The organism is Kribbella deserti (assembly GCF_042434725.1).
Taxonomy (GTDB): Bacteria; Actinomycetota; Actinomycetes; order Propionibacteriales; family Kribbellaceae; genus Kribbella; species Kribbella deserti.
In genome coordinates, this window is record NZ_JBHLTC010000035.1 from 1 (window position 1) to 57,198 (window position 57,198).

The window sequence follows — 57,198 nt, forward strand, 5'->3', positions numbered from 1 at the left end:
CGAAACGACCGATCAGTCGTTCACACATAACCGAGGGTGCACCAAACCCGGGGCGGTTCAGTCGCATTTTGGGTCCGACCGTCGGGTGGTGGCGGGCCCGGGGCTGAGGGGTAGGGGGCGTGGGGGGCGTGGGGGAGCTAGCGGAGGGGGTGGAAGAAGGTGCGGATGTCGGTGGTTAGGAGGGTGGGGGCTTCCAGGGCGGCGAAGTGGCCGCCGATGGGGTATTCGGACCAGTGCACGATGGTGTGGACGCGGTCCAGGATGTGGCGGATGGCTGGATCCGTGGGAAAGACGGCGATGCCGGTTGGGACTGGGGAACGTTTGGGCCTCTCGGCGGCCGTGAGGTGGTTCTCGTAGTAGAGGTTGGCCGAGGTGGCTCCGGTTTGCGTGAGCCAGTACAAGGTGACGTTCGCGAGTAGGTGGTCCAGGCCGACTGCTTCGTGGGGAAGGGCCTTGGCCGGGTCGGTCCACTCCCAGAACTTCTCGACGATCCAGGCGAGTTGACCAACAGGAGAGTCGTTAAGCCCGAAGCCGACCGTACGCGGCCGGGTGGACTGGACGTCGGCATAACCCGTACCAACCTCGCGAAGGCGTTCCGCGGCCTCTAGACGGGCTTGCTCGGCCGGCGTCAAGTGGTCGCGATCGCCCGGTTGTAGGTCGGGGAACGCCAGACCGCCGTTGATGTGTACGCCGACCACGCGGTCCGAGGCGATCCGCCCGAGCGCGGGTGAAACCACCGAGCCGGTGTCACCACCTTGCGCGCCGTACCGCTGATAACCGAGGCGGTCCATCAACGTCGCCCAGGCCCGGGCGATCCGCTCATGGCTCCAGCCCGGTTCGAGCGGAGTGGAGAAGCCGAAACCCGGTACGGACGGAATAACCAGGTGGAACGCGTCGGCCGGGTCGGCGCCGTACGAGCGTGGGTCGGACAGCGGCCCGATCACTTCCAGGAACTCCATGAACGACCCGGGCCAACCGTGCGTGAGGATCAACGGCAACGCGGTCGGCTCGGGCGAACGGACGTGCAGGTAGTGCACGGTCTGGCCGTCGATCCGGGTGACGAACTGCGGCAACCGATTGAGCCGGGCTTCCCAGGCACGCCAGTCGAACTCGAGCCACGCGGCAACCATCTCCCGCAAGTACTCGACGGGAACGCCCCGCCGCCAACCATCCGAGGCCAAGCCCGAACCCGAAGCCGGATCGACTGGAAGGCCTGTGGGCCAGCGGGTACGGCGTAGACGCTCGCGCAGATCGTCCAACGCGGCCTGCGGGATATTGATGCGGAACTCGGAGTTCGAGGGATCCACCTCAGCCTCCTGACGTAGGTCCAGTCGATTGGGATCGGCGGGCCGCGGCGACGACTGGATCCGTCTCGTCGTCGAACTCGCCGATCACCTCTTCCAGCAGGTCTTCCAGCGCCACGATGCCGGTCGTCGTACCGTCCGGCCCGGTGACCACGGCGAGCTGGCAGCGTTGCTCGCGCAGCAACCGGATCGCGCCCGCCACCGGCGTCGCACCCGGCAGGCGATACGCCGGCACCATCAACTCCCCAGCCTGTACGACGCCTGCCCCGGCTGCCGCGTCAACGGTGCCGTCCACGGCAACTCCGGAGGCGGCGCCCGGGAAGGTGGTCGCGCGAACGGCATCGCGTACATGTACGAACCCGCAGATCTCGCCGTCCGGCCGACTCACCGCCAGCCGCGAACGACCGGCACGACGGCTGGTCAGCTCGATCTCCCGCGCGGGCGCGTCCGCGGCGACCGCGGTGATCTGCCCGGCCGGGATCATCACCTGATCCACCGTCGTGTTCTGCAGCGCAAGCATCGCCGTCAGCAGCGCGTGCTCCGGTTCAGCCAGCGTGCCGTGCTCGCGGGAGGACTCGATCAGCATGCGCAGTTCCTCGGGGCCGTGCGCGTTGGCCAGTTCGTCCTGCGGCGTCACCTTGACCAGGCGCAGGCAGACGTTCGCGAGGGCGTTCAGCGCCAGCAGCACCGGCCGGAACACCCGCGTAAACGCCCGGAACGGAATCGCCAGCCGCAGTGCCGAGACCTCCGGATGACTGATCGCCCAGGACTTCGGCGCCATCTCGCCGACCACCACGTGGATCAGGCCGATGCCACCGACGGCCAGCAGGAACGCGATCACGTGCGCGGCGCCGGACGGAATACCGATCGCCTCGAAGGCCGGATCGAGCAGATGGGCGACGGCCGGTTCCGCCAGCGCGCCGAGGCCGAGCGTGCACAAGGTGATACCGAGCTGGGCGCCCGCCAGCATCAGCGACAGTTCGCTCGCCCCGGCGATCGCGGCCCGGGCCGACCGGCTACCTTCCGCGGCGGCCTGTTCCAGCCGGTGCCGCTTGGACGCGACCAGGGCGAACTCGGCCGCGACAAAAAACGCGTTCAGCGCCAGCAGGCCGATCGAGATCAGCAACGCGATCGGCGTACTCATCGCTGCTCCAACCGGACCAGGTACGGCACGTGCCGGCGGACCTCGTCCACGCGCAGCAACGCCCGGCCCTGGGGAATTTGATTGCCCGAGTCATCGAATGCCGGCGCGAGCTGAACCGCCAGCTGGTCACCCGCCGCGGGCACCCGGCCGAGGTAGAACATCACCAGCCCGGACACCGTCTCGTAGTCGTCGTGATCGGGCAAGGTCACTCCGGTCGCCTCGGCCACCTCGTCCAGACGCCAACGGCCCGGCAACGTCCACGAACCATCGGGCCCTTGCACGGCACCCTGCGCGGGCAGATCGTCCTCGTCCGCGATCTCACCGACTAGTTCCTCCGCGATGTCCTCGAGTGAGACCACCCCGGCGAACCCGCCGAACTCGTCGATCACCGTGGCCAGCTGACGGTGTTCGGTCCGCAGCCGTTCCAGTACGGCGGGTACCGGCAAGGTGGTCGGTACCAGCAGCGGTGGCGTCAGCAGGGTGCGGATCTTGGTGTTGCCTCGGGCAACGGGTTCGACGTCGACCACATCGCTGATGGCGATCGTGCCGAGGACCTCGTCGACGGATTCGCCCAGTACCGGGAAGCGGCTGTGCCCGGTGTCGAGCAGTTCCACCACCCGGGTGATCGGGTCGTCGGCCAGTACGGTGACAAGGTCCACCCGCGGCACCATCACCTCACCGGCCGTGCGGTTCCGGAAGTCCAGGCCATGATCGAGCAGCCGGGTGGTATCCGCGTCCAGCAGGCCCTCGGCGTACGACGAGGCGAAGATCCGGTCGAGGTCCTGGGCGGTCGCGCCCTGCGGCAACTCCTCGACCGGCTCGATCCCGACCCGGCGTAGCAACCGGTTGGAGAGCGCGTCGAAGATCCGGATCACCGGGCCTGCCAGCAGCAGATAGATGAGCGTGGTTCGGGACAGCGCGCGAGCCAGTGCCTCCGGCCGGGCGATGGCCAGGTTCTTCGGGGCGAGTTCGCCGAGCACCATCTGGATGACCGTCGCGATCAGTAGTGCCGCGGCAACCGAGATGGACAGGCTGACCGCCTCGGGCAAACCCGCCAGCCCGAGCAGTTCCGCCAGACCCCGGCCGAGAAAGGGCTCGGCGACGTACCCGGCGAGCAGGGCGGTGACGGTGATGCCGAGTTGCGCGCCGGACAGTACGAACGAAAGCCGCCCGGTCACCCGCAGGGCCCGCTCGGCGGCGGTGTCACCTTCTTCGGCGAGGGCGCGCAGGCGGTCGCGGTCCACGGCGACGTAGGCGAATTCCTGCGCCACGAAATACCCCGTGGTGATGGTGAGCGCGATGATCAGGGCGAGGCCGACACCGATCAGCACCAGACCACGACTCCGCGGGCTTTGCCGCCCTCCGGCGAACCACCAGACATGCCCGCGACAGTAACACCGGCACGGCGTCTCGCCCGGGCATTACCCGCAGGGTCGGCACACCCGGCCCGGCATCCGCCTGCGTCAGCGTCAGGATCGGAGGCGGATCAGCTGACGCGGTCGCGGCGTACCAGCGCCGCGTCGATCCACTCCAGGTGGCCGTGGTGCTCGAGCAGGACCTGGCGAACGGCGCCGCTGGTGGACGTCCTTCGCACCGCCACTGCCTCGGCCGCCACCCAGCGGCCGCACAGTAACGCCTGCACCGGCACCGGCCGGTACTTCTCGGTCATCGTCATCGCGATCCGATTCGATCCGTGCGACGTGGCGCAACGGCGCCCGGCTGGCCTCTCAACCGGTTCCAATCTAGCCCTCCGGCGCCGGTTCGGCCAGCGGCCGCCAGACCGCATATCGGTCACCCGTAGGGGGTACCAGGGCTGCACCCGAAATGGTCGGGTTCCCAGAGGAGTGAGCAAGATGGCGAATACGAGGGCACAAGGCCGGATCACGGCCCCGGTACAGAAGGCCGCCCTGGTGGTGGCCGCGACGTTCCTGCTGGTCGGTGTGCTGGGCTTCGTGCCGGGCATCACCACCGATTTCGACACGATGTCCTTCGCGGGGCATCATTCCGACGCGATGCTGCTGGGCATCTTCCAGGTCTCGGTGCTGCACAACCTGGTGCATCTGCTGTTCGGCGCGGTCGGCCTCGCGATGGCGAGATCGGCTCTCGGCGCTCGCAACTACCTGATCGGCGGCGGGCTGATCTACCTGCTGCTGTGGGTTTACGGGCTCGTGATCGACGAGACGAGTTCGGCGAACTTCGTGCCGCTGAACAACGCCGACGACTGGCTGCACCTGGCGCTCGGCGTCGCCATGATCGGCCTCGGCGTCGCGCTCGGCCGGAGTCTCACCACGACCGGTACGGCGACGCCCCGCTGACCGGACACCGTCTGATTGGTATCGGCACCTTCGGGTACGTGAGGCGAACCCGGCCAGTGGCCCAACCCCGCTGCCATCCGGCCGGACCGGCTTTGAGGATGCGTCATGTCCACGCCACTCGCTTCCCGACCCGCCACGTCACGCCCGCCGACCCAGGCCGCCCGTGACCGGATCGCCACCCAGACGGAAAAACTGCTGCGAGCCGCCGACGGCTGCCCAGAACCCCGCCGAGGAGAACTGCTCGACGAGGTGATCGTGCTGAACACCCCGATGGCCAGAACGCTGGCCTCGAGGTACGACGGCCGCGGGGTCGAGGGAGACGACCTGACCCAGGTCGCCTTCCTCGGCCTGATCAAGGCCGCCCATCGCTACCGCCCCGCTCCCGGCACGGACTTCCGGTCCTATGCCATTCCGACGATTCGTGGTGAGTTGAAGCGGCACTTCCGCGACAACGCCTGGACGGTCCGGCCGCCGCGCCGGGTTCAGGACGCGCAGGCCACGATCAACACAGCGGAAGGCCGGTTCGTCGCCCGCCGGCACCGCTGGCCGACACCCGCCGAACTCGCGGCAGAAAGCGGACTACCGCTCGACGACGTGATGGACGCTCAGTCAGCGCAGAGCTGTTTCCAGCCGCTGTCGCTGGATGCGCCGGTGACCGGGGGCGCCACCACTCAGCTCGGCAGCTTCGTGGCCGATCCGAGTGAGCCTTACGAGTTGATCGATCAAGTCGAGTCGCTGCGGCCCGCCCTGCAGGGGCTGTCGGCCCGGGACCGGTTGATTCTGCGGCGCCGGTTCATCGAATACCGGACCCAGGCCGAGATCGCGACCGAGATCGGTGTCAGTCAGATGCAGGTTTCCCGCTTGCTGAGCAGGATTCTTTCGCAATTACGTACCACTCTCGACGCTGCATAAGTTCTGCCGCGACGCCTCGACAGGTGGCGTGGTGCGAACTACCGTTGGTGGAGCCGGTTCAGAGATGTAGCCGTTCCACTGACGGCTTGGAGTCAGAACCTTGAACCCGAGGGACCCGGCACGAAACGCCCAGACGCCCGCGAGGTTCGACCGCGTGGTGACCCGCGGTCCTGGGCTCGATGTCATCTTCGACTTCTCGCCCGCCCTGATGATCGGGCGGCTCTCGGGCCATCTGCGTGGCCGTACCCGTTCCTATCTGCGCGATTGCTTTCGCAGTGCCGTCGGCCAACGGCCCGAGCGATTTGTTGTCGACGCGACCGGCTTGGTGACCTGTGACGCCGGCGGCCTGGCAGCTCTCAGCGGCGCACTCCAGTTCACCAGTACGCATCGCCCGGCCATGGCCGTCGCAGGCCTGAATCCGGTCTACCGGCGCATGCTCGGCCTGGTTCGCGCGGACCAGAAGGAACAGCTCCTCACTTGCGCGACGTTGTCCGAGGCGATCCGCCAGGTTCTCGCCGATCCGCCACCGGATGTCGCCGAGCCCGACGTACTGCTGGCCGAGGTGCGCAATCTGCACCGGGGCATGCTCACCCGGAGCTCGATCGAACAGGCCAAAGGCGCTCTGATGGTTGTCTACGGCATCGATCCGGACGCCGCCTTCGCGATGTTGTCCTGGTACTCCCGTAACGGCAATCTGCCGCTGCACGATCTTGCCGCCAAGCTGCTGGTGACACTGCGCGAACAGCCCGCCGGCAATCTCAGCATGGTCCGGATGGACGCATTGCTGGCGGACCTGGCGCACCGCCCGCCAGTAGCAACGGACGGTACGCCGGAGCCCTCGGCCGGCTGACCCTCTCGGGCCGGCCGGCCTGCGAGCGTTAGCGTTGACTAGCTGCCGGGACCGGCCTGACGGACGTTGCCCGCCGCGTCGCGGCTTTCCTCGGCCATCGACTGCGCGGCCTGCTTGCCTTCGTCACTGACGGTTCCCGCCGCGTCCCGGGCGGTTTCCTTGACGTGCTGAGCGGCCTCCTGGACCGGCTCGGCCATCTCGGACTTCATCTCCTGGGCAAGGCCGGCGGCCTCTTCCTTGATCGGCTCCTTCACCTTGGCGGCGAGCTGTTCCTCGCGCTCAGAGGCCGGCACCAGCGATGACAGCAGCCAACCAGCGGCGAACGCTATCGCTCCGGCCGCCAACGGTGAACCCTGAGTCTGGCGACGTGCCACCTCGGGCGCGCTCTGGATCGCCGAACCGACGCTTTGTCCCGCGCCGGCGACAGTCGAACCGACGGAATGTCCGGCATCAGAGACGGATGACATGGCCGAGCCGGTGCCGTCGCCGACCGACGACGCCGCGCCCATCACCCGCTCGCGGGCCCGGCTGACCACACCACGGGCCGCTTGGGTCCGTCGATGCATGATCTGGCTCGGGCTCATCTTGTCGCTCAGCGCGTCGACGTCCCGCCCGACCTCATGACGGGTCCGCTCGATATCGCGCCTCAGTTGTTCCGTGCTGTCAGCCACTTCGCATCCTCCTTGATCGAGTCGACCGCCTGTTCGGGCATCGGATCCACCTGCTTGAGCCGCTGCCGGCCGGCCTGGAACAGCACCGCCGCGGCGATACCCCAGATGGCCGTGACGATCAGCGCCGCCCAGGCCAGGTGCATGACCTCACCAAGTGCCCACATCACGGTGAGCGAGGCGAACAGCCCGAGCATCCAGCCCGCGAAGCCGGCGCCGCCGAGCATTCCCGCGGCCTTACCGGCCTTCTTGGCCTCTTCCTGGACCTCCGCCTTGGCCAGCGCGAGTTCCTTGCGAGTCAGCTCGCTGAGGTCCGTGGTCAGCTTCGAGACCAGTTCGCCCATGGACTGATCCACCGACGGCGGCGTCGATTCGGGTACTCCGGTCATCTCCACTCACCGCCCCGGCTGCGAACCCGGGCCGGGCAACGTGTCCCCGTCGGTGCCGTAGCCCGGATCAAGCGTGGGATCCGGTACGGGCGACGGGCTGACCGGCGGCGCCATCGCTCCAGGCGCGGGCGGGGGTCCACCCATCGGCTCACTCAGCCCGGCGCCACCTTGCTGGTACTGACCACCTTGCTGGTACTGGCCGCCGCCTTGCTGGTACTGGCCTTGCTGGTATTGACCGCCGCCTTGGTCGTACTGGCCGCCGGTCTGCTGATACGAGCCGGCGCTTTGCTGGTCCTGCCCAGTGGCCTGCTGGTACGGGCCGCCGCTTTGCTGGGACTGTCCGTTCTGCTGATGCCGGCGATCGGCCATCAGGCCCTTGGTCAGGCGTCCGGCGGCCATACCGGCCACGGCCGCTCCGAGCAGGAAGACACCGGGCTTGCGGCGAGCGAAGTCGCGGCATTCGTCCAGTACCTGCCCTGGTTCACGATCGGCCAGGAACTGCGCGGCCTGATCGGTGAACTGCGAACCCTGCCGGGCCAACTGGGTGACCCAGCCGGACTCGCCTTCGTGCTGCGCCATGCTGCGCAGTTCCGAACTGATCGACCGCAGTCCGTCGGCAAGGCGATCGCGTTGCTCGACGGCCTGGGTCTGTAGCTGCTCGCGGGTCTGCGAGGCGAGCCGGGCGGTCTGCTCCCGGACATCGCTCGCGACCTCTCCAACCTGTTCCTTGGCGGTACCGGCCACCTGGCCGGTCTTCTCCGCCGCGGACTCTTTCAGGTGTCCGGCCTCGTCGCGTGCAGCACCGGTGAGCCCGTTCCCGTCCGAGGTCTGCTGCCCGGCGGCCGAAGCGGGCCATTCGTTCGTGGTGGGCGTCATCAGACGTCTCCTTCCAGCGAGTTGAGATGTTGAGGTAACCCCCGCAAGGCCTCTCGAAACTCACTGAACCGCCGAACTTCAAAGCAGTTGCTTACTGGGCCTGCCCGGGCGGCTGCTTGCCCGGCTTGCCAGGACGGCGACGGAAAGCCAGGAAGGAACCGATGACGATCGCCACCAGGCCGGCCAGAATGATGAAGAGCAGCGGCGTACGGCTGTTGTCCTGGGCATCGGCGTCCCGGTCGCCCGGTCCGTCGATCGGGGTCGCGGTCGCGGTCGGCGTCGGATCGGCCTGCGCCGCATTGGGCACCACAGAGCCGGCTCGGGCCGCTCCAGCCGCGCTATCACCACTGTCGGCCTGCACGCTGTGAGACCGTACGTCGCCCCGGGCGTCGTCGGCTCGCGCGGCGCCGTCGGTGCGTGCGTTGTCGGCATTGGCGGCGCGGACGGCGTTGACCGTGCGCGCGGCTTTGCTGCCGTCGGCCGCGACGGCTGTCACCGCGGTCGCCAGCGGTACCGCGGCCAGCAGCAGCGCGAGAAGCACGACCGCCACCGGGCGGCCCGGACGAGTTCGGTGCGCAGAGTTCTTCACCGTGCTCCGGTGCCCGCGGCGGGTACGGTCAAAACCAGCGGCGGAACGAACCGGCCACTTAACAAAAGCCGGCCGCCGGAAACCCGGCGGCCGGAGTATTTTCAGTTGGAGCGACGATCGGCCTTGTCCTGCACCGGGGCCGTCCCCGCACCTGCATTCGCCGTCGCGGTCTGACGAGGCCGGATAGTCGGGCAGACCGGGCCCCGGCGGACCGGTCCACCGCCAAGCCTTCGGCTCTTCCACTGGCGTTCGTCGTAGTCGTAGTAGGTGTCAACCTCGTTGTGCGCCATGACCCCATGTCCCTTTCGTCCGGCCCCACACTGGCTTCCGAAAGTGGCCACTCCGCCCCTCAGGAAGAGTCGGCCGGTACCCACTTCACCTTGTGGACATGCGGGAAAACCAGCGTTCTTCACAATCCGTCCGATGGAATTCACTGCGCCGTAATGCGGGTAATCGCTTGCCCAGAAGGGCGGCCGACGTTGTCAACCGCTGGATCGGTGGTGCTCAGACCCGGACCACGGCAACACAATGGCCAGGCAGGTGGACCGATTCGGCCTCCAGCACGGCCGGCCCGAAGGCAACCTCGATCGCCCGCGGATGCGTATCCACCGGCACCGACCGGGTTTCGGTGCCGAGGTTGACCACCACTCGGAGGTTGCCCCGGGCAACGACGGACCAGGCGCCGTCGGCATCGTGCTGCACCTGTACGGCGCTCAGCCGGTCGTCGGTCAGGTCGGGCTCGCTCCGGCGCAGCGCGATCAGATCGCGGTACCAGGACAGCAGGTGGTTGTGCGGCGCGGTCGCGAGCTCGGTCCAGTCGAGCACCGAGGCCTCGCGCGTGGCCGGGTCCTGCGGGTCCGGAATGTCCTCGGCGTTCCAGCCGTGCGACGCGAACTCCCGGCGCCGCCCGTCCCGCACCGCCTCGGCCAGAGCCGGTTCGTCGTGATCGGTGAAGTAGCGCCACGGCGTGGAGGCGGCCCATTCCTCGCCCATGAAGATCATCGGCGTGAACGGGCCGGTCAAGACAAAGGTGGCCGCGATCGCCAACTGGCCTTCGGTCAAGGGCAGCCGGTCGCCCAGCGCGCGGTTGCCAACCTGATCGTGGTTCGAGGCGTAGGCGAGGAACGAGTGGCCGCGATGCCGTTCCGGGTCCACCGGCCGCCCCCAGTCCTTGCCGCGGAACGACGAGTAGCCGCCGTCGTGCAGGAAGACCCGGGTCAGCGTCTTCGCCAGCACCTCCGGCGAGCCGAAATCGCCGTAGTAGCCGGATCGATCGCCGGTCAGCAGCGTGCGCAACGAATGGTGGAAGTCGTCGCTCCACTGGGCGGTCATCCCGAGGCCACCCTGGTCGACGGGCTCGATCATGCGCGGATCGTTGAGGTCCGACTCCGCGATCAGCCCGAGCGGACGCCCCAATTGCCCGGCCAGTTCCGCCGTACGGTCGGAGAGCTCGGCCAGCAAATGCCGTGGGCTCTCGTCCACCAGCGCATGTACGGCGTCGAGCCGGAGCGCGTCCAGGTGGAAGTCGCGGAACCACCTCAGAGCGTTGCCGATGATCCACTCGCGGACCTCGTCGCTGCCCTCGTCGTCGAGGTTCACCGCCGGGCCCCAGGGAGTGCTGTGGCGCTCGGTGAAGTACGGCCCGAAGCGGTCGAGGTAGTTCCCGCTGGGACCCAAGTGGTTGTAGACGACGTCCAGGCCCACCCCGAGGCCCAAGGCGTGACAGCGGTCCACGAACCGTTGGAGGGCGTCAGGACCGCCGTACGGCTCGTGAACGGCGTAGAGGTGCACACCGTCGTAACCCCAGCCGTGACGGCCTGAGAAGGCTGCGACGGGTAGAAGTGACACCACGTCGATACCGAGATCTACCAAGTACGGCAGGTGCTCTATGGCCGCGTCAAACGTTCCCTCGGCCGTGAACGTCCCCGGGTGCAATTCGTACAGCACCGAGCCTCGGACGTCCTTGCCCCGCCAATCCTGGTCGGACCAGCTGAAGCGGGCCGAGTTGTGTACACGGCTCCACCCGTGCACGCCGGCCGGCTGCCAGGCACTACGAGGATCAGGCGTTGGTTCACCGCCATCCACCTTGAACGCGTAGTCCGTGCCATGGCCGGCCTCAGCCACCTCAAGGGACCACCAGCCATTCTCGGCGGCTTGCATGGGCCGATCGCCTTCACGCAGGACAAGTTCCACCTGCTTAGCCGTAGGCGCCCAAACGGTGAACGTGTGCATGTCAGCTCCTAGCGAGAAGCGCCACGGGCAAGTCGTCCAGCAGGTCGTGCAGCCGGGTAGACCCGCCGTTGAAGGTTCGTCCGGTCAGAACGTCCGTCCAGTGCCCATCCGGCAGTACGACGGTGTGGTCGCCCCAACCGCCTAGGTGGTACAGCCGGGCGCGTAGCCGGGTAGCGACCGTGACAACCTCTGGAGCTCCACCACGGCTTCCACGGCCGAAGGCGATGGCATGCCCGCTGGAAGTCGGTAAAGCCGCGTAGGCCCCGGCGAAGGCCTCCGGCAGCTGCCTCCGCAGTCGGAGGGCTCGAGACGTCACGAGCAGCTTCTCGTCGGCAAGCCCAGAAGGCTTCACCCCGGCGTCCAGCCGGGCCAACCGGTCCGACCGCAGCTTGTAGTCCACGGGACGGCGGTTGTCCGGATCCACCAGCGACAGGTCGAGCAGCTCCGAGCCTTGGTAGACGTCTGGCACACCCGGCATCGTGAGCTGGATCAGCTTCTGTCCGAGTACGTTGCACCGGACCACCTCCGCCTGCGCATGGCTGAACCGCCGGACCGCGTCGAGCACGTCGGCGTCCGCCACCACGGCCCGGGCGAACGACTCGACCGCCTCTTCGTACTCGGCATTCGGCGACGTCCAGCTGGTGTGCCGTTTGGCCTCGCGAATCGCCTTCTCTAGATACCCACACAGACGATCCGCCTCGATCGGTCCGTCGTGCCAGGTACCGAAAAGCGTCTGCCAGATCAGGTACTCAGTGGTGCCGTCGATCAGCGGATCCCGATGCGCAACGGCAAGCTCGCGCCATGAACGCACCGCGTCGGCCCACGCCACCGGCACCTCGGCCAGTACGGCGAGACGTGCCCGCACGTCCTCCGAGCGCTTGGTGTCGTGCGTGGACAAGGTGGTCATCGTGTTCGGCCAGTGCGCGACCAGCCGAGCGGCGTACACGTGGAACTCCTCGGGCGAGACGCCGAAGTGGTCCGGATCGCCGCCAACCTCGTTCAGCCCCGCCAACCGGAACCAGCGGTAGAACGAGGTGTCCTCGACGCCCTTCGCCATCACCGGTCCACACGTCTGCTGGAACCGGATGATCAACTCGTGCCGGGCGTCCTCGTCGATCCTCGCCGCGGTTCCAGCCTCCCGGCCGAGCAGAAGATCCCGAACCAGGTCCAGCGTCTCGTGCCGGTCTTCGTCCAGTCGGCCACGTGCAACCTCTACGGCATGTTCCATCGCCTGCACGGACTCGTACGACGGCTGCTCCCCGGGAACGACGTACGCCCGGTAGCGGTCGAAGGCTACGAGTAGTTCCGTCACGACCTCGTGGAAGGCCCGACGGGTGTGGTCCCGCAGCCGTACGTCGTCCTGGCAGATCCGGGCCAGGAGCTCAACCAGCCGGTGGACCTCCGCGTACTGCCCGTCGTCGACAACCTCGCGTTTAGCCTGCTCGATCACTGTCGCGAAGTCGGCCGGGCCTTCCGTCAGTTCGTTGTTCAGGTTCGACAGCGGCGCCGCCCCGGCCGGATCGACGAACAGCCCGCAGATCCGCAGGAGCGCGTCGTACCCGGTGGTACCGGCGCAGGGCCAGTCGTTCGGTAGTTCCTCGTCACCTTCGAGGATCTTCTCCACCACGACCCAGGCGCCACCGGTCTCTTCGGCCAGCCTGCGCAGGTATCCCCGGGGATCGGCCAGACCGTCCGGGTGGTCGATCCGCAAGCCGGTAAGACGGCCTTCGGCAAGTAAACGCAGGAACAACCCGTGGGTGGCGTCGAAGACCGTCGGGTTCTCCACCCGGATGGCGGCGAGCGTGTCCACGTCGAAGAAGCGCCGGTAGTTCAGTTCCTCGTCGGCGACCTTCCAGTGCGCCAGGCGATACCACTGGCTACCTACGAGTTCCGCCAGCGGCAACGTCTCCGTCCCAGGCTTCAACGGGAACTCGTGCTCGTAGTAACGCAGGACGGGCTCGTCGCCGGAGGTGTCCACCTCGATCTCTCCGGCGGTCAGTACCTGGCCGATGCGCTGCCCGAGAACCGCCATCAACAACGGCTGATCCCCCGCGCCCCAGTCCACGTCGAACCACTCGGCGAACGGCGAACCCGGTCCATCCCGCAGTACCGACCAGAGCGCCTTGTTGAGCCGCGCAGGCGTCGGGACGCTCATGTGGTTCGGAACCACGTCAGCGATCGCACCCATCTCCTGCTCGGTCAGTCGCGTTGAAAGCCTCGCGAACGCCTCGGCGCCACCGGCCGCCCGGGACAGCTGCTCGTGATCCACCACGTCGTACCCATGGGTGGAGCCCGGAGCCGCCTGCAGGATCGGTGAGAGGTACAGGTGCGATACGCCGAGGCGATCGAGGTACTCCACGATGGCCGCCGCATCGTCGAAGCCGAACTCGGCCCGCAACTGCAGGCGGTACGTCGAAAGCGGAGTGGTTCTCATCGGCGGGCGTGCGGCCGGGTCAGCACCACGATGCCGCGCGACTCGACCTTGACGGTGCTACCGGCCGCGTGATCGACCTCGCCGTCAGTGCCGTCCGCCGTGGAGGTGTCGACCACCACGCGCCAGGTCTCGCCGTACGGCTCGGGCGGCAGCACGAAGTCGAGCGGCTCGTGGAAGCTGTTGAACAGCACCATGAACGAGTCGTCCACCACTGGTCCACCACGCGGGTCCGGCTCGGAGATCGCTTCACCGTTGAGGAACACCGCGACCGCACGGCCGTGGTCCTGCTCCCAGTTGACCGGCTCCATCTCCTTGCCGTCCGGGGTGAACCACGCCAGGTCGCCGAGTTCGCTGTTGCGGGTGTCGCCGCGGAAGAACCGGCGCCGGCGCAACACCGGGTGCTTGCGGCGCAGCTCGACCAGCCGCCGGGTGAACTCGAGCAGGTCCTGCTGGGACTGGTCCAGCTCCCAGTTGACCCACGCCAGTTCGCTGTCTTGGCAGTAGACGTTGTTGTTGCCCTGCTGCGTGCGGCCGATCTCGTCGCCATGCGCGATCATCGGCACGCCCTGCGACACCAGCAAGGTGGTGAGCAGATTGCGCTGCTGCCGCGCCCGCAACGCGAGCACCTCCGGGTCGTCGGTTTCGCCTTCGACACCGCAGTTCCAGGACCGGTTGTGGCTCTCGCCGTCGTTGCCGTCCTCGCCGTTGGCCTCGTTGTGCTTTTCGTTGTACGACACGAGATCGCGCATGGTGAAGCCGTCGTGGGCGGTGACGAAGTTGATGCTCGCGATCGGGCGGCGGCCGTCGTCCTTGTAGAGATCGGACGAACCCGTCAGCCGGCTGCCGAACTCGGCCAGCGTGGACGGCTCACCCCGCCAGAAGTCGCGCACGGTGTCGCGGTACTTGCCGTTCCACTCGGTCCACAGGGGCGGGAAGTTTCCCACCTGGTAGCCGCCGTCGCCGACATCCCACGGCTCGGCGATCAGCTTCACCTGGCTCACCACCGGGTCCTGCTGAACGAGATCGAAGAACGCCGACAGCCGGTCGACCTCGTGGAACTGGCGCGCCAAGGTGGCGGCGAGATCGAAGCGGAAACCGTCCACGTGCATCTCGGAAACCCAGTACCGCAAGGAGTCCATGATCAGCTGCAGCACGTGCGGGCTGCGCATCAGCAGACTGTTCCCGGTGCCGGTGGTGTCGTAGTAGTGCGACTTGTCCGAGTCCACCAGGCGGTAGTACGCCGCGTTGTCGATGCCCTTGAACGACAGCGTCGGGCCGAGTTCGTTGCCTTCGGCCGTGTGGTTGTAGACGACATCGAGAATCACCTCGATACCGGCGGCGTGCAGCGCCCGCACCATCGTCTTGAACTCGGTCACCTGCTGACCGCGATCGCCCGTGGACGAGTACGCGTTGTGCGGCGCGAAGAAACCGATCGTGTTGTAGCCCCAGTAGTTCGTGAGGCCCTTCTGCTGCAGGTGGCCGTCCTGCGCGAACTGGTGCACCGGCATCAGCTCGATCGCCGTCACACCGAGCTGGACCAGGTGTTCGATGATGGCCGGATGCCCGATACCGGCATAGGTACCGCGGATCTCGTCCGGCAGCTCGGGATGGGTCTTGGTCAGGCCCTTCACGTGCGCCTCGTAGATCACCGTCTCGTGGTACGGACGATGCGGCGGACGGTCGTTACCCCAGTCGAAGAACGGATTCGTGACCACCGAGTGCATGGTGTGACTCACGTTGTCCGCGCCGTTCAGCTTGCCCGGATCGTCGAAGGAGTAGCTGAACAACGACTCGTCGCCGTCGACCTGGCCTTCGATGGCCCGCGCGTACGGATCGAGCAGCAGCTTGCTGGCGTCGCAGCGATGTCCTTCCGCCGGCGCGTACGGACCGTGTACGCGATAGCCGTAACGCTGCCCCGGTTGTACCGAGGGCAGGTAACAATGCCACACGAAACCGTCGACCTCGGTGAGTTCGATCCGGGTCTCGGTGTAGTCGTCGTCGAGCAGGCATAGCTCGACCTTGTCGGCGACCTCCGAGAAAACCGCGAAGTTGGTGCCGGAGCCGTCGTAAGTGGCACCGAGCGGATAAGCGCGTCCTGGCCATTTCTGCACGGGACACCCTAACCAGCCGGGTGCCCCGTCACGAAGCACCTCGGTGGCCGCGACCTGGCCGGGCGCGGCGGTCACGGCAGGGCCGGCCGCATGGGGAACAGACATCTGGGTACCGGATTTCCTTGAGCGGAAGGAGTTCTGCCATGAGTACAGTGCCGATCAACCCGATCCCGGGGCCCGATGAGGACCCGGATCTGGCGAAGCCGGACGTGACCACGCCCGGCCGAGACGATCCGATGACCGTGCCGGCACCGGAACCGGAGCCCGACAGCGATCCGAACGAACAGTTGCCGCACTTCCCCGACTAGGACCGATCCCGACTAGGACCGATCACCACGGCACGTAGCCGGACATCCCAGGGGGAACCAGTCTCGGGGTGGAGGCGAAGGGCCGGTGGTTCCCGTCAACGGACAGGAACCACCGGCCCAGGGATCAAGCTGCCGTCGGCATCGAGATCTTTTCGCGCAGTTCATCAAGAATTCGCCGCAGCAGGCGGGAGACCTGCATCTGGCTGACGCCGATCTCGCGACCGATGTCCTCCTGGGTCCGGCTGTCGATGAACCTCAGTTCGAGGATCTGCCGGTCCCGCTCGGGCAGTTGCTCGATCAGCGGCCGAAGCACGGTGATCGTCTCGGCGTGTTCGAAGGAGTCGTCCCGGGCCGGCACGGTGTCGGCGAGAGTCTTGGTGGACTCCTCGTCGTCATCGAGCGGGCGGTCCAGTGAAAGCACGGAGAAGCAGCCAACCGCGGCGACCGCGCCCTCCACTTCTTCGACTCCAGCATCGAGCTGTGCGGCCAGTTCCGGCACGGACGGCTCGCGGTGCAATTCCTGCACCAGTTGGGGTTCCACGGCGGCGATAGCGCCCTGGAGTTCCTGCAGCCGGCGCGGGATTCGCACGGTCCACGAACAGTCGCGGAAGTACCGCTTGATCTCGCCCCGGATGGTGGGCACGGCGAACGCGGGGAACGGAGTCCCCGTATCCGGATCGAACCCATGGGCCGCCTTGACCAGCCCTAGGTAGGCGACCTGCTCGATATCGTCCGACTCGACTCCACGGCCAGAGAACCGGGTGGCGATCGAATGGGCGATCTCGATGTTGAGCTCGACAGCCTCTTCGAGCAGCTTCTGCCGCTCGACCTCACTGTCGGAGAGCTTCCGGCGCTGTAGAAGCGAGTTAGTCTGCTCGTCGCGCCGGGCTTTGCGTGCCTGCTCGGCAGTCTGGGTACTGCGATCGGTGTTAACCATCTGAATGACCTCGCGACTTTGAGTCACGGCGTGGCACATGGCTGAACCACGGTCATTACCCTTGGGACAGACCTTAACCCGAAACGGTCGCGAACGCATCACGTGGGCCCGACAAGCTCGTCTACCCAGGGTTGCACCTCGATGTCGAAGAGTCCGGACACGATGGCCGGCGAGCCGGTTCCGAGGCCGGTTCCGAGGCCGGTTCCGAGGCCGAAGGAGGGCGATGGCGGCGCCGATCTTCGTGATCCAAAAGCATGACGCCCGGCGGCTGCACTACGACGTACGGCTAGAGGTCGACGGCGTACTGAAGTCGTGGGCGGTACCGCGCGGACCGTCAGCCGATCCGGCCCAGAAGCGGCTCGCCGTACCGACGGACGACCACGCCATGTCGTACGCCGAGTTCGAGGGCGTGATCGGTTCCGGGCGGTACGGCTCGGGCGCGGTGATCGTCTGGGACCTCGGCGTCTATCGCAACCTCACCCGCAAGGCCGGCGCCGAAGTACCGATGGCGACGGCCTTGGCCCACGGGCACGCGAAGTTCTGGCTGCAAGGCGTGAAACTCACCGGCGCCTGGGCCCTGACCCGGACCCGGACCAGCGCCAACGGCGACTGGCTGATGGTCAAAGTCCGCGACGACCACGCCGACCCGACCTGGACCCCCGCCGAAACCTCAGTCCTCTCCGGCCTGACCATCGAAGAAATCGCCCGCACCGCATAAACATAGACGCGCCCGGATCGAACCACGGCAGGTCGACCGGCCCGTTGGTCCAGACGCAACCACTCGCGAAGGTGGTTCCCGGACGGTCGGACGCGAAATGCGGAACCTCGGCACAGTTCATCGACGGTCGGACCCGGAATGCGGAACCTCGACACAAGTCATCGACGGTCGGACCCGGAATGCCGTATTCCGAGTCCGACCGAGGGTGGGCGGTTGTCCGGAAAGGCCCAGAGCCACCGCATTTCGCGTCCGACCGTCGGCAGGGGCGGGGGCCGGGAGGGCTGGGAGGCAGCGCATTTCGCGTCCGACCGTCGGTAGGGCGGTGGTCGGAAAGGCCCAGAAGCGCCGCATTTCGGGTCCGACCGTCGGGCAGTGGTGGGCGAGGTGAAGTTAGGCAACCGCATTTCGGGTCCGACCGTGGTGGGTGTGTGGTGGGGATGGGTGGGTACCGGCGTCGTATGGCATCAACCAGTCAGGTGACGGGAGAGACCATGACGACGCAGCATCGAACACCTCAGTCCACGGGCGACGAACCAGTTGGCGCCCTGGTGGGGCAGCTGAGTGCGGACGTGAGCCGGCTGGTTCGCGACGAACTGCAGCTGGCCAAGCTCGAGCTGAAGGAGAAGGGCAAGGAGGCCGGTATCGGCCTCGGGCTCTTCGGCGGCGCGGGCACGATCGCGCTGTACGGCCTGGGCGCGCTGATCACGGCGGGCATTCTCGGCCTGGCTCAGGCGGTACCTGCCTGGCTGTCGGCACTGATCGTGGCGGTGGTGCTTTTTGTCGTGGCGGTCGTCGCCGCGCTGCTGGGTAAGCGGCACGTCGCCGAGGCGGCTCCGCCGATGCCCGAGCACGCCGTCGAGGGCGTGCACTCCGACATCGAGGCCCTGAAGGGGCACCACGCCACCGGACCTCATCTCAACGAGAAGGCGAGCTCATGAGCACCCACAAGACCGTTTCGCCGCCTCCTCCGGCTACCGAGGAAGAGATCCGCGAGGATCTCGAGCAAACCCGGGAACGGCTTGCCACCACGGTGGAGCAGCTCGGCCGGCAGCTGAACGTGCCGCACCGCGTCAAGACGAGCGTTGCCCAGGCCGGCGACCGAGCCAAGCACGCTGCGATCGACGCGGGCGGTCGCGCGAAGCATGTCGCGATCGACGCGGGTGGCCGGGCCAAGCATGTTGCTTCCGGCGCAGGCGTCAAGGCCCGGACCGTCGCGATGGACACCAAGGAACGTGTCCGCCAGAACCCGAAGGTGGCCGCCGTCGGCGGTGCCGTCGTGGTCGGCGTGGGCGCGGGCGCTACCTGGCTGGCGAGGCGAGGCCGATGAGCAAAGCGGTCAAGGTCGCTTATCGTCCGTTCGGCCTGCTCTCGGGTATCGCCGGTGGTCTGGTCGCCGGCGCCGTGTTCAAGCAGGTCTGGCGCCGGATCAGCGACGAGGACGACGCTCCGACGGCCTTGCAGTCGGAATACCCCTGGCGTGAGGTGCTGCTGGCGGCCGCGCTGCAAGGAGCGGTGTACGCCGTCGTCAAGGCGGCGATCGACCGCGGTGGCGCGAAGGCCTTCCAGCGCTGGACCGGCGAATGGCCCGGCGACTGAGCCACAACCTCACCCGCAATCAATAACGATGGCCCCGGATCACTCCGGGGCCATCGTTCTGCGCTATCAATCAGGAGTTCAGCGCCGGACCGAGCTCCTTCTCGTAGAAGTCGAAGAAGCCGTCCATGTCCGGACCGGCGTTGATCAGCGCGAGGTGGTCGTACCCCGCGTCCGAGGACTGCTTGATCACCTCGAGATGCCGATCGAGATCCGGTCCACAGGCGAACTGCTCACGCAGGTGATCCGGCGTCACCTGTTTCGTGGCGGCGTCGAAGTTGCTCGGGTTCGGCAACTCGGCCTGGACCTTCCAGCCGGTGACACCGAACCGGAACAACTTGTGCGCCGATTCGGCCCCAGCCTGTTCGGTCGGGGCCCACGCCAGCGGCACTTCGGCGTACAACGGACCATTGCCGCCCGCCTGCCGATACGCGTCGATCAGATCGTCGCGCGGCTCGGTGACGAACATCGCGTCACCCAGTTCGCCGGCGATGCGCGCGGCCTTCGGGCCACCCGCGGCGACGGCGATACGCGGCAGCGGGTCAGGCAGGTCGAAGACCCGCGCGTCCTCCAACTGCAGGTGCTTGCCGTCGTACGAGTGATAGCCGCCGCTCCACAGCAACCGGATGATCTCCAGCGACTCGCGCAACATCTCGTGCCGTACGGCGACCGCGGGCCAGCCCTTGCCGACCACGTGCTCGTTGAGCCGTTCGCCCGCGCCGATGCCCAGCGTGAACCGGCCGTTCGCGAGCAGCGCGGTGGTCGCGGCGGCCTGCGCCACGATCGCCGGGTGGTAGCGAATGAACGGGCAGGTCACACCGGTCGCGAGCTCGATCCGCTCGGTCCGGGCGGCCGCCGCGGCCAGCATGGAGAACGCGAACCCCGAATGCTTGTGTTCCGGCACCCAGGGATGGAAGTGATCGCTGACCTCGACGAAGTCGAACCCGGCCTGCTCGGCCCGGACGGCCTGCTCGACGATCTCGGTCGGCGAGTAGGCCTCGGCGATCAGCTTGAAGCCGATTTTCACGGCACTTCACCCGCCAGCGGGTCGCCCTCCACCGGGTGTCCCTCGTCGATCAGGTCGTCCACCAGCAGTCCCGGCTCGTCCAGTACGGCGTTTTCGTTCTGGGCGTCCTGACTGTTCTGGCCGGGAAGCACGGTGTCACCCACGCCGGGCAGTGTGTTGTCCTCGACCCGGCTGTTGTCGTTGTTGCCGGGCAGTACGTTGGCGGCGCCTTCGCCGATCAGGTCGGTGTCGACCTCGGCCGGCCCTTCGGGAGGTTGGTTACCAGTAGTCATGCCGGTACTCCTTTCATCGGGCTGAACCTCGCCCGTACCCGGTGGCGGCGCAGGCCATTCGCCACCGCGGCTGCGGGGTTGGGAAGCGATTCGCCCGGTCGCGGGTAGGCGGCGGCTGGTGGGGTACTGGTGCCCGGTCCCGGGAGCGCGCCCGGCCGCTCCATGCCGAACTGTCGACGAGGTGACGATGAGCAGCGAATCCCAGTACGACGGACCGCCCCGCCGGCCTCGCGTGGTCGTCGTCGGCGGCGGTTTCGGCGGCCTGCAGGCCGTGCGCGGACTGCGCCGGGCGAATGCGGACGTGATCCTCGTGGACCGGACCAATCACCACCTGTTCCAGCCCCTGCTGTACCAGGTGTCGACCGCTTTGCTCTCGCCCGGCGATATCGCCCCCGCGCTGCGCAAGGTGCTTGCCGGCCAGCGGAACGCCGAAGTACTGCTCGCCGAGGTCAGCGCGATCGAGCCGACTACTCGGGCGCTGACGGTTACCACTGCGGACGGCAACGAACGGCAGCTGAACTACGACTACCTAGTACTAGCTGCCGGATCCACTCAGAGTTACTTCGGCCACGGCGAGTGGGCGCAGCTGGCTCCGTCGATGAAGACTCTCGACGAGGCGGTGGAACTGCGCAGCCGCCTATTCCGGGCCTTCGAGATCGCCGACGCCACCGACGACCCGGAGATCCGGCGGCGGGCGCTGACGTTTGTCGTCGTAGGCGCGGGCCCTACCGGCGTCGAACTGGCGGGCCAGCTCTCGGCGCTCGCACGGCGAACGTTGTCCGGCCAGTACCGCCGCTTCGAGCCTTCCGACCTGCGGATCGTGCTGGTCGACGCCGCGGACAAGGTGCTGGCGCCGTTCGCCGAGCCACTGCGCGAGCACACCCGCCGCAAGCTCGAAGACCTCGGCGTCGAAGTGCTGCTGGGCCATCCGGCGACCGGCGTGGATCGCACCGGCATCACCCTCGGTGGGCATTGGGGCGTGACCCACATCAACGCCGGCTCGATCGTCTGGGCGGCCGGCGTCCAGCCGGCTCCGATCATCAAGCGGTTCGCCGAGACGACCGGCACGCCAACCGATCGCCAGGGCCGGATCCAGGTGGCGGACGACTGCACCGTGCCGGGCGTGCCGGACGTCTTCGTGATCGGTGACGCCGCCAACCTGCACGATCTACCCGGTATCGCCGAACCAGCCATGCAAGAGGGCAAGTACGTCGCCAAGGTGATCCGCCATCGGCTGGGCGAACGTAAGGCGCCCAAGCCGTTCCGGTACCTCGACCTCGGCACGATGGCGACGATTTCACCGTTGGACGCCGTGGCCCAGATCGGCCGGATCAAGCTGCGCGGGCCGATCGGCAAGGCGGCCTGGGCCGGCGTACACCTGGCGTTCCTGGTGGGCTGGGGCAACCGGCTCGCGGTACTCGGCAGCTGGGCGGCCGTACTGTCGCGCGGCGCCCGCCGGCAACAGGTGGTCCTCGGCGACGCCTCACAGGCTGATCCGCGTGCTGAGCGTCCGCGGGCTGAAGGTGCGCGGGCTGAGGGTGTGCGGGTGGCGGATGTACGTGATGGCAGGCGGTTGCAGGACAACCGGCACCGCAGATGACGCGCGAGGCTATTCGTGGAGGTGGCGCGATGCATACCGGCGACTCGGCCGCGGCCTTCAGCACGGCCGTCGCGGCGCTCAACGACGTACTCCGGCTGGAGCAGGTCCGCGTCGACGGCACGGTCGAGAACTGGCAGCAGATCCTCGACGGCCTGGACCTGGTCATCACCCGTGCCGGCCGGTTGACCGACTGCGTCGCGGACCATCTGGTCACCACCTCGGCGTCCCAGTCGGTCCGGCGGATCAGCGTCAAGCTCGATGAGGCCTCGGTGCTGATCGCGTCCGCCCGCTCGGACCTGGACCGGCTACCCCGCGCGACCCACGAAGATCGCTGAGCCGCACTGTTCACAGCTGACCGGTATCGGTCTTCCATGCACATCGAAGAGCGTTGACCGCTCGATGACTGAGCACCAGAATCGCGGAATTCACTGAACTCTTTCAGTCCTGATCCGCCCGGAGTGCTCATGCGAATCCTGCGGTTGGTTCTTCCCGGTCTGCTTCTCCTCGGCCTCACGCCGGCTCCGGCGCAAGCGGCTCCACCTCCGGTCTGGGTGCACAACGCCTCGGACCGCCTCTTCACCTCCAGCCTCCGGCCGAACGGCGCCCCGACGTCGATCGACCTGTACGCCGCCCGGAACGAAACCGAGGCCGCCCAGATCGCCGTCCGGCCGGCGACAGCGGTGTCCGGGGTGTTCGTCGAGCCGAGCGCGCTGACCGGCCCCGGTGGCGCGACCATCCCGGCGGCGAACATCAATGTCCGGCGCGCGTACAACCATCCGAACATCACCGTGCCGGACGGCACCGTCGAGGAGGCACCACCGGCGGGAAACACCGGCCGCTACGACGCGCTCGTCGAGAACACGCCAAGCACGATCGGCGCCGGGGTGACCCAGCCGTTCCACTACAGCGTGCACGTCCCCGCCGGGCAGCCGCCGGGCGTCTATGCCGGTACGGCCACGGTCCGCAGCAGCGCGGGCGATGTGCCCCTGCCCGTCCGGATCACCGTCTACGGCACCACCTTGCCGAAGACGAACGAGTCCACGCTGAAACTGAACAACTGGACCACCTCGGCGGGCTGGGACTACGACGGCACGATCAAGTCGATCCCGATCCAGTACGGCGTCACGATGTACGACGCCAATTGGTGGAAGGTGATCGAGAACATGGCCCGCAACCACGCGCGGCACCGCAACAACGTCGTACACGCGGATTTCCAGGCGCTGCTGATCCCGAACACCACGATCGATGCCGCTGGCAACTACACGTTCGGCTGGCAGACCTTCGACCGGTTCATCCAGACCTACGTCGACGCCGGCGCGATGCAGTGGATCCACACCCCGCACCTGCTGAACGGCAGCAACGGGACCACTCCGCCGAAGCTGGAGATGCTGAAGAACGTCAACGGCAGCACGCAACGGGTGCTCGTCGACGTGAACACGGCCGAGTCCAACGCGTACCTCGACAAGCTCTTCCCGGCGTTGAAGCAACACCTGGACGCCAAGGGCTGGACCGACAAGTTCTACATGAGCGCGAACGACGAGTCGCACTTCCAGATCGACACCACGGCCGCGAACTGGCTGTACGGAAAGTACCGCCAGTACTTCCCGAAGCCACTGCTGAACGAGGCCGAGCTGAAGATCCTCAACCCGTCGTCATCCACCACGGCCAACACGCCGATCATGGACCTGTACGAGAACAACATCGGCTACTACCAGCGCAAACGCCTTGCCGGTAACGAGTTGTGGCTCTACAACTGCATCGGCCCGCGTGGTTCGTATCTGAACCGCTTCCTGGCGATGCACCTCAGCCGGACCCGGTTGACCCCGATGCTGGCGTGGAAGACCGGCGCGGTGGGTTACCTGCACTGGGGCTGGAACTACTGGTTCGAGCACGTCGGCGGTCCGTACGTGCAGTTCGACACGTTCAACGGCCCGCAGAACGGCGACAATTTCCTGGTCCGGCCGAACCGCCCGGCGTACGACGTCTACGACAGCCTGCGCAGTGAGGCTCAGCTCGACGGCGTCGAGGACTACGAACTGCTGGCGCAACTGGCCAAGACCAAGCCCGTGCTCGCCCGGGCGATCGCGAACAGCCTGATCAGCAGTTCGACGGTGTACGAGCTGTCCGGCGAAGCCGTCAACCAGGTCCACCGCCAGATCCTCGATGCGCTCGCCTCGGGGGGTCCCGACCAGGCCTACCCGTACAAGGACGACTTCAGCGCGGGCCGGGACTCCTGGCGCTCCACTCGTGGCACGTGGTCCGCGGCGGGCGGCGTACTGACTCAGAGTGACAACACCGCCTGGAACCACGTGGCCGGTCTGGAGGCCCGGGCGTACGGCGATGTGGCGGCGAGCGTGGATGTCCGGATCACCGGCGTCAACCCTGGTGGCGGGAACACCAACTGGGCCGGGCTGATGCTGCGCAATCTCAACGTCAACGACCTGGACAGCGGGTATCTCGTTGCTCAGCGCAACAACGGCGAGGTCTTCGTTTATCGCAGCGGTGAAACGATCGGCGCGGCGCAAGTACCGGGTTACGTCGCGGGCCAATCGAGCCGCCTCCGCGTAGTTGCTCGCGGCAACACGATTTCGGTGTACGGAGGCAACAATCCGAAGCCGGTACTGATCGTTGCCGACAACGCCTTCAGTGCGGGCGGATTCGGGCTCGCGACCGGCGGAGCCAGCGCCACCTTCGACAACGTCCGGCTGAACCCGGAGACGAACCCGGCCGAGGCGCGACCCGTTACGGTCAGTTCGTCGTACGACGGTGACGGCTGGAGTCCGCAGGCCGCGGTGGATGGACGCCGTACGACGGATCCGGGTGCGGCCGGGTGGACCAGCGCCGCGGCGGCGAGTGCCACCGACGCGCAGTCGATCCAGGTGGACCTCGGTTCGGCTCGGCCGGTGAGCCGGGTTGACCTCTATCCGCGGTCGGATGGCACGAGCGCCGGGCGGGGTTTCCCGATCGACTTCCGCATCGAGGTGTCGGCCGATGGCACCACCTGGTCGACCGTGGCGGATCGGCGGGCATATCCGCGGCCGAGCGCGACCCAGCAGGCCTTCCCGTTCGCGGAACGGCCGGTGCGGTTCGTCAAGGTGACCGGGACACGTCTGGACACGGACAACTTCGGCACCTTCCGGATGCAGCTGGCCGAGCTGGAAGTGGCCGGGGGCAACCTTGCGGCGGGGCGTGCGGTGTCCACGTCGAGCTCGGTGGAGTACACGAACGAGGGCTGGCTGCGGTCGAACGCGACCGACGGCATCCGGCAGTCCCTGTTGTGGAACTCGATGGGCTGGAGCAGTGACGCCGTCGCGGCCGGAACTCCGCAATCACTGCAGGTCGATCTCGGTGGACCGAGCATGGTCGGCCGCGTCGATCTCTATGCCCGCAGCGATGGCGCGAACACCGGTGGCGGCTTCCCGGTGGACTTCACCATCGCCGTCTCCACCGATGGCAGCAACTGGGCAACTGTTGCCACGATCAACGACCAGCCGTTGCCCGGGGCCACCGCCTTGACCTGGACGTGGTCACAGACCACCGCGCGCTATGTCCGGATCACCGGTACGGCGCTGCGGCCGGACGGCGCGAGTGGACATCGCATGCAGTTCGCGGAGGTACAGGTCAGATGACCGTCAGCACCTCGTCCAACGGCTGACGCTTGGCCGGCTTGAACGACGTACCAATCGAGTAGGCCGTGGGGATCAGCGCCGCCTGGCGCAGGTCCCCCGGCAACCCGAGTAGTTCCGAGATCTCCTTCTCGTAGCGAAGGTGCAACGTCGTCCAGGCCGTGCCCAGCCCGCGCGCCCGCGCCGCCAGGCAGTAGCTCCAAGCGGCTGGGAGGATCGATCCCCACAGCCCTGCTTGGTTACCTTCGGCCAACGACTTCGCCGACAGGCATGGAATCACCAGCACGGGCACTTCACCCATCCGGTCTCCGAGGTACGCCACGCTGTCCCCGACTCGACGCTGCACCGGGGCCCGCTCTGGGTCCTCGGCGTACAACCGTCCGGCCGCACCCGGCGAATCCAGGTAGTCCGCGACGGCCCGGCGGTAGAACTCCCCGATCGCGGCCCGCTGCTCCGGATCAACGACGACGACCCAGTGCCAGGTCTGCCGGTTCGACCCGGATGGTGCCTGCAGTGCGACCTCCAGGCACTCCCGGATCAGCTCCAGCGAAACCGGCCGTTCCAGGTCGAGGCGCTTGCGGACCGTGCGGGTGGTGGTGAGCAGTTCATCCGGTGTCAGCTGGTTCGTGGTCATGCCGCCCATGATCCACCTTCGGCGTTACGGGTTTCAGCAGGAGTAGGAACCGTGCGGGTGGACCTTCTCGCAGTACCGCACGTGCAGGTGGTTGTCGTGGTTCGCCTCGTGCGTGGTCAGGCCTTCGCTGATCAAGGTCGGATCGTTGAAGAAGATGAACCGGACATGCCCGGGCGCGGCAGCGCGAATGGCCTGAACCAGCTGGCGAGTGGCCGCCCGGTCGTACGTCGCGCTCTGCCAGGTGATCCGGCTGCCGGTGCACTGCGCGTTGTCGGTACGGATCGGCCAGAGGTCGATGTCGAGACCCACCTCGTGGCTGCCGTGGCCAGGGATGTCGCCGCCATGCTCGAACGACGCATCGCCGTACGGCACCGGACCCTGGTTCGTACTGGCGAACGAGCGCGTGGCGCGTTCGAGCTGCGCTATCGCGGCGGCGGTCGCCCAGTTGGCCGTGGTGCCGTTGCCGTCGGGATCTTTGTCGCAGAGGTTTGCGCTGAAGTCGGGGTAGTCGTAATGCCAGGCGAGGTTCTTCCACGTGATCGGGCCGGTGATGCCGTCGGCGCCGATGCCCGCGTGGGTCTGGAAGGAGGTGACGGCGTCCTTGACGGCCTGGCTGTACACGCCGTCCACCGCGAGGTTCAGCCGGCGTTTGGCGTTCAGCTCCACCTGCAGGGCTCGTACGGCGGCGCCACTGTCGCCGAGGCGGATCAGTGGCACGAGCGCTCCCCAGGTCTGCGGGCCGGCGATCCCGTCGGCGCCTAGGCCTTTGGCGGTCTGGAATGCCTTGACCGCGGTGACGGTGGAAGCGCCGAAGACGCCGTCGGCCGGTACGGACTGGCCGTGATGCTGCAGGAGGTACTGAATCGCGGTGACATCGGCGCCCCGATTGCCGCTGCTTTGCGTCGGGAAAAACGCGTTCGCATAAGCATCGGCCGGGGCCGGCACCAACCCCACCAGCAACAACCCCGCCAGCACCAACATCCCAACCCGACGACGCATCCCAACCTCCAGAAAGTAGCGACCCCACTGCGGTAAGTAACCACCCTTACCCGCCACACCCTCCGCCAATTTCCTTCCAACCACAACCCCGGGCCGCGTGGCCCACGCCAACACCGGCGCCAGTCGACTGAACCGGGACCGCTGTCCGCGCTGCACGAACCACTCCACCCCGCGAGCGTCGTACGACGAACAAACCCACCGCCCCGAGGTAATCCCTGGTCCGGGACAGCGGTCTACCGATTCCGGCGGGTGGAGCCGGCGTGGGGGTTACTCGAAGGGGGTGGGGTCGCCGGCGCCGGTTCGGACTACTTCGGGGTGGTCGTCGGAGAAGTCGATGACGGTGGTGGGTTCGGTGCCGCAGTCGCCGGAGTCGATGACGGCGTCTACGGCGTGGTCGAGGGCCTCTTTGATTTCCCAGCCTTGGGTCATCGGCTCGTCCTCTTCCGGCAGGAGCAGCGTCGTCGAGAGCAAGGGCTCGCCGAGTTCGGCCAGGATCGCCTGAGTGACCACGTGGTCCGGGATGCGTACGCCGACCGTCTTCTTCTTGGGATGCATCAACCGCCGCGGCACTTCCTTCGTCGCCGGCAGGATGAACGTGTAGCTACCGGGCGTCGCCGCCTTCACCGCGCGGAAGACCGTGTTGCTGATGTGCACGAACTGCCCGAGCTGGGCGAAGTCCTGGCAGACCAGCGTGAAGTGGTGCCGGTCGTCGAGCTGACGGATCTGGCGAATGCGATCGAGGCCCTCGCCGTTGCCCAGCTGGCACCCCAGGGCGAAACAGGAGTCCGTCGGATAGGCGATCAGGCCGCCGGACCTGATCAGGTCGACCACCTGCCCGATCGCACGCTTCTGCGGGTTCTCCGGATGCACGTCGAAATACCTGGCCATGACTGCAGACCTTAGTGCCCTGGATCACAACAAACGGAATCCCGCGGCAATTCGAGGCCCAAGGACGAGCTCCTAGTGTCCTGAGTCGGAAGTTCGTGCTTCAGCTCCGGTGTCCAGGTGCGTGCATCGCAAGGCGGAGAAGCGGTCGCGATGCTCTAGCATCGTGGCCGTTTCTCCAACGCCGCGAGGTGCGTGCCTGGGCGCCGGAGATGTGCACGAACTTCCGACTCAGGACACTAGCGCAGCAGGGCGAGAGCCTTGTCGAAGGCGGAGTCGCGGTTCTGGGCGAACTCCGCGGCCGTGAAAACAGGCGTGCGGTGGTCCGGCGGAATGCCCGGGCCGTCGAAGCTGCGCCAGTCGGGCGTACGGAACTCCTCGTTCGGCACGATGAAGTTCCAGCCGTTCGGCAGCGTCCGCACCAGCACGTCGGAGAACACGCCCTGGGTGTTCTGCCCGATCCGGATCGGCCGCGGACTGCGGTTCATCATCGCCTGGGTGAAGGTCTCGGCCGCGCTGAGCCCGGAACCACCCGTGAGGATCGTGATCGGGCCGGTGTAGCGAGTGCCCTTGGCCGGCCGTACGACGATGGGCTGCGGGGTGGTGAACCGGCTCGGGTCGTTCGCGTCGTTGCGTGCGCGCTTCAGGTAGGCCAGGAACGGCTTGTTCGTCAGCCGCGACGCGAGCCGCAGACCGAACTCGTCCGAGCCGCCGCCGTTGACGCGCAGATCGATGATCAGCCCGCGCATTCCGGCCAGGCGCTGCCGCGTCAGGATCATGTCCAGCGTTTCGTCCAGAACACGCTTGTCCTGCTCGTAATCCGGCTGATCGGATGCGTACGCGAGGAACGAGATCGGCCGCAGGTAACCGATGCCGCCGGGCAGATCGGCGTACCCGATCCGGTTGTTCGCGTACATGGTCAACGGGCCCTTGAGGTCGCGTCGCTCGATGAACGGGCGAACCCGGTTCTCCAGCGGATAATCCGGAATGGTCGTACCCGGCCGGTGCCCCTGGAACGAGCGGTCCTCGCTCTCGATCGCGGTATGCGCGTCACCGAGTGGCGCGATCATCCGACTGAGCAGATCGAACAACTGGTCATCGGTCAGGTCCGGCCGGATCTGCGGGCGGTAGCGGGTCCGGACGGCGTTCCAGTCGATGCCCTTGGCCCGGAAGAACGGATAGTGCTCGTCGTACGTCGTCCAGAACTGATCGAACACGGCGAGCGGTCCGGTCGAGCCCGGGGCGGTACAGGCCGTCGGCAGGGCCGCGAGCCGGCTGAACCGGATGTCCCCCACCGAGCCGTCGAGATGCTGGACGGCGCCGCGACGGGATACCCGGAAGCTGAAGGTGCGTTCCTCGCCCGCGAACCGGTCCTTGCCGATCTGCCGGGATTCGCCGGCCGGCGTACAGCTGATCGCGGTGGTCGCGTAGTGCCGCGCCACTCCGTTGCTCACGGCAATGATCGAGCCGTAGCCGTCGCTGCGCCAAACGCCTTCGGTGCGGCTCGAGGCCGGACCGGCGGACGCGGGCGCCGGGAGTGACAGGGAGACAAGGGTGACGGCGAGTCCGACAGCGACGCCGCCGGTCAGTAGGCGGCGAGGGCGGCGAGAGGTCTGTGCTGGCATGCGCCCAGCCTCGCGGCGCGCGACGCACCGGACGAGAGGGCAATCCCCCCGTTCCGGGGTAGACCTATCTCCACCTTCCAACCAGCAGGGCAGCAGGGCAGCCTAGAAGACGCCGTGGCGGGCCACCGTGCGGACGATCAGGGCGATGAGCGCCGACAACGGCAGCAAGGCGAAGACCCCGGCGATGAGCCAGTAGAACCCCGTGTCCTTCTGCGCCGTGCCGATCGCGACGTCGGTGGGATTATCCGGGTTGTACCGGACCAGGACCTTGCGGCCCACGACCTCGTCCTCGAGCCGGTATTCCGCCGTACCGGCCTTCAACTGGCGCCCGTCGGGAAGGGTGTACCTGACCTCGATCCGGTCCCGTTTGCCGTACTGGATCCGGACCACCTCGCCCTGGACCGTCGGCGCGTCCAGCGGTACGGGAGTGTCCAGCGCCCGCAGCACCATCCAGCCGGTCAGGCCCAGCCCGATGACCAGCCAGAACCAAAGACCGTTGCCCTTCAAACCGATCAGCGCCAGCGTGCTCGGCCCACCAGCGGACCCCGGATTCGACTTCGCCACTGCCGCACAATGACACGCGCCGGGGTCAGCGCCCGCGTACCGAATGGCGAATTCCGGACGCGCAATTCTCGAATCAACTCGCCGTAATCACGCGAAGATCACGCTAGTGTCCTGAGTCGGGACACTAGGTGAATTCTGGATAATTGCGGAAACAAATTCCTTTTCCGGAAATCCGGGCGTATCGTACGGGCCACTCGCCAGGGTCCCAGCGGCGTCAGGTGGCCGCTGGTCCCGGGCGAGATCGGGGGCGGGCGATCTCGACCGGCACCACGTTCGGGCGCAGGCCCGGGCGCCATGGTCTGGTCTGGCCGCGCTGACTCCGGGGTTCAGCGCGGCCGCCGCCTGTTCCCCCACCCGCCTGCAACGGATCAGCGCGGTAGCGGGCCGGTGTAGGTGTCTCGCGCCTGCTCGACCTTCCGGTGCAGCGGCGCCGCGCCTCCTTGAGGTTCGGCGCACGCCGCGGGGCGGGCCAGCAACGCGAGAGCCGGCCCGGACAAAAGCCCGGGCCGGCCCCTTGCTCAGCGTGCTTCCAGCTCACCCAGCTGCAGGCGGAGTTCACCGCCCGGCGCGGGGTGCACCTTGCTCGCGACCACCCGCACGTATCGCGTGCTCGTGGCCGGGAAGCCGAACGACTGAGCCAGCTCATTCGGCTTGGCATAGGACGTCCGGGTGACCACCGGAGTCCACTGGGCCCCGTTCAGCGAGGTCTGGATCTCGAAGTCCGCCGGGAATCCCGCGCCCGTGTGTTCGCCGTCGCTGCGGCCGAACAGCGTGACCTGGCTGATGCTCGTCGCGGCGCCCAGATCGACCGTCGCGGACGGCTTCTGGCCATCGGTGAACGGTTCGCTGGTCCATCCCATCGAGTAGCTCAGCTCCGAGCGGGTGATGCCGTCGGTCAGCGCGCTCCGCCGCCAGCCGTTGTCGTGGTACTCCGACGACGACGAGCTGGTGACCGTCCGTCCGGCCGCGTAGTTGCCGCCCGCAACCGTTACCTCGGCAAGCTGCATCCGGTAGTGCCCGAACGGGTCCTTGCTCAGCTTCTCCCCGGTCACCCGGACGTACCGCACCTGCCGCTTCGTGAAGTTCACGCCCTGCGCCTCCGGGCCCGGACGCGGTGCGCCTTGCCGCGCACCCACGGTGGACCAGGTTGTGCCGTCAGTCGAGACCTCCACCTTGTAGTCGACCGGGAAGCCCAGCCCTACGTTCGTGCCATCGGCCCGCGGCCACAGGTCTACCCGGCCGGCCTCAACCGCCTTACCCAGGTCAACCGTGAGGCTTTCGGCGTGATCCACGTCGACCTGGCTGCTGCTGCTCCAGCCCAGGGCGCCGGCTGCCGCGCCGGTGTAGCCGTCGACCGCGAAGCGCGCGTCCCAGCCGTCTCCGTGGTACGAGCTGCTCGCGGTGACGGAAGCACCCACGGCCGGGTTGGTGAACGGGTTCACCCGCAGGTTGTCGAACCGCGCGGCCGTTCCACCGGTCACCGCTGCCACGTGGCCGACGGTGTACGCGTCGTCGGTGACGGTCAACAGCGGAGCAGGGTGGGACCCGACGTACACCCGAATCTGGTTGCCCTTGGCAATCACACGCAGGTGCGTCCATTGGTGCGGCTGATAGCCGGGAATCTGGACCTTGGCGATTTCCTTGTCACCGCGGTGCAGGAAGAGCTCGCCGTTGTCGCGAATGGCCGCGAGATATCCCGTGCCGTAGTCGGTGGCGTTCACGTTCCGAACCACCAGACCGGCCCAGTTGGTGTTTCCGCCCGAACCGGCCAGGCCGGTGATCCGGACGTCCGCGTCCACCACCAGGTCGCCGTAGGAGCGGCCCTCGACGCCGGCGACCGACGTCTGCCAGTTCCCGACAGTGGCCTGAACCGTCGGCTGGACCAGTTCGCCGTTCTCGATCCGCCACTGGCCGTACGACTTGCCCGTAGCGTCATCGACGGCGAAGCGCAGGTTGTCCGTACCGGCCGAGAAGTCGTCGCTGAACGGTCCGTCGGTGCTGATATCCGGTGCCGGCGAGGCCAGCGCGGCAAGGATCTGCCGGTGCTTCTCGTAGACCGCGGCGCCGGAGCGCTCGTACGACGAGAAGTCGGTGATCAGCGACTCCGCGATCGCCCGGGCCGTGTTCGGCTTTGTGACGGCGAGCTTCGTCAGCAGCTCGAAGTCCTCCTGCCCGTCGAGCTGGGTCTCGCTGCGCACACTGTCGTACACGTCGAGCGCGGCCCGGTTCGGCCGGACGATGAAGGTGTCACCGCTCTGCACGCCGTCGAAGGTGTTGTACGACGGGTCCTCGTTCTGGTCGGTCCAGCGGTGCCAGTAGTTCCAGCCCCAGTGCAGGAATCCGGTGCCGCCGATCTTCCAGACCAGCCAGGGCAGCAGCCGGGTCTTCGCCAGGTGCATGCCGATCAGCCGGTTCATGTGGAAGTTCTGCGGTACGACGCAGGTGTAGAGCCACAGATCCTTGCCGGCCCGCTTCTGCGCCTGCCAAAAGCCCGCGTGGTCCTCGTAGTTCTCGGTGTACGGCGTGACCGTGGTGACCCGCGCCGCCGCCTCGGGCAGGAAGCTGAACCCGTACGCCTCGTTCGTGAGGGGCTTCGGGAAGTAGTTGTCGTAGAGATCGTAGAACCAGGCGGCGGCCGTGGCCTGGTTCGGATGCGTCGGCTCGTCGAGAGCGCTCATGTAGAACTTGTCCGCCCAGCCCTTGGCCACCAGGTGCTCGCGCAGCTTGGGGAAGATCTTGTTCAGGTAGTTCGTGCTCTCGGGCGTGTTCGGATCGACCAGCACCTTTTGCACCGTGCCGTTGACGTTCTTCAGCATCTCCAGCTGCGGGTACAACGCGCCTTGCCCCGGTGGCAGTCCCGGCTTCGGCTCGAGCAGCGTCGGGGTGTAGATGTACTGCATCGCGCCGGCATCGACGAACAACTGCACGAACCGGTCGAAATCCGTCCAGTCGATCGTGTAGTTGCCCTGAGCATCGATCGTGGTACGCGCCCGGATCAGCGCCTGGAAGTCGGCGTACACCAGGTTGTTGCGGTGTTTCGCCTGGTTCCGGGCGAAGTTCTCGATCACCTTCCACCAGTTCGGGCTGAAGGCCTCGGCGTTGTCGTACTGCCAGGGGATCGCCCGCTCGGTGCCGCCGTAGTCCCAGCCGACCGAAGCGGTCCAGCCGTTCATTTTGAACGCCGACTGGTTCGGCGGCGGTACGTCCACCGGGTAGACCACCACGTTGACGGGCACGGGGGTATCGCCCGCGCTGCTGCGCACGGTCACGGTTCCGGTGTAGGTGCCCGGCGCCTGCCCGAGCGGCACGGAAACGCTGTAGTGGAAGGCCTGGGTGTAGTTCGCCGCCACGTTCTTGGGCGTGTTCTCGACCAGCGCGTCGTAGTAGTCGTTGCCCCCGTCGGGCGCCCGGTCGATATCGGGCAGACCACCGACCTCGGCACCACCGAGCAGGATGTTCTGGTGGTTGTACTGACTACGCAGCGCGACCCGGGCGAGCGGGATCGTCGCACCGCCTGGGCCGGTCAGCGGCGCGGGCTGGGCCAGTTGCGCGCCAGTGACGTTCTGGTCCGGGCGAAGCAGGATCTGCGCCGCCTCGACCTCACCACGAGCCGCGTGCAACGTGATCGCGGTCTGCGGATTGACCGGCCGCGGCGTCGACGAGAAGACGTGATCGGCGGCGTTGTGCACCCACACCGCCGGCGGCGCCGCGACCGCCGGTGGAGTGAGCAGACCGCCGGTCAGCGCGACCAGCACGCCGATCCCGGCGATCCGCGCCGAACGAAGTGATCCGATAACCATGATGAGGTTCCCTCCAGAGCGGATGAAACGATTCACCGATCGCCCGTACCACTGCGGAGACGGCCGACGGAATTACGCCGAGCTTCGTATTAAATGGCGGTCCCGGCAATCCATTCGACCCGCGTGATACTCGTTCAGCACCGCCACTTCCTCATCCACGTTAAGAAAGCCCGCCCTGTCTGAACCCCTCCACCAACCGCCCGCCTCCCCACGCCCCGGCCCTCCCACCGATCGCCGCGATCCGCTTGTTCCGGCCCGCCACCGATCGCCCGCGGCCCGCGGCCCGCTTGCCGCGCGCCCGTATTCCGACCGTCGGCGGTCGGAACGGGGGGCTGACCCGTCAGATTTCGCACGTCCACCCCCGATTCCGACCGCCGACGGTCGGAATACGACGGCCGCAGCGCCGGCTCGCCCGGACGCGGCGCGGGGTACCAGGCGCGGGCGGCGGGTGTGGCTGGGCGTGGGTTGAGGGGAGGGGGAGGGCTAGGGTCCTGATATGAGTGGTGTTGAGGGACCGATCGCGTTCGGCACCGCGCGGGCTCGGTGGGTTCTGGCGGCTACCGCGCTGGGGTCGGGGATGGCGTTCCTCGACGGCACGGTGGTGAATGTCGCGCTGCCGATGATGGGTCGCGATCTGGGCGCCGAGATGTCCGGCCTGCAGTGGATCATCAACGGGTACATGCTGATGCTGGCGGCACTGATTCTGCTCAGCGGATCGCTCGGGGACCGGCTCGGCCGGCGCCGGTTGTTCGTGATCGGGGTGATCTGGTTCGCGGCGGCTTCGATCGTCTGCACGGTCGCGCCGAACCTCGGCGTGATGATCGCGGGCCGGGTCCTCCAGGGCATCGGCGGCGCTTTGCTCACCCCTGGCAGTCTGGCCATTCTGCAGACCTCGTTCCGCCCCGGCGATCGCGGCCGGGCGGTTGGCGCGTGGTCTGGGCTGACCTCGGTCGCCGCGGCGATCGGCCCGTTCGTTGGCGGCTGGCTGGTTGACTCCGGCTCGTGGCGGCTGATCTTCCTGATCAACGTGCCACTCGCGATCATCACCGTCGCGATCACCCTGCGGCACGTACCGGAGACCAAGGACGACACCGTCACCGGGCCGCTCGACCTGGCCGGGGCACTCCTGGCCACGATCGGCCTCGCCGCCCTGACGTACGGCTTGATCGACGCGGGCAATCGCGGCTTCGGTGATGCCGCCGTCATCGGCACGTTGGCCGGAGGCGTGCTGGCGCTGATCGCGTTCGTGGTGGTCGAAATCCGCAGCGCCCATCCGATGCTGCCGCCCGGCATCTTCGCGGATCTGCGTTTCACCGGGGCCAATCTCGTCACTGTTGTCGTGTACGGCGCACTCGGTACGGCGACTTTCCTCATCGTCGTGTACTTCCAGGAGGTGCTTGGCTACTCCGCCCTGTTGGCCGGCGCGGCTCTGCTGCCGATGACCGCGCTGATGCTCACGCTGTCGGGACAGGCCGGCGCGTTGGCCGAGCGGGTGGGCGCGCGCATTCCGATGACGCTCGGGCCGTTGCTGATGGCGGGCGGGTTCGTGCTGATGCAGCGGGTCAGCCCTGATACGTCGTACCTGACGACGGTGTTGCCCGCCGTGCTGGTGCTCGGGTTCGGCCTCGTGCTGACGGTGGCGCCGCTGACCGCGGTGGTGTTGTCGTCGGTCGACGACCAGCACGCAGGCGTGGCGTCGGGGGTGAACAACGCGGTGGCGCGGTCGGCCCAGTTGATGGCGGTGGCGGCGATTCCGCTGGCGGCCGGGATCACCGGTGACGTGTACCGGGATCCCATTGCCTTCGACAACAGCTTCCGTACGGCGATGTGGCTGTCCGCCGCGTTGGCCCTCGCCGGCGCCGTACTGGCCGCCGTCACGCTCGGCCCGCGGCCGGTTCGCCGTACGCCGGAAGCGGCGGAGTCCCATCGGCATTGCGCGCTGGAATCTCCACCGCTCAGCTCACACGTCAGGTCACGGTGAAGGTCCGGCTCGATCCGGTGAAGCCGGTGATCGTGCCGTTCAGCGCCTTCGAGTCACCCCGGTGGAAGATCCGGTAGGTCCCGGGCGTCGCCGAGGACGGGATCGTCCAGCTGATCGTGGCCTTCGAATCAGCGATTCCGAGCCGGGTCCAGCGGTAGCGGGTGGACCAGTCGCCATCGTCGGCGACTCGTACCCATTGGCCGTTGACCTGACGCTGCACCTCGAGGAACGTGCCGTTGCGGTGCAGGTTGTTCTTCGGGTGGCCCGTCGCGAACTCCACTGTCACCGTCGCCCCCCGCTGGTACGACGCGGCCGCATCCGTCAGCACCTGGCCGAACGACTTGAACGGCGGCGGGCTGTCCATCACCACGCCCGTCTGCAGATTGAGTTCAGCCGTCGCGGGCTTCGTCGGCCGAGGCCCGACCGGCAGCGTCGTACCGGCCTTGAGCGCCTTGGCGAGCGCCGCGAACTCCTGCTGGTAGGCGGGCAGGGTGTACTTGCCGAACAACGTCGAGCCGCCTTCGTACTGCTGCAGCTGGTACTCCTCGGGGGTCGTGACGTACTGGCTGTAGGCGTTCGCGTAGGCCTGGATCAGCACGTTCTCCAGCGGTACGCCGAGTTCGGCCGCGATCGTACGGCGCAACCGCAGCCCGGCCACGATCGTCACCTCACCCGGTACGGCGACCAGGTGGAACTGCCCGAGCTGCACCAACTGGATCGGCACGATGTTCGGCGTGGCCTCGATCAGGCCGGTCGGAACCGCCGCCAGCTTGGGCGATTGGCACGAGATCAACCACGGCGGCACATCCACCTTGAACGGCTTGAGCGCCTCGAAGAACGGATTCGTCACGCCTTCGGGAATCACCGCGATGCCCGGGCCGTCCTCGACACTGCCTGCCAGGGTGGATACGCCGACCACGCCTGGGCAGGTGCGATGCGGTTGACCGTCCGGCGTGTACCGCGGATCGACCTGGACCGACGACATGTCGACAAATCGCATCCGCGCGTCGACGCCACCCTCGATGGGCACGCGCGGGCCGTCGTACACCTGCTGTGCCTTCTGGCGTTGGCGATCACCGAGAATGCGGGCGTTGTCCCACTCGTTCTCGGTCGGGCCGGAACCGGGGCGCAGGTTGAGGTTCGGCGACATGTCGCCCGCGTTCGTGTTCGGGAAGGCCGCCACGAAACCGTTCGGGTTGTCGTCGAGATAGCGCACGCCTTTGTCGTCGTGCTCCCAGCCGTACGACGCGTAACCCTTGTTGTCCGGGCTGATCAGCGTGTTGTTGTTCGTGATCGAGGTGGCGTGGGTGGCGAACCAGCTGATCGCGCCGACGTCGACGCCGTTCTGCTGGAACCGCAGCACGGTCATCGCCGGATCGATCGCCTGCGGGAACGCGGCCTTGTCCGCGGCGGGATTGGCCTCGAACGCGACGCGCGATCGTTGCACGCTGGCGTTGGTGAGTTCGCCGCGGCCGAGGCTGATCGAACCGGCCTTGAGGTTGTGGTGCGCCTCGGCGATCGACTCGACCATGCCGTCGACCGTCGCGTCGAACGCCTGCTTCTGGAAACCGAGAATCGACAGGTTGTACGCCAGGTGGTGCGACTGCCCACCGACGCCGGAATGCGTGTGCGTTGCCGAGAGCAACAGGTTCTGCTCGTTGTAGAGATTGCCGAACCTGGCTTGAAGTTTCGCCAGTACGGCGTCGCGCTGAGCCTGGAAGATCATCGCCAGATCGGCATTCACGTAGGCGATCCGCCGTGAGCTCGCCTGGTCCACCACAACAAACGCGCGTGATCGTTGCCGTTGGTGGATCCCGGTGGTGTTCTGGCCGAACTTGGAGTAGCCCATCATGCCGTTCTCGGCGGCCGGGCCGGTCACGTCGGAGATGCCGCGACCGACCAGATAGGTGGTTCCGGCCGTAGCCGCGTCGGTTGTCGCGGCGCCCGGTAGTGGCGCGAGGGCAACAGCGGCGGTGAGAGCGACCAGCGGGGCGAGCGCACGCGTCCAGACCATCGGGAACTCCTGGGGGCGAAAGGTGAGCTTCTCTCAGGTTCTCGGAGAGTACGCGGTTCGGCACGGAATGTGAAGGCTGAAAGTGCCGTAGGTCTACGGATGACCGCCCTGATTGTTCCGCGCGAGCGGTGGTCCGACAGTGACGAGGCGATCGGCGCACGCATCCGGTGGGCCGACGCACCGCCCGGAAGGATTTCCCATGCGCAGGACAACCCCACTGCTGCTCGGCATAGCCGCTCTCACCGCCCTGGTCCCCCTCAGCGCCGCACCCGCCGCGGCCGGCTCCTACGGTGCTTATGGCGCGTACGGCGCCTATGGCTCGGCTGGTGCGTATGGCTCGGATATGCAGGATGACGAGCCGCCGGCCTGGCGCGCGGCGACGTACGAGGGTGATACCGAGCCTGACCCCAGCGGCCCGACGACCAGCTTCCACAACGGACAGCCCGCCACGGTCGACGAGTTCCCCGCGATCATCGCCGGACTTCGCGCCGGTGGTACCCGGCCGCAGGGACAGACCTGCACCGGCTCGGTGATCGCCCCGCGCAAGATCCTGATCGCGGCACACTGCGCGGACTCCTCGGGCGAAAAGAGCTTCCTGTACGGGCTCGACGACCTGAACGACGCCGGTGGCACCCGGGTCGCCGTGGTGGACTACAAGAAGCACCCGAAGTACGTGAACTTCGACCAGGGGTACGACGTTGCCGTGGTGACCGTCGCCGCCGACATCCCGGTCCGCGGCGGCAAGTACGCGACCGTGGCGACCTCGGCCGATGCTGGACTGGAGAAGCCGGGCGGCAGCGGACTGGGCTTCGGCTACGGCCGCAAGGAGTTCGACGACAGCAGCCGAGATGTCACGCTGGACAAGGCGACGCTGCCGATCGTCGACGGCGACCGGGTCTGCACCGGCGTCGGCGCGGGCTTCAAGTCGGCCACGATGGTGTGCGCGGGATACGCCGACGGCCGGACCACCATCCTGCCCGGCGACAGCGGCGGCCCGCTGATCGTCGACGGCAAGGTCATCGGCGTCGCGTCCTGGAGCCGCTCGGACTTCAAGTGGTACAGCGTTTACGGCCGGTTGACCAACGAGATGGGCGACTGGGTCAAGGCGCAGATCGTCGACACCCCGCCGCAAGCCGACTTCAAGATCGCCGCCTCGCCGTCCACGGTGAAGGTCGCCCCAGGCAAGTACATCTCCACCACCGTGACCAGCACCGCCGGCCAAACCGGCGCCGAGAACATCCGCCTAACCGCCTCGGGCCTACCCACCGGCGTGACGGCCACCTTCCAGCCGGACTCGATCACCACCGGCGCGACGGCCAAACTGACCTTGGACGCGGCGACCACCGCACCCGCCGGAAACCACACGATCACGGTCACCGGCACCAACGCGGCCGGCAAGGCCAGCACCACCACGATCACGCTCACCGTCGAAGGCAGCACCAGCGGCGAGGTCAAGGTAACCGCCACCCCGTCCAGCGGCACCGTACGCCAAGGCCAACTCGCCCAAACCGCCGTCACAGCCACAGGCGGAACCGGCAACCTCACCATCTCAGCCTCGGGCGCCCCCGCCGGCACTCAGGTCTTCTACAACCCCGCCACCATCGCCCAGGGCGGCACCAGCAACGTCTGGTTCTTCACCAACTTCCAAACCGCCCCCGGCACCTACCCCATCAAAATCACCGCCCGCTCCTCCGACGGCAAAACCGGCACCACCACCTACACCCTGACCATCACCCGCTAACTCCTCCCCGCCCCCTCCCCTCCCCACCCCACGGTCGGACGCAAAATGCGAGCCGACCTCCCCTTCCACCCCACGGTCGGACGCAAAATGCGGGCCTAGGCCCCGCCGTCATGCCCACGGTCGGACGCGAAATGCGAACTGGCCCCGACTCGACACCGACGGTCGGACCCGGAATGCCGTATTCCGGGTCCGACCGTCAGGTTGTTTTCAACCGAACGGATCGCCCGCGTTCGCATTTCGGGTCCGACCGTCGGGTTGTTTTTGGTCGAACGGATCGCCGCGTTCGTATTTTGGGTCCGGCCGTCGCGGGTGTGCGCGACGAAAGGATGGGCGTGAGGAAAAGCGGGGCGGGTGATCCGGTACGACTGTACTGTTTCGCGGTATGGCTATGCGTGCGCGGGATATCTTGACGAAGCGGGCCGCCTGGGCTCAGGCGATTACCGGTGCGGTGGTGATGGCCGTTGCTCTTGGTGCCGCGGGCGGGATCGGGACGAGCCTGCGCGAGGGGGTTTCGCTCGGCACCTGGGGTGATCGGCTTGTCCCGGCGCTCCTTTGTACGGCGATCGCTGTGGCCGCGGTTCGCCTACTGATCGGTTGGCCTCGCGAACGGCTGGGCCTGACGGGGTTCCGCGACAGCACTCGGGCCTTCCTGCTCGGCGTAGGTGTCACCGGAGGCAGCGCCGCCCTGTTGTTCGCGATCGCGTCGCTGGCGGGCTGGATCACCTGGGGCCGGCTGGATCTGCCCGCGCTGTTGTTCTACGTCGCGGCGAACGCCCTGGTCGCCGTACTGCTGGAGGCCTTTCCCGAGGAGCTCACGCTGCGGGGTATGACCTGGAGTGCCTTGCGCCGCCAGCACGGCGGATTCGCGTCGGCCGTCGGTACCACCGTGTTGTTCCTCTTCGTGGCGGCTGGTTCCTCTGTGGTGCACAAGGCGGTGACCAGCGTGTTCGGCGGCGAGTCGCCCGCGTTGGGGCTGGCGCCGGCCGGGGAGGACCCGTTCTCGTACTTCTTCCTGCTGACGATCTTCGGACTGACCTTGGTGGCCGCGCGGACCGCCACGAGTACGGCGAGTCTGTGGACGTGCATCGGCACCCACTTGACGTTCCTCACCGTCAACCGCGTCACCCTGCTCGGCGAAGAGCGCGACGCGGGCTGGTCGGCCGATTTCGTCAACGAGAACGCGATTCTGATCATCCCGGGCTATCTCGTTCTCGCCGCCGTGACCTACCTGCTCGTAGCCCGCAAAAGCTGACGCAAAACCGCGAGCGGCCGCATCTGGTCGGCAAGGCCGGAAGAGGCCGGCGCATTGAGACCAGACGCGACCACTCGCGGAAGCAAGGTCAGCGGTCAGGCGGAAGCAAGGTCAGCGGTCAGGCGGAAGCAAGGTCAGCGGTCAGGCGGAAGCAAGGTCAGCGGTCAGGCGGAAGCAAGGTCAGCGGTCAAAAGGTGAGGGACCAGGTGTCGAGGGTGCCGGCGTCGTAGCGGTAGACATCCTGGACGCGGAGCTTCCACGCGCCGTTCTTGGTCTCACTCGAGGTGTTGACGGGATAGCTCTCGTGCAGGTCGGTCCCGCCCACGCCGCCGGGCTTGCGCAGGTTGATGACGGCACCGCTCGGCGTGATCAGGTCGAGCTGCAGATCCGCCGAGTACGGGTGGGTGATGTCGACCCGCACGCTGCTCGTGGCCGTACCGGCGCCTGCGCAGTTCGCGACGGTGACCGTCGACGTGACGGGCTCACCCGCGTCCGGAATGGCCAGCCGATCGCTGCTCGAACCACCCGCGCAGCTCGGCGTACCGCCGCCGATGAAGCCGGTGTAGAGCAGCTTGTTCGGTGAACCGGTGCCCGCGTTCTTCACCACGCCCGCGGTCGCGTTGGTGGTGAGCGCACTCGCGACCTCCGCGGGCGAGGCCGCCGGATTGCCCGCGAGGTACAGCGCGGCGGCACCCGCCACATGCGGGCTGGCCATCGACGTACCGCTCATGCCGGTGGAGCTGGTGTCGCTGCTGATCCCGGCCGAGGTGATGTTGGAGCCCGGCGCGAACAAGTCGACGCACGAGCCGATGTTGGAGAAGCTCGACCGATTGTCCTGGCTGTCGGTCGAGGCGACGGTGATCACGGCCGGGATCTTCGCCGGGCCGCGGCTGCACGCGTTACCGCCGTTGTCGTTGCCCGCGGCAACCGCGAAGGCGATACCGGCTTCGGTCAGCCGGGCGACCGCCTCGTCACCGATGTTGGCGGTGTCGAAGGTGAAACTGCCGTTCACGATGGCGGGCTTGACGGCGTTCTTGGCGATCCACTCGATGCCCTGCAGGCCGTCCGAGTCCGGCGCGGTGCCGCCGCAGCCGAGGATGCGGACCGCGACCAGTTTGACCTTCTTGGCAACACCCCAGGTCTTGCCGCCGATCGTGCCGGCGACGTGCGTACCGTGGCCGTTGCAGTCCTGCGCCTCGGGATCCTCGTCCACGAAGTCGTACCCCGAACTCGCCCGGCCCTCGAACTCGGTGTGGCTGGCCCGGACACCGCTGTCCAGCACGTACGCCGTGACGTTCGCGGCGGTGGTGTTGTAGGTGTACTTCTGGTCCAGCGGCAGTTGCTTCTGGTCGATCCGGTCCAGGCCGTACGTCGGGTTCGGCTGGGTATCGGCGATGCGGGCGGTGCCGTCCTGGTAGACCTTGCGGACCGCGGGATCCGCCGCGAGGCGACGAGCCTCGGCGTCGGACAGACCGTGCACGAGGAAGCCGTGCATCGCGGCGGTGAAGACCGTGCGCACGGTACCGCCGTACCGCAGCGCGAGCGTGGACGACACCGACTGGATCACGCCCGCGTCGGCGGTGGTGCGCGGGCCTTCCGCCAGCGCCACCACGTAGCTGCCGGGCACCGGCTGGGACGCGGGCACGTACGAGCCTTCGGCCGGGGCCAGGGCCGGGGCCGGCGCGGCGCCGGCGAAGGGGGCTGCCAGCAGGGTGACCAGGCCGGCCGCGGTGGCCAGCAGGACTCTTCGACGCATGAGTTTCTCCGTTCGCTGCGGTGGCCGACGGGGCGTTTTCGATGACGGACGGCCACACGCGGCTCACCTTCCGCCCGCCATCAGGTCCGAACAATCCGGGCATCCGTAGGTATCGGCTACGCAACTTTCGTCACGGGGAGTCCGCTCAGGATTACCCGGAACGCACGAACGGGGTTCCCACTGCTCCGTCCCGGGCTTAGGCTCGGGCTCGGTCGGGGGTATGTGGGGAGCACAGATGGCACGCGAAATCCTGAAGCGCACCACCTCGCCGATCCTGGTCGGACGCGATGACGAGCTGCGGTTGCTGGCTGCCGCGATCGGGTCCGGTCCCGCCGTGGCCCTGGTCGAGGGCGAGGCCGGCATCGGCAAGAGCCGCCTGATTCGCGAAGTACTGAAGCGCCCCGAGGTCGCGCGCCTGCAACTCCTCATCGGCTACTGCCAGCCGTTGCGCGAACCGTTCCCGTACGGCGTGGTGATCGAGGCACTACGCGAGTACGTCGCCGAGCCCGGCGCCACGCTCAGCCCGCTGACCGGCGTACTGCGACCTCTGCTGCCCGAGCTGGCTCCGAGGCTTCCGGCGGAACCGCCCTCGACAGGAGATGCAGCGGCCGACCGGCACCGGTTGTTCCGCGCAGTGCGGGAGTTGCTTGCGGCAGCCGGTCCCACGTTGCTTGTCGTGGAAGACCTGCACTGGGCGGATGACGGCTCTCGGCAGCTCCTACGGTTCCTGATGACCGATCCGCCGGACAACCTGTCCGTACTAGCCACCTACCGGCGCGAAGACCTGTTGAGCGGGCCACCCCTGGGCGCGGCGTTTCGACCGACTGCGGGCTTGTCGAGCGCCGTGATCGAACTGCAGCCGCTCGACGTGGACGAAGTGGCCGAACTGAGTGCCGCCATCCGTGGCGAGGCCAGCGTCTCAACCCGCCTCGCGACCTTGTTGTACGAGCGGACCGCTGGAATCCCGTTCGTGGTCGAAGAGGCCTTGCGAGGCGATCACCTGCTCGATCGGATGGAAGTACCCGTACTCCTTCGGGACGCCATGAGCGAGCGCCTTGAGGCTCTACCGCCCGAGGCCCGCGAAGTCGCGCATACGGTCGCAGTACTGGGCGTACCGACGACTACCGACCTACTAGCCGCCATTACGGGCCTGGACGAACAAGCCGGCGCGGACGCTCTGACGATCGCCTTGCAGGCCGGCGTACTGCGTGAGGTCGACGAGGGCCGCTACACGTTCCGGCATGCCCTGGGACGGCAAGCCGTGTACGACAGTTTGCCCGGGCCACAGCGGCAGAGCCTGCACCGGCGAGTTGCAGACCGTCTAGCCGGGCTGACGCCGCAACCTCTGCTGCAGTTGGCCGAACACAGCAGGGCGGCTGGTAGAACGCAGGACTGGCTGCGGTACGCCGAGGCTGCCGCGGACCGTGCAAGCGAGATAGGCGAGGCCGGGACGGCCACAGATCTTCTACAGCGAGTACTAGCCGATCCGGACCTGGCCGGGTTGGGCGTCTCTGGGTCGGATGTAGATCGGCTGGCGGGCAAGCTGGGCAAAGTCGCCTACACCGGGCTGGATCAGCGCGACCCGATGGAGACCCTGCAACGACTTCTAACCGACCACCGGCTCTCACCGGCGATCCGGGGCGAGGTCCGCCTGTACACCGGTCTGCTGCTGATCCGTGATGCCGAGGGAATCGCCGCCAGCCGAGCGGAGATCGAACGCGCCCTGCCTGACCTCACGGACCGGTCGGATCTCGCCGCCATCGCCACCACCGTGCTGGCCCTGCCGTACATCGGTACAACTCCCCTGAGCGAGATCGAGCCGTGGTCCCGGCGTTCGCGCCAGCAGATCGCGCGCTGCACAGATCCGGAAGAGCGCGCCTCCATGCTGGCGAACCACCTCTCCGCCCGGCTGCACATCGGCGACGCCAGTGTGCTCGCCGAGATCGAGGAACTCCCGCGAGCCGGCACCACCGGTTCCGAGCAACGCCAACTGGCCCGGGCGCACTGCAACCTCGCCGACGCCTGTACGTCGATCGGGCGGTTCGCGCACGCGGATGCCTTGCTACGCAGCGGTTTACGTCTCGCGGCCGACTGCGGAGCGCCTTTCACGGTCAGCACGGCGCGATCGACCCGGGCCCGGCTCAGCTGGTTCACTGGCGATTGGGCGGATCTGGACGAGCGGGCCAGCCAACTCCTGGACGAGTACCGTGACCTGTTCCCGGTGACCAGTGAGGTGTCGCTGGTTCTCGGATCGCTAGCGGTGGTTAGAGGCGAGTGGGCCGAGGCCGAGACGTACCTGGCGGGCACGGGAATCGAGGCGCCTGCGGGCGCGATCAGCCCGATCGCGCTGGGCGGATTCGCCTTGCAGGCCTGGATGCGCCTAGCCCGCAACGACCTGGCGGGCGCAGTTCAAGCGGTTGAGAACGGTCTAGAGCTGCTACGGCACAAGCAGGTCTGGTCGTGGTCCGGCGAGCTCGTACCGATCGCCGTAGCCGTTCTAGTCGCCGACGACCGCTACGACGCCGCGCAGAGGCTATGCGACGAACTAGCCAAGGGGATCGATGGTCGCGAGGCCCCGCTTGCGGCGACCGGTCTGGTCAGTTGCCGGGCCAAACTAGCCAAGGACCGCTCGGTGGCGATCGAGTTGTTCACCGAGGCCGCGCGCGGTTATGAAGACCTAGGTGCGCCGTACTTCGCTGCACTGACTAGCGAGCAGGCCCTACGCGTACGACTGGCTGAAGGCGATTCGACCGCCACCGACGAGCTTGCCGAACTTGCCGAGGTATTCGACCGTATGGCCGCTCCTAGAGACGCAGCCCGCTGCAGGCACGAACTACGCAGAAGAGGCGGTACGGCGCCCTCACACCGAGGCCGTCGCGGCTACGGCGGCGAGCTGTCGCCCAGGGAACAAGAGGTGGCTCGGCTCCTTGGGCGCGGCCACACCAACCGTGAGATCGCGGAGGTGTTGTTCCTGTCGCCGCGAACCGTCGAGCAGCACGTCGCCAAGGTACTGCGAAAGCTCGGCGCGGTCTCCCGCGCCGAGCTTCAGCGTGACAAACGAACCAGAGAGACCGGCTAGCAGTCCTTGATCACGGTGCCGTTGTTGTCCTTGGCCTCGTCGTTACCCCAGCGCGACAGGTAATACGCCGAGACCCACTGACCGGCGGGCCCTTCGTCCAGATCGGTCTTGAGCCACCAGTGGTTGAAGGCCGTGCCCACACGAACCTCCGGGCCCCAGACCTTGCAGAACACGTAGTTCGTGCCCTTGTAGAGCTTCCCGGTCACCGGGCCACCCGGTGACGAGTGGCCGGGCGCGTCGGCGAAGGTGTCCACCCAGAACTTGGTAGTCCCACCCCCACACGCGTTCGCGCTGGTCTCGAAGTGCTGGTTGTACGACCAGGTGAGCGGGACGGCGTGACCGTTGAACCAGGACTGCTGGACGACGCCGTTCAGCTTCTGCTCGAAGTGCAGGTGCGGGCCGCTGCTCTGGCCGGTGTTGCCGACCGTGCCGATCTGCTGGCCCTGGCTGACATTGTTGCCTACGGCCACCAACCGGCTGTCCATGTGCAGGTAGCGGGTCTGCCAGCCGTCAGCGTGATCGATGACCACCATCTGGCCACCGCTGCTCGAGTTCAGCGAAGCACTCACCCGGCCGCCGGCCGAGGCCAGCACCGGGGTGCCGCGGGTCGCGCCGCTGGGCGAGACCATGTCCAGCATCCATTGGCTGGCGTGACCACCGTGGGTGGCCGTGGTCCATCTCAGGTTGCACGGGATCGGCATCTGGAAACCGGGGCGGGCCTGCACGGCGGCGTCGGCCGGTTCCGGCTGGGCGTTGGAGAAGCCGACCAGCCCGGCCGCGGCGACCGCGGCCACCAGGGCGAGGCGGACCAGCCGCTGCGAAAAGCGAGTTCTCATGGCACGTTCCTTCGGGAGGAGGTGGTCACAGGCTGCGGTTCTGCCGCCACCATAAGTCAACAAGTAACCACTTCGTGCAGAATGAGGGAACCATTTCACTACAACGAAAAGGGTGGCTAACAACCCCGGCGAGCCGCCAAATACCGCGCCCGTACGTCGGCCGGCAGGTGCTCGATCGAGTACCGCAGCATCGTTCGCGGCATGCGCGCGGCGTTGGCGTCGAGAAAGCCCAGCAGCTCGTCGGCGTCCACCCGCTTACCGGCCTCGCGCAGCATCCAGCCCGCCGCCTTGTGGATCAGGTCCTCGCGATCGGTGAGCACCCGGGCCGCCAGGTCGTAGATGTCGGCCGACTCACCGCGCCGGATGAACCAGTGCGTCGCGACCAGCGCGATCCGCCGTTCCCACCGGTCCGGTGATGCCACGAGCGTGCGCAACACGTCGCGTGGTCGGTGCTCCAGATATCCGCCGACCACCGGAGCCGCGCTGCAGTCGACCAGGTCCCAGTTGTTCACGAACCGGGTGTTGCGCAGGTACAACTCGTAGAGCGCCCGCGATTCGTCCGGATCGGCCGTCCGGGGCTTCGCCGCGCGGATGGCCCGCTCGGCTAGCAGCGCGAGAATCGCCAGCCGGTGTTCGTGGATCGGGCTCGCGAGGGCGCGTTCCAGCTCCGGCAACGGCCACCCGGCGCGCACGTACGGCTTGATCAACGCCCGGATGGTGGAGAGCTTGACCCCGATCATGCGGTCGCCCTCACCGTACCCGCCGGGCTTGACCTGGAAGAAGCGCGTCAGGATCGCGGCCGCCTCGGGATCCGCGACCGCGTCGATGCTCGCGATGAGCTCCGCGACTCCCGACGCCATCAGACGGTCAGACCACTTTCTGGAGCTTCTGCATCGTCTGGATCTCCTTCGCCTGAGTGATGCTGATCTCCTGGGCGAGTTCGCCGATGCGCAGGTCGCTGCCCTTTTCGATCACCACACCGCTCATGGTCACCGCGCCTTGGTGGTGGCGGATCATCAGCTGCAGGAACATCTTGTCGAACGCGGCCCCGGTGGACTTCTCCAACGCCGCCAGCTGCGCCGGACTCGCCATCCCGGCCATGCCGCTGTGATCGGTGTGATGGGCGTGCTCGAGGTTCGGCGGTTGCTGGCCGCGATCTGTCAGCATCACCCGCATCGCGTCGATCTCGGGCTTCTGGCCGACCCGGATCCGCTCGGCCAGCGACTTCACCGAGGCGTTCGCCGCGCGGGTTTTCGCCCACTCGGTCATCTGCACCGCCTGCTGGTGGTGCAGCATCATGTCCTGCAGGAACTTCACGTCCTCGGGATCAACGGTCTCCGGGTTCGTCGGCACCGCCGTGACGGTCTGGTTCGCACCACCGGGCGTGCCCGGCACGATGATCGGCGCGGACGGCGAGACCGTCACCGGTCCACTGGGTGAGACGGTCGCGTCCGCCGTTTTGTCCCCGTCGCCGGAACAACCAGTCAGCGCGACGGCGACCGCCAGGGCCACAACGCTAGGGAAAACCTTCACAACCGTCTCACTCCTTGTCGTCAAATGACTACCGAAACCCTAACCGGCGGACATACGCTGCTCCCAGCCAATTCCATCGGAGGTACCTGGCCATGCGTATGCGCCGCCACCGCACGCTAGTCCGTTCAGTCCTGACGACGGCTCTCGTCGCGTCTCTCACGACCGCCGCCGTCGGCACCTCGGCCGCCGATCCGGCTCCGGAGACCGGTGCCGCCAAGAGCGACAACATCACCCACCTTGCCAGCGTGCCGATGGTCGGCCCGCTGGCCGGTAGTGCGAACACCGATATCGCGTTCGCCGGCAAGAAGGCCTATGTCGGCAACTACAACGGCTTCCAGATCTACGACATCGCCGACCCGGCCAAGCCGACTCTGATCAGCCAGGTGCACTGCCCGGGCAGCCAGAACGACGTCAGCGTGTACGCCGGTCTGCTGTTCCTGTCGACCGACTCCTCGCGCAGCGACAGCTCCTGCCAGAGCGTTTCGCAGTCGCCGACGATCAAGGAGTCCTGGGAAGGCATCAAGATCTTCGACGTGAAGGACCCGGCGAACCCGAAGTACCTCGCCGCCGTCGAGACGAAGTGTGGTTCACACACGCACACGCTGATCCCGGACAAGCGCGGCAAGTCGGTCTACATCTACAACTCGTCGTACTTCCCGGACACGAAGTTCCCCGACTGCCAGCCGCCGAACGACCGGATCGACATCCTCAAGGTCCCGTTGAACGATCCCACCAAGGCCGCCGTGGTGGCCTCGCCGATCCTCTTCCCGGACGGCGGCTTCCCGGGCAGCGAGACCGGTACGGCGACCAGCGGCTGCCACGACATCACCGCCTTCCCGGCGAAGAACATCGCGGCCGCGGCCTGCATGGGTGACGGCGTACTGCTGGACATCTCCAAGCCCGAGGCGCCGAAGATCCTGCACAAGGTCCAGGACGCCGAGAACTTCGCCTTCTGGCACGGCGCCACCTTCAACGGTGACGGCACCAAGGTGATGTTCCAGGACGAGCTCGGTGGTGGCGGCGGCGCGATGTGCAACGCGGAGGTCGGCCCGAACAAGGGCGCCACCGCGATCTTCGACATCAAGAAGCGCAAGCTCGTCTTCCAGAGCTACTACAAGATCTCCCGGCACCAGGCGGAGAACGAGAACTGCGTGTCCCACAACGGCTCGCTGATTCCGGTGCCCGGTCGCGACATCGTCGTACAAGCCTGGTACCAGGGTGGTTTCTCGGTCTGGGACTTCACCGACTCCAAGAACCCGAAGGAGATCGGCTACTTCGACCGCCCGCCGCGTAACCCGGCCGGCTTCGGCGGCTACTGGTCCGTCTACTACTACAACGGCTTCATCTACGGCACGGAGTCGGTCAAGGCCTTCGACACGTTCAAGATCAAGGACCGACGTACCGACCCGGCCGCCCGGGTCAAGCTGAAGGAACTCAACGTCCAGACCCAGCCGCCCTTCTGGGGCTGAAGTTCTACCGTGCGTTGAGGTTTTGTTGCACTGAGGTTTGATGCGTTGAGGTGGCTGCCCCGGACCTGTTTGGTTCGGGGCAGTTGCCGTTTCGCTGGCGTGGCCCGGGGGTACCCCGCGCGGATGAACGGTGCGCATGTGGTCGTGACAGGTGGAGCGGGCTTTGTCGGCAGTCATCTTTGCGAGCGCCTGCTGCGGGACGGCCATCGCGTCACCTGCCTGGACAACTTCGTCACCGGAACTCCGGAGAACGTCGCGCATCTGATGTACCGGCCTGAGTTCACCATGCTGCGCTGCGACATCACCGACTTCCTGCACGTCCCGGGCGAGGTGGACCTCGTACTGCATTTCGCCAGCCCGGCCTCGCCGATCGACTACCTGCGCCTACCGATCGAAACCCTCAAGGTGGGCGCCATCGGCACCTGGCACGCCCTAGGCCTCGCGAAGGACAAACACGCGCGCTTCCTGCTCGCCAGCACCTCCGAGGTGTACGGCGATCCGCAGGTACATCCGCAGCCCGAGGACTACTGGGGCCACGTGAACCCGATCGGCCCGCGTGGCGTCTACGACGAGGCCAAGCGGTACGCCGAAGCCCTCACAACGGCCTACCGCAACAGCGAAGGCGTCAACACCGCGATCGTGCGCATCTTCAACACCTACGGCCCGCGCATGCGCCCCGACGACGGCCGGGCCATTCCGACGTTCATCCGGCAAGGGTTGTCCGGCGCTCCACTGACGGTCGCGGGCGACGGCCGGCAAACCCGGTCGGTGTGCCACGTCGACGACACCGTGGACGGAATCCTCCGCCTGGCCTTCAGCAACCACCCGGGTCCGATCAACATCGGCAATCCCGACGAGCGCTCGGTACTCCAGCTCGCCCAGGACATCATCGCCGCCACCGGCGATCGCTCAACCATCGAGTTCATCGACCGCCCGGTGGACGACCCCGGCGTCCGCCGCCCCGACACCACCCTCGCCGGCGAACTCCTAGGCTGGAAACCCGAAGTCGACTGGCACGAAGGCCTGACCACCACCGTCACCTGGTTCCGCCAAGCCCCCGGTATCCCACTCATCGGACGCTTGTGACCAGGCGTGTCGCGCTTCATCGGACGCTTGTGACCGTTTGCGCCGCCGCATCACGGCCTATGGGGGCATCGCTGGTTACTCCGATCGTGGCTGGACGCCGCCTCGACTCGCCTCACCGACATCGCGATGTCCGTAGTTGTCCAGCGCGTTCTTTAGGAGTCTGCTGGACGTTTCGCGGGCTGAAAAACGTCCAGCAAACTCCTAAAGATGCCCCGCCGGCGCGGGAGGCACCGCGCGGTGGGCATGCGGGGTTGGGAAGGGGCTAGGCGGTTAGGTGGGGGTGGCTGGCGGATAGGACTTCGGTGGGGGTGATGGCTAGCAGGGCGGGGTCGGGGTCGGCGGCGTGGGGGTTGCCGCGGTAGTCCGGTTTTGCCTTGTAGATAACGGTGTGCAGGTCCAGGTCGATCGCTGGACCCCACCAGGTTGGTGGGGTGGGGCCGAAGAGGGTGACGGATCGGGTGCCGTACGCCGTGGCCAGGTGGGCTACGCCGGTGTCGCCGCTGATCAGGAGTTCGGCCGAGTACACGAGGGTGGCGAGGTCGTCCAGGTCGAGGGTGCCGCTGAGGTCTTCGGCGTCGGAGGCCTCGGCGATTTCGCGGCAGAGGTCGTGTTCGGCGCAGGAACCGGTGATGAGGACGCGGAGGTCTCGTTCGCGCAGCGCCCGTACCACGGTGATCCAGCGGTTGGCCGGCCAGCGGCGTGAACCGCTCGCCGCGCCTGGATGTACCAGCACCACCCGCCGCTCATCCCCCGGATCAACCAATACAACCAGACCGTCTGTCGCCGGATGCGCCGAAGCCACCGCGACACCACTCACCGGATCGGCCGACGGCGCCGCGACAGCGAGCACCGGATCGACCGACGGCGCCGGGACAGCGGGCGCCGGGGTGGCCGATGGCGGCCCGGTGCCAGTCGCTGGATCGGCCCGCGCCGCCGGGGGCTTGGTTGAGCCCCTGCTGGGGAGGTGGGAGAGGGCGTGTTGGGCGGGGGTTGTGGGTGGTGGGAGGCGGAGGTCGGCGGGGGTGCAGGGGGCGCCGGCGTCGGTGAGGAGGCGGCACCAGCGGTGGACCTCGTGCTCGTCCTCGCGCCACACGGACGGGCTGTAGTGGCCTGCTTCCGGGCAGTCGAAGGCGATCAGCTCGGTGGGTTTGCCTTCGAGCAGGAGCCGATGGCTTTGCGGACCGCGGCCGTGCAGGTCGACGGCCAGGTGCGGCCCCAGATCCGCGCCCGGCGGGTGATCGTCCAGATCGCGTAGAAGGATGACGTCGTCCACAAGACCTTGGTCGCGTAGCCAGCTGCCGACTGGTTCGGTGCCAGCGAGGATGAGGGGCCGGTCCGGGTGCAGGCGGCGCAGGCCGCGGAGCGCTGGGACCGCGGTGAGGGCATCACCCAGGCCGAGGGCCCGCAGGACGAGCACCGGTTCGTTCACTCGAACTCCTCCACCAGCGCTTGAGCACTCCGCCAGACCTTTTACCGGTGACCGCGATCCCTGGTATCAAACGTGGCTCACCCGCCGCGCGAGTGGTCGCGTCCACACCAAACCGGTACAGACGGGACCACTCGCGGGGAGTGTCAGGGCCAGCTGGGTTCGGTGGAGGGGCAGACCAGGAGTTCACGGACTTCGATGCCCGGCGGTTGGCTCAAGGCGTAGAGCACGGCGTCGGCGATGTTGGCGGGATCGGCCAGGTCGGCGTCCGGGCCGGGTTTGTACTGCTCGGGCCTTCCGTCGAAGAACGCCGTCTGCATACCGCCCGGGATGAGCATCGTGACGCCAACGCGTCCGCCTGTCTCAACCGCGAGCGCCCGGCTGAACCCGACCACGCCGAACTTCGACGCGCAGTACGCCGTCGCGTCGCTAAGCGCCCGCAAACCAAGAGTGGAGGCCACCGTGACGATCCGCCCGCGCGAGCCTTCCAGCCGAGGGATGGCGGCTCGGGCGATGGCGGCCGTACCGATGAGGTTCACCTGGATCACCCGGACCCAGTCGTCCAGCTCGACGTCAGTGAGCTTTCCGCAGGCGTCCACCCCGGCGGCGGTCACCACACCGGTCAGGGAGCCGAGTTGTTGCTCCGCCGCGGCGATCGCGGTCTCGGCCGCCGCTGGATCGGCCAGGTCCACCTCGACCCAGGGAGTTCCGTCGGCGGGCTTTTGCCGGTCCAGCGCGATCGCCGTACCGCCTCGCTTCTGCACGGCCTGTACGACGGCGGCGCCCAGGCCGCTGGAACCTCCGGTCACGGCCACTCGCGTCCAGGCCGCGGCAGAATCCTCAGTCATCGGTAGTCCTTTCCATAGGAGTGGTCGAGTACGGCGGTGGTGGACCGGCCGGGCAGGTACGGGAGCAATACGACGCGTCCACCCCAGCCCGTCACGAGAGGTGTCTCCGGCAGCATCTCGACCGTGTAATCGCCGCCTTTGGCCCAGATGTCCGGCCTAAGCCGATCCAGCGCGGCAGTCGGGGCGTTCTCCTCGAACACCTCAACCGCGTCAACACAGCGCAGACTGCGCAGGAGGCGGCAGCGATCCTCAATCGAGTTCACTGGGCGGGAGTCGCCCTTGAGCCGGCGAACGCTCTCGTCGGAGTTGACCAGCACTACGAGGGCGTCACCAAGCTGCCTAGCCGCCTCCAGGCTGGCGATATGCCCGGCGTGCAGTACGTCGAAGCAGCCGCCAGTAGCCACAACAGTTCCACCACCGGCCCGAACCCGCCGTACGACGTCCACCGCGTCAGCCCCACCGGAGGAAGAACCGCCGGAGGGAGTCGCGCTCGAGGAAGTCCCGGAGGAAGAACCACCGGCAACACCACCAGCGGTCAACCAACTGGCAGTGTCCTCAACAGCCTCCGCAACCGCGTCCCGGGCCGTAGCGCCCGCGCCGAGCCGCGCGGCCGCAGTACCGGCGAACCGATCGCCCGCGCCGCAGCAGTCGCCCTGGTAGCGCACAGGCGTCGGAGTGAACAACGGCGGCCCGCCACCAGCCGCGGTAAACACGCCGTTCCCACCATCGGTAACGGCGACAGCCCACGCCTCCCACCGCGCGCACAGCTCTGTCGCCACCAAGTCGAGCGGGTCCTTCGGGCCGGCTTCGGCGAAGTGCATCGCCTCGGCCCGGTTCGGCGTCGCAAGGGTGACTCCCGGCACAGGGCCAATCCCACGCGGATGCGGGTCCCACACCATCGCCCGTTGCGAGGCCCACCGCCGTAGGACGTTCCGCAGGCCCTCGTGGTCCAAGACGCCACCGGCGTAGTCGGAGACGAGAACCGCGTCCGCCAGTTCCAGTTCGTCCAGGACCGCCTGCTGGTCCCAGTCGGTTAGTACGCCGGGAGCGTCCGCAGGTGGATCCGTGTCCAGCCGCAGCAGGGATTGCCCGGCGCTGCGCACTCGCGTCTTACAGCGAGTGCCCGACGCGGTCAACGCAGGAACCACCGTCACCTTCTCGGTCAGCAGGGCCTCAAGCCGTTTCGCCGGCTCGTCCTCGGCGAAGGCCGTCACCAGGTGTACGTCGATACCGTCGCGGGCCAGCAGCGTGGCGGCTAGTCCGGCGCCACCGGCTCGCTCCGAGACGGTTCCGACCTCGACCACCGGCGCGGGCGCGTCCGGGCAGATCCGCCGTACGTCGCCATTGATATCCCGGTCGAGTAGCACATCCCCGATCACCAGTACGCGAACGGTCACAACGCCACCTCCTGTGGTTCGGGCAACTGCCGTTCGACCTCGGCGCAAAGCGCATGTACGGCGACCAACTGGACCTCCTGCACAGCAGTGGCGGCGGGCGAATCGATCATCAGTACGCGATCCGCCAACTCTGCAAGGGGATTCGGGCCGGGCCCGGTCATCGCCCAGACCTGCAGGCCTTGCCGCGTCGCACGTTCGGCGGCCCGCAGGAGGTTCGGACTACGTCCACTGGTCGACAGCAGCAGCAGTACGTCGCGCGGGCGGCCGTGGGCCTCTACCTGCCTGGCAAAGACCTCCTCCGGCGGGAAGTCGTTCAAGAGCGCTGTGAGGCTTGACGTCTCCGCATGGAGGGCAATCGCCGAGAGCGGGGCTCGGCCGGTTTCGAACCGCCCGACCAGTTCAGCCGTCAGGTGCTGCGCCTCGGCGGCACTACCGCCGTTACCCGCGGCAAGTAGGCGTCCGCCGCCGCTAAGCACTCGCGCGAGTTGTAGCCCCCAAGCCTGCATCTCTTCGCCTTGCGCGCGTAGGGACTGTAGGGCCTGGTGAAGATCCTCAAGGTGCGTGACGAGCGTTCCGAACCGGCTCATTGGCCTTTCCTTCCAACCACCGCTGTAGTGGCTCGGCCAGCCAGCAGACGCGTATAGACGGCCTCGGTGTCCGCAGCCACCTGGTGCCAGGAATAGCGTTCGCGCACGCGCCGAAGCCCTGAGGCGCCCATGGCCTCCCGACGAGCCGGTGACGCCAACAACTCACGCAAGGCCTCGGCCAACCGTTCCGGGTCCTGAGGTGGCACTAGGAGTCCCGTGACGCCGTCCTCGACCGTGTCGAGCAGACCGCCCACTGCGGCGCCTACCACCGGTCGGCCGCAGGCCATCGTTTCCAGCGGCACAATGCCGAACGGCTCGTACCAAGGCGTACAGACAACTACGTCGGCCGAACGGATCAACCGCGGTACGACGTCGCGCCCGACTGGCCCGATCAGCCGGACCCGGTCCGCCACCCCGAGGCGGCCGGCCTCCGCACGCAAGCGCCGTACCTCTGGGTCGTTCTCGAAGTCGTCACCGGCGGGTCCACCGGCTATCACCAGTTCAGCGTCCGGGAGATCCTGCAGGGCCTTGATGATCGTGCTGACGCCTTTACGTTCCACTAGACGTCCCACCGACAGGATCCGGCCGGTACGGCGGGACCACCACCGGTCGTCCTGCGGGCCAACGCCAAACAGAGAAAGGTCCACCCCGCAAGGCACGACGTGCATGGAGGAAGGCGGCGCACCGAGCTCAAGCAGCTCGCGGACCTCATCGGTCGCAGTGGCGATGACCGCGTCTGACATCGCAGCAAGTCGCTCTTCGATCCCCAGGCGTTCCGGCGGGCTGGTGTCCTGCGAGCCCTGATGGCGGCGCTTAACCACACCAAGCGCGTGGAACGTCTGAGCCATCGGGATCGGCACGGCCCGCAATGCCTCCTGGCAAGCGACTCCCGACATCCAGAAGTGCGCGTGCACCAGATCGGGCGGGTCCTCGCGCCACCGGCCGGCCATCCACCGCCCGAAGGCAGGCATGTACGGCAGCAACTCATCCTTCGGCACCGTGCGAGCGGGCCCGGCCGGGACCTGGATGACGTCCACCCCGGCACCGAGCGGCACGACCTCGGTCGACACCTCGTCATCGCGGCGGGTGTACACCTCGACCGAGTGACCGCGTTCGGCCAACGCCAAGGCCAGCGCGGCTACGTGCACGTTCTGGCCGCCCGCATCGGCACCCCCGAGAACGGCCAGCGGGCTGGCGTGTTCGGAGACCATCGCGATCCTCATCGGCTTACCTCCTTGAGCAGGCGGTTCCAGTCGTCCAGGAACCGGCCGAGTCCGAAGTACTTCAGGGCGTGCAACCGGGCGGCCTCACCACAGGCGCGCGCCTCGTCGCGATCGGCCAGCCAGCGCCTCGCGGTGGCGGCCAGTTCGTCGACGTCGGAGCTGACCAGTCCGGCGGTCGCGGGTACCGCCTCAGGCGCGGCCGTCGCGGCCAGCACCAGCACGGGCATGCCGAGCGTCATCGCCTCGATCAGCGATAACCCGAGGCTGGTCCAGCGATACGGATGCAAATAGGCCAGGTGAATCGGCAAGAGCGAGTGCAGCTCGTCCTGAGACACATCCCGTACACCGGCCAGGCCGACCGGCACCCGCTCCTTCAACTGATCGGTGCCCATGCCGTAGAAGGCCACCGGCACCTCCCGGGCGATCCGGATGGCCAGGTCCGTGCCCGCCACCCGGGACCGCCGGACCGGCTCGTTCACCGACACCGCAAGCGATTCCAGCTCGCCGGTATAGCGATAGCCGTAGTCGGGCACACCGTGATCGATCACGACGGCCGGG

General features: G+C 67.5%; 49 protein-coding genes (1 of these 49 only partly in view). 17 read left to right on the top strand and 32 right to left on the bottom strand.

The window, feature by feature from the left end:
- Positions 1-137: 137 nt before the first annotated feature.
- From ACFFGN_RS25610 to ACFFGN_RS25625, 4 genes are all read right to left on the bottom strand, one after another.
- Complete coding sequence (locus ACFFGN_RS25610) at positions 138-1,307, bottom strand: epoxide hydrolase family protein (protein WP_380052314.1); 1,170 nt, start codon at positions 1,305-1,307, stop codon at positions 138-140.
- 1 nt (position 1,308) lies between these two features.
- Positions 1,309-2,448: a hemolysin family protein gene (locus tag ACFFGN_RS25615; RefSeq protein ID WP_380052316.1), complete on the bottom strand. Its 1,140-nt coding sequence runs from the start codon at positions 2,446-2,448 to the stop codon at positions 1,309-1,311.
- Entirely contained in the window at positions 2,445-3,779 is a 1,335-nt protein-coding gene (locus tag ACFFGN_RS25620) for a hemolysin family protein (RefSeq protein WP_380052318.1), read from the bottom strand. The genes ACFFGN_RS25615 and ACFFGN_RS25620 overlap by 4 nt, the downstream gene beginning before the upstream one ends.
- 155 nt (positions 3,780-3,934) lie before the next feature.
- A complete protein-coding gene (locus tag ACFFGN_RS25625) occupies positions 3,935-4,123 on the bottom strand; it encodes a hypothetical protein (RefSeq protein WP_380052320.1) in 189 nt (62 codons plus the stop codon).
- A gap of 178 nt (positions 4,124-4,301) precedes the next feature.
- On the opposite strand from ACFFGN_RS25625, the gene ACFFGN_RS25630 reads away from it, so the two are divergent.
- The 3 genes from ACFFGN_RS25630 to ACFFGN_RS25640 all read left to right on the top strand — a co-directional run bounded on the left by ACFFGN_RS25630 (position 4,302) and on the right by ACFFGN_RS25640 (position 6,525).
- Positions 4,302-4,763 carry a DUF4383 domain-containing protein gene (locus ACFFGN_RS25630; RefSeq protein ID WP_380052322.1) on the top strand — a complete coding sequence of 154 codons (462 nt, stop codon included), beginning with the start codon at positions 4,302-4,304 and terminating at the stop codon, positions 4,761-4,763.
- A gap of 105 nt (positions 4,764-4,868) precedes the next feature.
- Positions 4,869-5,675, top strand: a complete 807-nt coding sequence (locus tag ACFFGN_RS25635) for a sigma-70 family RNA polymerase sigma factor (protein ID WP_380052324.1) — start codon at positions 4,869-4,871, stop codon at positions 5,673-5,675.
- Between the two features lie 154 nt (positions 5,676-5,829).
- Positions 5,830-6,525, top strand: a complete 696-nt coding sequence (locus ACFFGN_RS25640) for an ANTAR domain-containing protein (protein ID WP_380052326.1) — start codon at positions 5,830-5,832, stop codon at positions 6,523-6,525.
- 38 nt (positions 6,526-6,563) lie between these two features.
- Here the strand turns inward: ACFFGN_RS25640 and ACFFGN_RS25645 are convergent, their stop codons facing one another.
- The 8 genes from ACFFGN_RS25645 to glgX form a co-directional block, all read right to left on the bottom strand.
- Entirely contained in the window at positions 6,564-7,196 is a 633-nt protein-coding gene (locus tag ACFFGN_RS25645; RefSeq protein WP_380052328.1) for a DUF3618 domain-containing protein, read from the bottom strand.
- Positions 7,172-7,582: a phage holin family protein gene (locus tag ACFFGN_RS25650; RefSeq protein WP_380052330.1), complete on the bottom strand. Its 411-nt coding sequence runs from the start codon at positions 7,580-7,582 to the stop codon at positions 7,172-7,174. The genes ACFFGN_RS25645 and ACFFGN_RS25650 overlap by 25 nt, the downstream gene beginning before the upstream one ends.
- Positions 7,583-7,588: 6 nt before the next feature.
- Positions 7,589-8,458, bottom strand: coding sequence for a hypothetical protein (locus ACFFGN_RS25655; protein WP_380052332.1), 870 nt, complete (start codon positions 8,456-8,458; stop codon positions 7,589-7,591).
- Positions 8,459-8,549: 91 nt separating this feature from the next.
- Positions 8,550-9,047, bottom strand: coding sequence for a hypothetical protein (locus ACFFGN_RS25660; RefSeq protein WP_380052334.1), 498 nt, complete (start codon positions 9,045-9,047; stop codon positions 8,550-8,552).
- A gap of 101 nt (positions 9,048-9,148) precedes the next feature.
- A complete protein-coding gene (locus ACFFGN_RS25665; RefSeq protein WP_380052336.1) occupies positions 9,149-9,337 on the bottom strand; it encodes a hypothetical protein in 189 nt (62 codons plus the stop codon).
- 214 nt (positions 9,338-9,551) lie between these two features.
- Positions 9,552-11,279, bottom strand: coding sequence for a malto-oligosyltrehalose trehalohydrolase (gene treZ / locus ACFFGN_RS25670; RefSeq protein ID WP_380052338.1), 1,728 nt, complete (start codon positions 11,277-11,279; stop codon positions 9,552-9,554).
- A gap of 1 nt (position 11,280) precedes the next feature.
- Positions 11,281-13,713 carry a malto-oligosyltrehalose synthase gene (gene treY, locus ACFFGN_RS25675; RefSeq protein WP_380052340.1) on the bottom strand — a complete coding sequence of 811 codons (2,433 nt, stop codon included), beginning with the start codon at positions 13,711-13,713 and terminating at the stop codon, positions 11,281-11,283.
- The gene (gene glgX / locus ACFFGN_RS25680) at positions 13,710-15,824 is read right to left on the bottom strand and encodes a glycogen debranching protein GlgX (protein ID WP_380052756.1); all 2,115 of its coding nucleotides are present in this window, start codon (positions 15,822-15,824) and stop codon (positions 13,710-13,712) included. The genes treY and glgX overlap by 4 nt, the downstream gene beginning before the upstream one ends.
- A gap of 143 nt (positions 15,825-15,967) precedes the next feature.
- Between glgX and ACFFGN_RS25685 the strand changes: the two genes are divergently transcribed.
- Positions 15,968-16,132: a hypothetical protein gene (locus tag ACFFGN_RS25685; RefSeq protein ID WP_380052342.1), complete on the top strand. Its 165-nt coding sequence runs from the start codon at positions 15,968-15,970 to the stop codon at positions 16,130-16,132.
- A gap of 124 nt (positions 16,133-16,256) precedes the next feature.
- On the opposite strand, the gene ACFFGN_RS25690 is transcribed toward ACFFGN_RS25685, so the two are convergent.
- Positions 16,257-17,069, bottom strand: coding sequence for a SigB/SigF/SigG family RNA polymerase sigma factor (locus tag ACFFGN_RS25690; RefSeq protein WP_380052344.1), 813 nt, complete (start codon positions 17,067-17,069; stop codon positions 16,257-16,259).
- Positions 17,070-17,292: 223 nt separating this feature from the next.
- Here ACFFGN_RS25690 and ACFFGN_RS25695 point away from each other — a divergent pair, with 223 nt between their 5' ends.
- The 4 genes from ACFFGN_RS25695 (at position 17,293) to ACFFGN_RS25710 (ending at position 19,383) form a co-directional block, all read left to right on the top strand.
- Positions 17,293-17,787 (top strand): DNA polymerase ligase N-terminal domain-containing protein, encoded by a 495-nt coding sequence (locus tag ACFFGN_RS25695; protein ID WP_380052346.1) that lies wholly within the window; start codon positions 17,293-17,295, stop codon positions 17,785-17,787.
- 491 nt (positions 17,788-18,278) lie between these two features.
- Positions 18,279-18,725 carry a phage holin family protein gene (locus tag ACFFGN_RS25700; protein WP_380052348.1) on the top strand — a complete coding sequence of 149 codons (447 nt, stop codon included), beginning with the start codon at positions 18,279-18,281 and terminating at the stop codon, positions 18,723-18,725.
- Positions 18,722-19,114 carry a DUF3618 domain-containing protein gene (locus ACFFGN_RS25705; protein ID WP_380052350.1) on the top strand — a complete coding sequence of 131 codons (393 nt, stop codon included), beginning with the start codon at positions 18,722-18,724 and terminating at the stop codon, positions 19,112-19,114. Before ACFFGN_RS25700 ends, ACFFGN_RS25705 begins: the two co-directional genes overlap by 4 nt.
- On the top strand, positions 19,111-19,383 hold the full coding sequence (locus ACFFGN_RS25710; protein ID WP_380052352.1) for a DUF4235 domain-containing protein: 273 nt from the start codon (positions 19,111-19,113) through the stop codon (positions 19,381-19,383). The genes ACFFGN_RS25705 and ACFFGN_RS25710 overlap by 4 nt, the downstream gene beginning before the upstream one ends.
- A gap of 70 nt (positions 19,384-19,453) precedes the next feature.
- Here the strand turns inward: ACFFGN_RS25710 and ACFFGN_RS25715 are convergent, their stop codons facing one another.
- Both ACFFGN_RS25715 and ACFFGN_RS25720 read right to left on the bottom strand, forming a co-directional pair.
- On the bottom strand, positions 19,454-20,407 hold the full coding sequence (locus ACFFGN_RS25715) for a TIGR03557 family F420-dependent LLM class oxidoreductase (RefSeq protein WP_380052354.1): 954 nt from the start codon (positions 20,405-20,407) through the stop codon (positions 19,454-19,456).
- Positions 20,404-20,679, bottom strand: coding sequence for a hypothetical protein (locus ACFFGN_RS25720; protein WP_380052356.1), 276 nt, complete (start codon positions 20,677-20,679; stop codon positions 20,404-20,406). Before ACFFGN_RS25720 ends, ACFFGN_RS25715 begins: the two co-directional genes overlap by 4 nt.
- A gap of 187 nt (positions 20,680-20,866) precedes the next feature.
- Between ACFFGN_RS25720 and ACFFGN_RS25725 the strand changes: the two genes are divergently transcribed.
- The 3 genes from ACFFGN_RS25725 to ACFFGN_RS25735 all read left to right on the top strand — a co-directional run bounded on the left by ACFFGN_RS25725 (position 20,867) and on the right by ACFFGN_RS25735 (position 25,908).
- On the top strand, positions 20,867-22,279 hold the full coding sequence (locus tag ACFFGN_RS25725; protein ID WP_380052358.1) for an NAD(P)/FAD-dependent oxidoreductase: 1,413 nt from the start codon (positions 20,867-20,869) through the stop codon (positions 22,277-22,279).
- A 29-nt stretch (positions 22,280-22,308) separates the two neighbouring features.
- The gene (locus ACFFGN_RS25730; RefSeq protein WP_380052360.1) at positions 22,309-22,614 is read left to right on the top strand and encodes a hypothetical protein; all 306 of its coding nucleotides are present in this window, start codon (positions 22,309-22,311) and stop codon (positions 22,612-22,614) included.
- 129 nt (positions 22,615-22,743) lie between these two features.
- Entirely contained in the window at positions 22,744-25,908 is a 3,165-nt protein-coding gene (locus ACFFGN_RS25735) for a glycoside hydrolase domain-containing protein (RefSeq protein WP_380052362.1), read from the top strand.
- Here ACFFGN_RS25735 and ACFFGN_RS25740 read toward each other — a convergent pair.
- The 6 genes from ACFFGN_RS25740 to ACFFGN_RS25765 form a co-directional block, all read right to left on the bottom strand.
- Positions 25,901-26,539, bottom strand: coding sequence for a nitroreductase family protein (locus ACFFGN_RS25740; RefSeq protein ID WP_380052364.1), 639 nt, complete (start codon positions 26,537-26,539; stop codon positions 25,901-25,903). The two genes, ACFFGN_RS25735 and ACFFGN_RS25740, sit on opposite strands and share 8 nt — an antisense overlap.
- 33 nt (positions 26,540-26,572) lie before the next feature.
- Positions 26,573-27,538, bottom strand: coding sequence for a penicillin-insensitive murein endopeptidase (locus ACFFGN_RS25745; protein WP_380052366.1), 966 nt, complete (start codon positions 27,536-27,538; stop codon positions 26,573-26,575).
- Positions 27,539-27,805: 267 nt separating this feature from the next.
- Complete coding sequence (locus ACFFGN_RS25750; protein WP_380052368.1) at positions 27,806-28,426, bottom strand: L-threonylcarbamoyladenylate synthase; 621 nt, start codon at positions 28,424-28,426, stop codon at positions 27,806-27,808.
- Between the two features lie 236 nt (positions 28,427-28,662).
- On the bottom strand, positions 28,663-30,048 hold the full coding sequence (locus ACFFGN_RS25755) for a S41 family peptidase (RefSeq protein WP_380052370.1): 1,386 nt from the start codon (positions 30,046-30,048) through the stop codon (positions 28,663-28,665).
- Between the two features lie 102 nt (positions 30,049-30,150).
- The gene (locus tag ACFFGN_RS25760) at positions 30,151-30,612 is read right to left on the bottom strand and encodes a DUF3592 domain-containing protein (RefSeq protein ID WP_380052372.1); all 462 of its coding nucleotides are present in this window, start codon (positions 30,610-30,612) and stop codon (positions 30,151-30,153) included.
- A 518-nt stretch (positions 30,613-31,130) separates the two neighbouring features.
- Complete coding sequence (locus ACFFGN_RS25765; protein WP_380052374.1) at positions 31,131-34,412, bottom strand: glycoside hydrolase domain-containing protein; 3,282 nt, start codon at positions 34,410-34,412, stop codon at positions 31,131-31,133.
- A gap of 496 nt (positions 34,413-34,908) precedes the next feature.
- Here ACFFGN_RS25765 and ACFFGN_RS25770 point away from each other — a divergent pair, with 496 nt between their 5' ends.
- Positions 34,909-36,393, top strand: a complete 1,485-nt coding sequence (locus tag ACFFGN_RS25770) for a DHA2 family efflux MFS transporter permease subunit (RefSeq protein WP_380052376.1) — start codon at positions 34,909-34,911, stop codon at positions 36,391-36,393.
- Here the strand turns inward: ACFFGN_RS25770 and ACFFGN_RS25775 are convergent.
- Positions 36,380-38,407, bottom strand: coding sequence for a neutral/alkaline ceramidase (locus tag ACFFGN_RS25775; RefSeq protein WP_380052378.1), 2,028 nt, complete (start codon positions 38,405-38,407; stop codon positions 36,380-36,382). The genes ACFFGN_RS25770 and ACFFGN_RS25775 overlap by 14 nt on opposite strands.
- Before the next feature lie 199 nt (positions 38,408-38,606).
- On the opposite strand from ACFFGN_RS25775, the gene ACFFGN_RS25780 reads away from it, so the two are divergent.
- Positions 38,607-40,148 (top strand): trypsin-like serine protease, encoded by a 1,542-nt coding sequence (locus ACFFGN_RS25780; RefSeq protein WP_380052380.1) that lies wholly within the window; start codon positions 38,607-38,609, stop codon positions 40,146-40,148.
- Positions 40,149-40,530: 382 nt separating this feature from the next.
- Positions 40,531-41,400, top strand: coding sequence for a CPBP family glutamic-type intramembrane protease (locus ACFFGN_RS25785; RefSeq protein WP_380052382.1), 870 nt, complete (start codon positions 40,531-40,533; stop codon positions 41,398-41,400).
- A 187-nt stretch (positions 41,401-41,587) separates the two neighbouring features.
- Here ACFFGN_RS25785 and ACFFGN_RS25790 read toward each other — a convergent pair whose 3' ends face one another.
- Positions 41,588-43,156: a S8 family serine peptidase gene (locus tag ACFFGN_RS25790; RefSeq protein WP_380052384.1), complete on the bottom strand. Its 1,569-nt coding sequence runs from the start codon at positions 43,154-43,156 to the stop codon at positions 41,588-41,590.
- Positions 43,157-43,391: 235 nt separating this feature from the next.
- On the opposite strand from ACFFGN_RS25790, the gene ACFFGN_RS25795 reads away from it, so the two are divergent.
- Positions 43,392-46,235, top strand: a complete 2,844-nt coding sequence (locus ACFFGN_RS25795) for an ATP-binding protein (protein WP_380052386.1) — start codon at positions 43,392-43,394, stop codon at positions 46,233-46,235.
- Here ACFFGN_RS25795 and ACFFGN_RS25800 read toward each other — a convergent pair.
- The 3 genes from ACFFGN_RS25800 to ACFFGN_RS25810 form a co-directional block, all read right to left on the bottom strand.
- A complete protein-coding gene (locus ACFFGN_RS25800; protein WP_380052388.1) occupies positions 46,232-47,071 on the bottom strand; it encodes a M23 family metallopeptidase in 840 nt (279 codons plus the stop codon). The two genes, ACFFGN_RS25795 and ACFFGN_RS25800, sit on opposite strands and share 4 nt — an antisense overlap.
- Positions 47,072-47,187: 116 nt before the next feature.
- Positions 47,188-47,931, bottom strand: coding sequence for a DNA alkylation repair protein (locus ACFFGN_RS25805; RefSeq protein WP_380052390.1), 744 nt, complete (start codon positions 47,929-47,931; stop codon positions 47,188-47,190).
- Between the two features lie 7 nt (positions 47,932-47,938).
- The gene (locus tag ACFFGN_RS25810; protein ID WP_380052392.1) at positions 47,939-48,604 is read right to left on the bottom strand and encodes a DUF305 domain-containing protein; all 666 of its coding nucleotides are present in this window, start codon (positions 48,602-48,604) and stop codon (positions 47,939-47,941) included.
- 92 nt (positions 48,605-48,696) lie between these two features.
- On the opposite strand from ACFFGN_RS25810, the gene ACFFGN_RS25815 reads away from it, so the two are divergent.
- Positions 48,697-50,073 carry an LVIVD repeat-containing protein gene (locus ACFFGN_RS25815; RefSeq protein ID WP_380052394.1) on the top strand — a complete coding sequence of 459 codons (1,377 nt, stop codon included), beginning with the start codon at positions 48,697-48,699 and terminating at the stop codon, positions 50,071-50,073.
- Between the two features lie 123 nt (positions 50,074-50,196).
- A complete protein-coding gene (locus ACFFGN_RS25820) occupies positions 50,197-51,159 on the top strand; it encodes a UDP-glucuronic acid decarboxylase family protein (RefSeq protein WP_380052396.1) in 963 nt (320 codons plus the stop codon).
- Between the two features lie 262 nt (positions 51,160-51,421).
- Here ACFFGN_RS25820 and ACFFGN_RS25825 read toward each other — a convergent pair whose 3' ends face one another.
- From ACFFGN_RS25825 to ACFFGN_RS25850, 6 genes are all read right to left on the bottom strand, one after another.
- Positions 51,422-52,588 carry a glycosyltransferase family 9 protein gene (locus ACFFGN_RS25825; RefSeq protein WP_380052398.1) on the bottom strand — a complete coding sequence of 389 codons (1,167 nt, stop codon included), beginning with the start codon at positions 52,586-52,588 and terminating at the stop codon, positions 51,422-51,424.
- A 143-nt stretch (positions 52,589-52,731) separates the two neighbouring features.
- A complete protein-coding gene (locus ACFFGN_RS25830; protein ID WP_380052400.1) occupies positions 52,732-53,433 on the bottom strand; it encodes an SDR family oxidoreductase in 702 nt (233 codons plus the stop codon).
- Entirely contained in the window at positions 53,430-54,830 is a 1,401-nt protein-coding gene (locus ACFFGN_RS25835) for a PfkB family carbohydrate kinase (RefSeq protein ID WP_380052402.1), read from the bottom strand. The genes ACFFGN_RS25830 and ACFFGN_RS25835 overlap by 4 nt, the downstream gene beginning before the upstream one ends.
- Positions 54,827-55,417, bottom strand: coding sequence for a D-sedoheptulose-7-phosphate isomerase (locus tag ACFFGN_RS25840; RefSeq protein ID WP_380052404.1), 591 nt, complete (start codon positions 55,415-55,417; stop codon positions 54,827-54,829). The genes ACFFGN_RS25835 and ACFFGN_RS25840 overlap by 4 nt, the downstream gene beginning before the upstream one ends.
- Entirely contained in the window at positions 55,414-56,640 is a 1,227-nt protein-coding gene (locus ACFFGN_RS25845; protein WP_380052406.1) for a glycosyltransferase, read from the bottom strand. Before ACFFGN_RS25845 ends, ACFFGN_RS25840 begins: the two co-directional genes overlap by 4 nt.
- On the bottom strand, positions 56,637-57,198 hold the 3' portion of the coding sequence (locus ACFFGN_RS25850) for a glycosyltransferase (RefSeq protein ID WP_380052408.1). 398 nt of this gene lie beyond the right edge of the window; the window shows 562 of its 960 coding nt (coding positions 399-960); its start codon lies off the right edge, out of view; the stop codon is at positions 56,637-56,639. Before ACFFGN_RS25850 ends, ACFFGN_RS25845 begins: the two co-directional genes overlap by 4 nt.

Excerpts from the sequence above, each read along its gene's own strand:
- ACFFGN_RS25650 (WP_380052330.1), bottom strand. The coding sequence starts at position 7,582 with ATGACCGGAGTACCCGAATCGACGCCGCCGTCGGTGGATCAGTCCATG.
- ACFFGN_RS25635 (WP_380052324.1), top strand. The coding sequence starts at position 4,869 with ATGTCCACGCCACTCGCTTCCCGACCCGCCACGTCACGCCCGCCGACC.
- ACFFGN_RS25815 (WP_380052394.1), top strand. The coding sequence starts at position 48,697 with ATGCGTATGCGCCGCCACCGCACGCTAGTCCGTTCAGTCCTGACGACG.
- ACFFGN_RS25845 (WP_380052406.1), bottom strand. The coding sequence starts at position 56,640 with ATGAGGATCGCGATGGTCTCCGAACACGCCAGCCCGCTGGCCGTTCTC.
- ACFFGN_RS25805 (WP_380052390.1), bottom strand. The coding sequence starts at position 47,931 with ATGGCGTCGGGAGTCGCGGAGCTCATCGCGAGCATCGACGCGGTCGCG.
- ACFFGN_RS25695 (WP_380052346.1), top strand. The coding sequence starts at position 17,293 with ATGGCGGCGCCGATCTTCGTGATCCAAAAGCATGACGCCCGGCGGCTG.
- ACFFGN_RS25720 (WP_380052356.1), bottom strand. The coding sequence starts at position 20,679 with ATGACTACTGGTAACCAACCTCCCGAAGGGCCGGCCGAGGTCGACACC.
- ACFFGN_RS25790 (WP_380052384.1), bottom strand. The coding sequence starts at position 43,156 with ATGCGTCGAAGAGTCCTGCTGGCCACCGCGGCCGGCCTGGTCACCCTG.
- ACFFGN_RS25755 (WP_380052370.1), bottom strand. The coding sequence starts at position 30,048 with ATGCCAGCACAGACCTCTCGCCGCCCTCGCCGCCTACTGACCGGCGGC.
- ACFFGN_RS25630 (WP_380052322.1), top strand. The coding sequence starts at position 4,302 with ATGGCGAATACGAGGGCACAAGGCCGGATCACGGCCCCGGTACAGAAG.
- ACFFGN_RS25615 (WP_380052316.1), bottom strand. The coding sequence starts at position 2,448 with ATGAGTACGCCGATCGCGTTGCTGATCTCGATCGGCCTGCTGGCGCTG.
- ACFFGN_RS25625 (WP_380052320.1), bottom strand. The coding sequence starts at position 4,123 with ATGACGATGACCGAGAAGTACCGGCCGGTGCCGGTGCAGGCGTTACTG.
- ACFFGN_RS25780 (WP_380052380.1), top strand. The coding sequence starts at position 38,607 with ATGCGCAGGACAACCCCACTGCTGCTCGGCATAGCCGCTCTCACCGCC.
- ACFFGN_RS25690 (WP_380052344.1), bottom strand. The coding sequence starts at position 17,069 with ATGGTTAACACCGATCGCAGTACCCAGACTGCCGAGCAGGCACGCAAA.
- ACFFGN_RS25820 (WP_380052396.1), top strand. The coding sequence starts at position 50,197 with ATGAACGGTGCGCATGTGGTCGTGACAGGTGGAGCGGGCTTTGTCGGC.
- treY (WP_380052340.1), bottom strand. The coding sequence starts at position 13,713 with ATGAGAACCACTCCGCTTTCGACGTACCGCCTGCAGTTGCGGGCCGAG.
- ACFFGN_RS25765 (WP_380052374.1), bottom strand. The coding sequence starts at position 34,412 with ATGGTTATCGGATCACTTCGTTCGGCGCGGATCGCCGGGATCGGCGTG.
- ACFFGN_RS25795 (WP_380052386.1), top strand. The coding sequence starts at position 43,392 with ATGGCACGCGAAATCCTGAAGCGCACCACCTCGCCGATCCTGGTCGGA.
- ACFFGN_RS25745 (WP_380052366.1), bottom strand. The coding sequence starts at position 27,538 with ATGCGTCGTCGGGTTGGGATGTTGGTGCTGGCGGGGTTGTTGCTGGTG.
- ACFFGN_RS25655 (WP_380052332.1), bottom strand. The coding sequence starts at position 8,458 with ATGACGCCCACCACGAACGAATGGCCCGCTTCGGCCGCCGGGCAGCAG.
- ACFFGN_RS25750 (WP_380052368.1), bottom strand. The coding sequence starts at position 28,426 with ATGGCCAGGTATTTCGACGTGCATCCGGAGAACCCGCAGAAGCGTGCG.
- treZ (WP_380052338.1), bottom strand. The coding sequence starts at position 11,279 with ATGCACACGTTCACCGTTTGGGCGCCTACGGCTAAGCAGGTGGAACTT.
- ACFFGN_RS25775 (WP_380052378.1), bottom strand. The coding sequence starts at position 38,407 with ATGGTCTGGACGCGTGCGCTCGCCCCGCTGGTCGCTCTCACCGCCGCT.
- ACFFGN_RS25705 (WP_380052350.1), top strand. The coding sequence starts at position 18,722 with ATGAGCACCCACAAGACCGTTTCGCCGCCTCCTCCGGCTACCGAGGAA.
- ACFFGN_RS25710 (WP_380052352.1), top strand. The coding sequence starts at position 19,111 with ATGAGCAAAGCGGTCAAGGTCGCTTATCGTCCGTTCGGCCTGCTCTCG.
- ACFFGN_RS25725 (WP_380052358.1), top strand. The coding sequence starts at position 20,867 with ATGAGCAGCGAATCCCAGTACGACGGACCGCCCCGCCGGCCTCGCGTG.
- ACFFGN_RS25740 (WP_380052364.1), bottom strand. The coding sequence starts at position 26,539 with ATGACCACGAACCAGCTGACACCGGATGAACTGCTCACCACCACCCGC.
- ACFFGN_RS25785 (WP_380052382.1), top strand. The coding sequence starts at position 40,531 with ATGGCTATGCGTGCGCGGGATATCTTGACGAAGCGGGCCGCCTGGGCT.
- ACFFGN_RS25800 (WP_380052388.1), bottom strand. The coding sequence starts at position 47,071 with ATGAGAACTCGCTTTTCGCAGCGGCTGGTCCGCCTCGCCCTGGTGGCC.
- ACFFGN_RS25830 (WP_380052400.1), bottom strand. The coding sequence starts at position 53,433 with ATGACTGAGGATTCTGCCGCGGCCTGGACGCGAGTGGCCGTGACCGGA.
- ACFFGN_RS25700 (WP_380052348.1), top strand. The coding sequence starts at position 18,279 with ATGACGACGCAGCATCGAACACCTCAGTCCACGGGCGACGAACCAGTT.
- ACFFGN_RS25730 (WP_380052360.1), top strand. The coding sequence starts at position 22,309 with ATGCATACCGGCGACTCGGCCGCGGCCTTCAGCACGGCCGTCGCGGCG.
- ACFFGN_RS25665 (WP_380052336.1), bottom strand. The coding sequence starts at position 9,337 with ATGGCGCACAACGAGGTTGACACCTACTACGACTACGACGAACGCCAG.
- ACFFGN_RS25735 (WP_380052362.1), top strand. The coding sequence starts at position 22,744 with ATGCGAATCCTGCGGTTGGTTCTTCCCGGTCTGCTTCTCCTCGGCCTC.
- ACFFGN_RS25770 (WP_380052376.1), top strand. The coding sequence starts at position 34,909 with ATGAGTGGTGTTGAGGGACCGATCGCGTTCGGCACCGCGCGGGCTCGG.
- ACFFGN_RS25840 (WP_380052404.1), bottom strand. The coding sequence starts at position 55,417 with ATGAGCCGGTTCGGAACGCTCGTCACGCACCTTGAGGATCTTCACCAG.
- ACFFGN_RS25685 (WP_380052342.1), top strand. The coding sequence starts at position 15,968 with ATGAGTACAGTGCCGATCAACCCGATCCCGGGGCCCGATGAGGACCCG.